Here is a 52,113-nt window from a genome sequence, read left to right as displayed (position 1 = left end):
GCCACTAGCCGTCGTTCGATGTACCGGCGCCAATCGTCGACAATCTGGTGAAATCATGGTTTGAATCAAGCTTCGTGTTACCTGTGGCCGACCCCGCGTCATAGGATGGTTACGCTATTATTTCGGACCGTTCATACGACAAGAAATCAAAACATGAAACGATTTGCAGGATTACTGTTTTCTCTATATGCGGTCGTCGCACTTGCACAGGCAGACACGCAAAACGACTTGAGCGCGGTCGCCGGCCCTGAAGCCGCGTCAACATCTGCGCGGTACGTACCTGCCGACAAAATACCTTGCCAGTATGGCTTGCCGGCAGACGCTTCGTACGGGACAGGCCCGTACGGACTCGCCGCAGTCCACGTGATTTTGGACGAGAATGGAACAGTAAAAAGCACTAGGATTTCGCAAACGTCCGGCAACGCTGACTTTGACGATCTTGCGCTGCACCAGTCGCAGCTGGCTGCTTGCAAACCCTTCCCGGGTCTGTTCGGCAAGAACATTCCCGTCGAAACAACTTTCGTGTTCGGAGCCAAATCAGCCAAACAACTCTACCCGCAGAAGGTCCGGCGTCTCGTTCGCTCTCACCTCATATGGCATGGGAGTAGCGTCGACCTGCCAACGGTGATTTTGGTGAATTGCGCCCCAGACGGCAAGGTGCTGTCGGCAACGATCGTTCAGTCGAGCGGCAACGTCGAGTGGGATGCAGCCGCGCTAAATGCGGTCCAACTCTCTGATCGGATGCCGGAAGATGAAAATGGGAAAGCACCGGCGCAGTTCAAGATTACGCTCTATCAGCACGGGATAACGCCGAAACCAAACGCAAACTTGCATTGAGTCCGCCTCGACGTGCCTCAACGTTGGGGCGTCATTGATTGATCGCTTACGATACAGGGTGTTCAACGTCGGATTGAGCGACCGCGTTTGAGGAGGATGACTGTCTCCTTTGGGCCCGAACTGGGCCGTTCAAAGTCACTTTGCCGGGTCTTCTCGGCCGGCGATAGTTCAGGGGGTGGAATGACAGGCGCAAGGCCTGTCAGATATGGATTGCAGCATTCGCAGCGTTATACAGCAGCGGCCGCTTAAAAGGTACAGCGGGGAGGTGTCAGAGCCGGGGCTCGCCACGTAGCGCGAACGGACGGCTATGCCGTCCGCGCTGCCGTTCCCTGGTGCTGCGCTTTGGATCAGCCCAGTGGCCAGTTCAGTATCACAAGGCCGTCGTTGTAGTCGTCATCGGTTCCATCCTCGGACGCAACCAGCCCGAAATAGGCCTTCTGAAAAATATCGACCTGCCTTGATCCAAGCTTGGACTGCTTCCCGTTAGCTTCCACGATAACCCGGACACTCCCTTTCCCCGAGTTCAGAATCTGCGTCTGGAGGTTTCGGTCCTTCGTGCCCGAACCCGTGAATGTAGCGCTGGGCTTCGAGGCGTCATCCACAAAAACGCTGACCGTCTGCACGGCAGCTGAATTCACGAGCACCGTTACGCCAAACGCCGTGTTTGAGGGCAGATTAAATATCCCGTTCCGCTCCCCCCCATTGCCCTTGCCGTCACCACCGTTGCCACCGGCCTGTTCCGATGCCGCCTTGATGACCTTCCATGAGGTGGTATGGTAATTACCGTTGTACGTTCTGGGTAGCGTCGATGACGTGAAGACGCAATAAGCCTCGCCCTCAACACCAGCGCGGTCATATGAGTCGAGGTACCCATTGTCCGCACAGTTGAACAGGTAGATGGCATCGCCGTCGTTCAGCGGTGTACCTTCATCATTCAGCGCGGAGCCATCTTGATTCGTATGTCCGATTTTCCACTTCGATCTCGCATCGATTGAAGTGTTATTTTTTTGAACTGCGCCTACGCAATGAATTTCATTTACTGGGACAGTATTGCCATCAATAGTGGCAAGGACGACTTCCTCATTGTCTACCAGCATGCTTCGCAAAACGATTGCGTCGCCCGACTTTACTGGCTTTCCGTTTTTTGTTTGGTCAACAGGCTCTATTTTCCAGGTGACAGATTTTCCGCTTCGCTTCGATGGTTGCGCCGCGTATACAGCGCCGACTCCACCATTGGATGGCAGGGCCCCATAGACGTCCAAATAATAGCCGGGGGCCTTCGGGTCGTCAAAGGTGGCTTGGTTTGATAAATACAGCGTATCGCCATATAAGAGATTGCCAGACATTTTGCACCCACAAGGTTGTTGAAAGGAGAATGATGTTAATGTTATGGCCCGGTTGATGTTCCTTTCGGACGCCTGTAACTTGGCGTATCGATGCCAATGCCATAGCTATCAATATTGATATTTACGCCTAGGCCGCCTTTGCTATGAAGGGAGCCACGTTGTGAGCTTGGGTGACTACCCAAGAGGCCAGTTAAGAATCGCGATACAGTCGTTGTAGTCGTTATCAGTGCCATCTTCCGCGCCTAGGAGGCCGAAGTAGATTGTCTGATTCAGATCGACCTGACGCGACATCAGCTTTGACTGCTTGCCGTTTGCCGTCACCGTCAAGCGGACGTGGCCGGTAGCGTCCGACTCGAGGATTATGGTGCCCATTTGACCGTCTTGGGTCCCCGGCTTGCCAGTCAGGGTGTGGGGCTTCGGATCATCGCCGATGAAGACGTCGATTTCCTGAGCTGCGGTCGAGTTCACAAGCCCGGTCACACCAAACCTCGTATTCGGCGGGAGTTTGAAAGTACCGTCCCGGACGTTGGAGCCAGGAATGGATCCAATCAACTGGAAGTAGCAAGACGGGTCGATATCCTTCTTTGTCGGAGCGAGAGCGTCTTCAACGTCCTGAGCTGACCAAAGGGAAATATAGAGTCCGTTATCCGCCTTCAGCACCACGGACGGAGAGGCGGGGGTGTCCTGGTACGAAAATACGCAAGTCTCATCAACACTCTTTTTCCCGGCCCAAATGCAGTCGCCGCCTGAAAATGCAAAATCTTCGTGGGTCCTTGAGAGATAAAGCCCATTATCTCCAAGTAACGTGATCTTGCCGGGCGCTACCACTTGAACCGTGAACTTGCAAAATGCATCCAGGCTTTCCGTTCTGGCCAGGATCAGATTCGTGTTCTCATCTCTGCCAACAAATAATCCGTTACTTGCCTTGAAAGAAATAGTGCTCGAATCCATATCCATCTCCTGATTGATGAATACACGCGGAGGCTGAATTTTTGAGTTGAAAAGAGCCTGCCGTGCGATTGCCGTGACGCCATGAGTGAAGTTGCAGCCCTTTGATCGCGAAGATTATCGTATTTGTCTGACAAAAGAGCCTATCCAGATTGGTCGCTTGTAATTGCCAAAAAGAGGTATATGGAAGCCGGTACTGGCGGAGCGCGTCGTGACATCGTCTACACCGTACCGCGCGAAGTAGATCCCGCCCAACGCCATCGATAGGCGGGCTGAGGTACGGACGTAAATCGTCCGCCTGGGACAGCAGGGCGTCAGGATTCGAATTAGCTCGGTCGTGATCGATGACGCGCATGACCGCTTCAGTGCAAGAAGAGACAAAGCGGCACGCTGTCGTCGAATGGCAGAGATGGATCGTCTACGGAAGTTCAGTTATCGGTCGAGGCTCGTTTTGCTTGGGCCGACCGCGTACTTCCGGGTTCGGCTCGACCGCTATGGGTCTCCAGCGATACGATCGACCTGGCCGCTCTCGGGCTGCACGCGGCCAGGAACATTCATTCGACACCTCGGTCCGGATCGTCGACAAACGGCCGGTTAGATAATCCAATACTCATCATGTCGATCGACGTTCCCGGAACCGAAGGTTATGCCGAGTCTGCCGCCGCCCTGGCTAACGAATGGCGCAAAATCTCGTTCCGAGACCACCACCGACCAGTTCTGCATCTGATACCGAGGGCGCCTTCGCGCGTCCTCGACGTGGGGGCCGGCATGGGCCGCGACGCTGCCGCATTGGCAGCGATGGGACACTCGGTGGTAGCGGTTGAGCCCGTCGACGAACTGCGCGCTGCCGCGATCAACTTCTATCCGGCTTCCAACGCCGCCTGGCTCGACGACAGTCTTCCAGAACTTTGCCTCGTCCGGGCGAAAGCGGACACATTCAGTACTGTCTTGGTTACTGCAGTATGGATGCACCTCGACGAAGCCCAGCGTCGCCGAGGAATGGGCGCCATCTCTGATCTGTTAGACGCGATCCGACCTCGCCGAGGTGCTAGTCCGAAAGACGGTTAGGGGTCGACTGCCGCTCCAGACACGCCCAAGGCCAACGGATCTTTCGAGCCTTCATCACATAAGTTTCTCGAAGCAACTCGACGATAAAACGAGCCTCGCCGCAATCTGCTTGATTTGCATACTTCTCGAACGCCGAGAACCGTGGATCGGCCTGGCTGTCGCGTAAAAAAATCCTATTTCCGGCCGAACATTGATTCACTCTGCCATTAGCGATACCCTTAAATCGTTCATGGTCGTCGAATGCTGCTCAACCCGGAGACAACCGTTTCGTGAAGCGAGCGTGGGCTTTTTCCTGCATCCTCGCCTTGACCGCGATCCTCGGCGGATGCGGCAAGGACGGATCGCAAAACACGACTCAGGAACCCGGCGCGTCCGCGAGTCAGGTGCCGGGTCAGCTTGGGCCAGCCGCGAGCGACACACCCGCCGCGTCGGGCGCGCAGGCGCGGAGCGCGCCGGCCGCCGTCACCAAGGCGCAGTTGCCGGGGGAAGCAGCCGAAACACTGCGTCTGATCAAAGCGGGCGGCCCTTTCCCTTTTGCCGAGGACGGTGTCTTGTTCCGCAACAGCGCGGCGTTGCTGCCGCAGCATCCGCGCGGCTACTACCACGCATACACAGTTCGCACGCCTGGCTCGGCGGATCGCGGGCAGCGCCGCATTGTATGTGGTGGACCGCGCAAGCAGACCGGCGACTGCTACTACACCGACAACTACTACGCCAGTTTCAAACGCATTGCAGAATAACCTGAGCCAATGAAAATCGCCCCGGGCCTCCGATAACGGAGACGCCGGGGCGTTATGTTTTCAGAGACCGTGCTGCGATGGCACGATCAGTGGCAGAGGTTGCGGGGACCGTTTCTGCCGCTTCTTCTCACTCGTATTCGGTGTCCCGCCACGGACCGCGTCTTCCTCGGCGTGAGCACGTCCTTCCAGCGCGTGCCCGCTGGGAGCTTGGACGGATCGTGAGTAGTAGCCTGGCGAGCGTAATCCGCTTATCGGTCAAATCCCTTCAGCCTCGACCTCACGACGATCGCCGCTACGCACCAACGGCAACTCCCAACCCCGAACCTTGACACCAAGACATCATGACGTCATGATGTCTCACATGACCACCGACCGCAGCAACCAGCTCCCTCTCTACGCCCAAGTTGAAGCGACCCTCGCCGCGCGCATCGCCGACGGCACCTATCCGCCGGGCACCCAGCTACCCAACGAAGCCAGCCTGCTCGCCAGCTTCAACATCAGCCGCACCACCCTGCAGAAGACGGTGCAGAACCTGATCGCGCGCGGCCTGATCGAAATCCGCCGTGGCAAGGGCACTTTCGTCACCCAACCGCGCCTGACCCAGCCGCTTACCGAACTGAGCGGCTTCGTCGAGGACATGCGCGCGCACGGCCGTCATCCAACTGCCCGGCTGGTCGGCAAGCAGATCGAAAAGGCCAGCGAAGCGGTGGCCGGCAAGCTGTCGCTCGAACCCGGCACGCCGGTCGTGCACATCCGGCGCGTGCGCATCGCCGACGGCACGCCGCTCTCGTTCGACGAAACCTGGCTGCCGCAAGACATCGGCGAAAAGATCATGGAAGACGATCTGGAAGCCGAGCCGATCTTTACCCTGCTCGAGCAAAAGTACGGCATGCCGCTGATCGAGGCGGAATACCGGCTCGAAGCGATCGCCGCCGACAAGGCCATCGCGCGGGCGCTCGACATCGCGCCCGGCAGCCCGATCTTCCTGATCGAGCGCACCTCGTACGGCGACGGCAACCGTCCCGTCGACTATGAAAAGCTCTACTACCGCGGCGACCAGATCCAGTTCGTGACCCGCCTCGCGCGGCGCAAGCCGCGCGGTCAATGACGGGCGCGGCGGCGATGGATCTGCACTACACGTTATGGCTGTTCGCGGTGTCGCTCGGTGCGAGCGCGCTGGGCGGCATGCTCGGCATGGCGAGCGGCATTTTCATCGTGCCGGTCCTGACCATGTTCGGCCACGTCGATATCCACGTCGCGATCGGCGCCAGCATCGTGTCGGTGATCGCCTGTTCGTGCGGTGGCGCGGCTCCCTTCCTGCGCGGACGCCTGACCAACGTCCGGCTCGCGCTCGTGCTGGAAACGGCGACCACGCTCGGCGCGCTGTCCGGCGTGCTGCTGAGCGGGCTGATTCCCGTACCCGTGCTGTACTTCATCTTCGCCGTGATCCTGCTGTTGTCGGCGCAGCAAATGCTCGCGCGGCGCACCGATCCGGCGACCGTCGCCGCAGCCGCCGACATGCCCGGCGCCGACTCATGGGGCGCCTCGTTACGGCTGGATTCGAGCTATCCGGACCGCGCGCTCGGACACGACGTCGCGTACCGTGTGCAGCGCGTGCCGTTGGGCCTTTCGCTGATGTACGGAGCGGGTTTGATTTCGGCGCTGCTTGGCATTGGCAGCGGCGTCCTCAAGATTCCCGCGATGGATACCGCCCTGCGTCTGCCGATCAAGGTCTCGTCGGCGACCTCGAACTTCATGATCGGCGTGACGGCAGCGGCGAGCGCCGGCGCGTACTTTCTGCGCGGCGAGATCGTCACCGCAATCGCCGGTCCGGTGGCCTTGGGCTCGGTGGCCGGCGCGTTGCTCGGCGCGCGCGTGCTCATGCGCGTCTCCAACGACAGGCTGCGCGTGCTGTTCGTCGCGGTGCTCGCGGCGCTCGCCGTGCAAATGCTGCTCGAAGCCTTCAACGTGCGCCTGTTCGGAGCGTCGGCATGAGCCGCTTCGCGCGGGCCGGCGCGCGGCTCGAACACTGGCTGGCGGCGCTGCTGCATTACGGCACATGGATCGCGACGGGCACGATCGCGCTCGGCCTCGCCATCGCCCTGGCCGCCATGCGGACCCAGAGCGCCGGTCAATCGACGTCGGCCGGGATGTCCGTCGTGACCGCCGGCATCGCGCTTTTTATCCTGCTGCCGGTAATGCGGCTTATATTGATGTTAGGCGTGTTCCTGCATCAACGGGATTACCGGTTCAGCGCGATTGCCGCACTGGTGCTGGCGATCGTGGCCGCGGGATTGGTGGTCGGCGCGGCGTGAAATGCGCGGCACGCACGCGCCCTGGTATGATGCCCATCGCGCCTTCCGTGGAGTTCGGTACACCGGTGCTCCTCACGCTGCTCCTTTCGTCACGAGAACCATCATGCCCGTCCAACCCGACAAAGTCCCCGCTGCCGGCACCACGCCGCACAAGGCCCCGCGCAAGGTCATGCCCATCGCCGCGCGCAATCTTCTGATGGTGGCCGTCGGCATCGTGGTCTTCGCGGTCGTGGCGACCGTCGTGCTTTATGGTCCGATTACGTACGGCGACGAGATTCCGAACTTCGGCATCATCCTCATGCTGACCGTGCCGGTGATCGCGGGCGTGGCGTTCCGGGTCGGGCTGGATGCATGGTTCGATCGGAAGTGAACGAAGAATGCCCAGCAGCGGGACGCCTCGCAGCGTCCGCGTCTAGCGCGTCGAGGCGCTAAGGGGCAACACCACCCACACCTCCAGCCCGCCACCCTCGCGCGCATGAAACTCCAGACTGCCGCCATGCAGCCGCGCGATTCGCTCGACAATCGCCAGTCCCAAACCGGTGCCGCCGCTATGCGAACGCGCATTGCGCCCGCGCTGAAACGGCGCTTTCAGTTGCTCCAACTCCTGCGCTGAAAGACCTTTGCCGCGATCGCCGACCGCGACATACACCGCCTCGGGCGTGGCCCAGCTTCGCACCGCCAGTCCGGTTCCGCCGTACACGATCGCGTTCTGCATCAGGTTCATCAGCAGACGCATCATGCTGATCGGCCGGTACGGCACGGCCGGCAAATTCGCGAGCGACAACTCGAACTCGTGCCCCAGCCCCGCGAAGTCGCCCGCCAGCCGTTCGATCAACGCATTCAGATTGCCGGGCTCCGGCTGCTCGCGCTCACCGCTGCCCGCGTAATCCATGAACTGCTGCAAGATCGTTTCGATCTGGTCCAGATACGATTCGGCGGCGATCACGAAGCTGCTGTCGCTGCCGTTGGGCATCGCCATGGCCATCGAAAGGCGCAGCTTGGTGAGCGGCGTGCGAATGTCGTGCGAGATGCCGGCGAGCATCAGCGCGCGCGTCGCCTCGGCTTGCTGCAGCGCCTGCGTCATCTGATTGAAGGCGCCGCTCACCGCGGCGATTTCGATGGGGCCGTCGGTCGGCAATGGGGCGGGCGTTTCGCCGGCGCTCACGCGGCGCGCCGCCCGCGTCAGTTGCTGGAGCGGCTGGTTCAGGTGGCGCTGGATCACGTAACCGGTCAACGCCGCCAGCGCGCCGAGCCCGAGCGACAGCACGATCGCGGCGTCGAGTCCGTTGCCCTGCGCGTCTTCGGGAATCGGCAGCGCGATCCAGTACGGCGCTTGCGGGGCGTCGGCCGGCGCGTGCATGCGGATCCATAGGCGCTGGCCGCCCACCAGTTGCCAACGCGTCGGCATGTCGGCGGGCAGATGCGCGCGCAAGCTCTCGAGAAAGATGCCGCGCTGATAAACGCGATACGCGCCCATGAAACTCGGCGGCGGCGCGGCGACGGCTTCGTCCGGAACCTGTGCGCGCACGTCGAGGCGCGTCGTCAATTCTCGGCGCGCGTTGGGCGGCGTGGCCGCGAGCAGGTTGTCGAGTGTGGTCACATAGGTGGCGAACACGGCCGCCGCGCGCTCGACCCTCGGCCGCTGCACATAATGCAGCAACACGGCGAGCGAGCACACCTGGCTCAGCATCACGAGCGCGATCAGCAGCGCGATATTGCGCGCCAGCAGCGTTCTCGGCAGCAACCTGTGCAGCAGAGAGCGCGTCATGAGTCGACGTCCGCGACCAGCATGTAGCCCACGCCCCACACAGTCTTGATGAAGCGCGGCTTGGACGGATCGTCCTCGACGATCTGCCTGAGCCGCAGCACCTGCACGTCGATGCTGCGATCGAGCGCATCGTGCTCGCGGCCCCGCGCGCGAGCCAGCAGATTGTCGCGGCTCACCGGCCGGTTCGGCGACGACGCCAGCGCGACCAGCAGCAACATCTGCGCCGAGTGAATGTCCAGCAGCTCGCCCGCGCGCGACAGCTGTTGCTTGCCGACATCGAGCGAGAAATCGCCGAAGCGCACGCTTTGCGAGGTCACGGTGACCTCGCCCGAGGCCATCTTCTGGCGGCGCAGCAGCGCGTTGATGCGCGCCACCAACTCGCGCGGAAGGAACGGTTTGGCGAGATAGTCGTCGGCGCCGGTTTCGAGACCGACCACCCGGTCGAGCGGATCGCCCTTCGCGGTCAGCATCAAGATCGGCAAGGTCTGGCCCTGCTCGCGCAAGCGGGCGCAGATGGCGAGGCCGTCCTCTTCGCCGATCATCAGATCGAGCACCAGTAGATCGAAGGGCTCGCGCTCCAGGTAGCGGTCGAGGCGCTTGCCGTCCTCGGCGACTCGCACGTCGAAGCCGTGGCTGCGCAGAAAGCGCTGCAGCATGTTGCGCAATTCGACTTCGTCGTCGAGCACGATGATTTTGGCGGGGCGATCCATGCGAAGGCTCCTCGATTCAGGCTAGGCGTCGGGCGGCGTTTTCCGTGCCGCGTGCCGCTCGCCCAGACGCTGCAACAGCACGTAGAACGACGGAATGAACAACACGGCGATGCAGGTGGAAGCGAGCATCCCCGAAAATACCGCAATCCCGAGCGAGCGGCGCGCACTCGCACTCGCGCCGGTGGCGATCACGAGCGGCACCACGCCGAGAATGAACGCGAACGAGGTCATCATGATCGGCCGGAACCGCAGGCGCGCGGCTTCAATCGCGGCCTCGGCGATGCCGACGCCCTGCACGCGCAGATGCCGCGCGAATTCGACGATCAGAATCGCATTCTTCGCCGACAGCGCGATCAGCAGCACGAGACCGATCTGCGTGTACAGATTGTTGGCGGCGCCGAGCGCGGCAAGCGTGCCCGCGGTGCCGAGCAAGGCCAGCGGCACCGCCAGCACCACGGCGACCGGCAGCAGCCAGCTCTCGTATTGCGCGGCCAGCACGCAGAACACCAGCAACACGCCCACGGCGAACACCCAGTACGCGGAATTGCCGACCAGCTTCTCCTGATACGACATCGCGGTCCACTCGTAGCCGATGCCCGCCGGCAGAATGCGCGCGGCTTCCTGTTCGAACGCCTTGATCGCGTCGCCCGTGCTGTAGCCCGCCGCCGGATTGCCGTTGATGGCGGCGGCCGGCGCGAGGTTGTACAGCGTCGCCACCGCCGGGCCGACGCTCGTATGCGCGTCGATGAACGTGCCCAACTCGACCATATGGCCGCTATTGCTGCGAATCTGCAGGCGGCGAATGTCGTCGGTCTCGCGGCGAAATGCACCGTCGGCCTGCACGAACACCGGGAACGTATGGTTGAAGGTCGTGAACTGGTTCACGTAGCTCGACCCGACGTAGTCTTGCAGCAGATCGAACACATTGCCGACCGGCACTTGCAAAGACTCCGCCTTGGCGCGATCGAGCGTGAGTTCGACGGTCGGCACCGAAGCGCGGAACGGGCTGAACACGCGCTGCAGTTCGGGCCGCTTTGAGACGCCTGCGATCAGCGCATCGGTGGCGTCCTGCAGACGCTGATAGTTCTGCGAGCCGTCGTTCAGCATGACCTGCATTTGCACACCGCCGCTGTTGCCGAGGCCTTGGATTGGCGGCGGCACGATCACCACGGAGCGGATGTCGGGCAGCTTCGCCAGTTCGCTATTCATGCGCAGATATAACGAGCGCAGGTCTTCGCCGTTGCCGCGTTTGCTCCAGTCGTCGAGCGTCACGTAGATCAGCGCGGAATTCGGCAGCGACGCGTTGTTGTCCAAAGGCGAGATGCCGCCAATCGACACCACGTGACTCACACCCGGAATCGCGCCGATCCGCTTCTCGATCTGCGTGCTCGCCTCGCGCGTGCGTCCGAGCGAAGCGGCGTCGGCGAGTTGCGCGGCGATCAGCACATAGCCCTGATCTTCGAGCGGAATGAAGCTGGTGGGAATGCGCGTCAGCAGAAAAGCAGAGCCCGCGCCGAGCACCAGCGCGAGTGTGAGCGCAAGCCCGCAGCGCGCGACGAACCACGAAACCACCCGCACGTAGCTCTTTTCGACGCGGGCGTAACCCTTGTCGAACACGCGATACACGATATTCGGCTTGCCGGGCCGCGCGTGCCGCAACCAGCGCACGCTTTGCACCGGCTTGAGCGTAACCGCGTTGATCGCGCTGATCACCGTCGTTGCGACAACCACCAAGGCAAATTGACGATACATCTGCCCGGTCACGCCGCCGAGAAACGCCGACGGCAGAAACACGGAAATCAGCACCAGCGTGATGCCGACGATCGGCCCGAGCAATTCATGCATCGCGTCGATAGCGGCCTGCTTCGGCGTCTTGCCCTGTTCAATATGCTGCGTGATGCCTTCGACCACCACGATCGCGTCGTCCACCACGATGCCGATGGCCAGCACGATCGCGAACAAGGTCAGCAGGTTAATCGAGAAGCCGAGCATATAGATCGCACCGAACGTGCCGATGATGGTCACCGGAATCGTCGTGGCCGGCACCAGCATCGCGCGCCAGTTCTGCAAAAAAAGCAGGATCACCGCGAGCACGAGCAAGGCCGCTTCGAACAGCGTCTTGTAGACGTCGATCACCGATTGCCGCACGAAGGTGGTCGTGTCGAACGGCAACTGGTAACTGACGCCCTTCGGCATGTCTTTCGCAAGACGCGCCATGGTCGCCTTCACCGCATTGCCGACCTCCAGCGCATTCGCTTCGGGTAACTGATAAATAGCGATGCCCGCGGCCGGCTTGCCGTCGAGATTGAAGAACTGACCATAACTGGACGAGCCGAGTTCGGTGTGTCCCACATCGCGAATCCGCACGAAATGGCCGCCGTTGTCCGGATCGGCCTTGACAATGATGTCGTCGAATTCGTGCGGGTCGGAAAGTGCGCCGTGCATCGTCACCGTGAGCTGGAACGCCTGGCCACCCGAGTTCGGCTCGGAACCGAGCTGGCCCGCGCTCACGTCCTTGCTCTGGCTCTGGATCGCGTTCATTACGTCGGCGGCAGTCAGATTGCGCTCGCTCAACTTCTGCGGATCGAGCCACACGCGCATGCTGTATTGCCCGGTGCCGAATACGGTCACGTCGCCCACGCCCGGCAAACGCGCGAGCGTGTCGCGCAGATAGATCACCGCGTAGTTGCTCAGAAACAGCGAATCGTATTTCGGATCCGGCGATTGCAGCGTGTAGAGCTGCAGGATCGCGGTCGAACGCTTGCGCACGGTCACGCCCTGCTGCTGCACCGCTTGCGGCAGTTGCGCGGTCGCCGCCGACACGCGGTTTTGCACCAGCACCTGCGCCTTGTCGACATCCGTGCCGACGGCGAAGGTGACCGTGAGCGTGTAGGTGCCGTCGTTGGTGCTGGTCGACTGCATGTATAGCGCGTTTTCCACGCCGTTGACCTGCGTCTCGATCGGCAGCGCCACGCGGTCGATCAGCGGCGCGGCGCTGGCGCCGGGAAAGCGCGCCACCACTTGCACTGTCGGCGGCGTGATGGGCGGATATTGCGCGATCGGCAGGTTGATCAGCGCCACGGCGCCGAGCAGCATCACGATCAGCGCGATCACATTGGCGAGGACCGGCCGCTCGACGAAGAAGCGGATCATGACTCGCCCTGCGCCGCAGCGGCCGCCACCTGCACCCTGGTGCCCGGCGCTACCGCCAGCGCGCCGCCCGTCACGACCTGATCGTTGGCGTTCAGGCCCGACGTAATGGCACGCAGCGAGCCGTACAGTCCGCCGGTCATCACCGCGCGTTTCTCGATCACACTCGCGCTGTTCACGACCAGCACGAAGGCGCCGGCCTGCTCGCGCAGCAATGCGGTATCGGGCACCAGCAACACGTTTTGCGGTGCGCCGGCGGGAATATGCACTTCGACCGACATGCCCGGAATCAGATGCGCGTCTGGATTGGCGATGTCCGCGCGCAGCCTGATCGCGCCGCTGTTGGAGTCGACCCGCGTATCGACGAATTCCAACGCGGCGTCCTCGCTCTTGCCAGCCGGCGCGCCGAGCACGTTCACCCGCACCGTGCGGGGCGGCTTCGTGAATAGGCCGATGCGGTTCGCGTCACGTTCGTTCAGTGTGAAATTCACGTACACCGGCTGGATGCGATCCAGCGTGGCGAGCTTGGTCGAATCGGACGCGCCCACCAGATTGCCGACGTCGAATGAACGCGCACCGATGCGCCCCGCAAACGGCGCGCGAATCTCCGTGTAGCCGAGATTGATGCGCGACATATCGCGTTTGGCGAGCGCCTGGTCGCGCGTGGTCTGCGCTTTCTGCAACGTCGACTCGGAGGTCGCGTTATCGGACGTGAGCTGCTTCTGGCGCGTCAATTCCTGTTCGGCGTTGACGAGTTCGGCCTGGTCGTAAGTGAGCTGCGCGCGGTACGTGTCCGGCTCGATGCGGAACAGCAACTGCCCCTGCTTGACGTTGGCGCCGTCGCTGAAACCGATTTCCTTCAGCACGCCCTGCACGCGCGCCACCAGCGTGACGGTGGCCGAAGGCGCGACCGTGCCACTCAGATCGAGCTGCTCGCGCACCTCGCGCGGCTGCGGCCGCATCACGCTGACTTGCGGCAAGGGCGCATTCTGGGCGGCCGGCGCGTTGCCGTCGCGGCAGGCGGCCAGCGCGATGCCAAGCACGATGCAAATCCCCACCCCGACACGTCTGATTATCAGGCTCTTATCTGCCATGTTCTTATTTCCCATTCTCCGGCTCGCCTCCGCTCGCGCGCGCCAACGCGGAATTCGCGGGCGGGTTCAACAAGCGGCCCCAATCCGTGCGCCGCGCCATCTGTTCGGCAATCTGTTCGCTCACCACCTGCTGCCCTTGCGCGACCTCCCAGCCTCCGCCGAGCGCGCGATACAGCGCCACCGCGGCGATCGCCGCAAGCCCCTGGTTCTGCGCGAGCGAATCGCCGTCGCGCAACACGGAACGCGAGGCGTCGAGCACCGTGTCGTACGTGACCGAGCCCGAGCGATACTGCGCGTTAGCGAGCCGCAGCGCGCGCTGCGACGCATCCGACGCGCGCGCCGACGCGGCCAGCGCGTCGAGCGTGGTGCGCAGTCCGGCAATCGCGTCTTCTACTTCTTTCTGCGCTTGCAGCACCGTGTTCTGATAGTCGAGCACGGCCTCCTGAAAGGTCGCGTCCTGAATCCGCACGGCGTTTTTCAGTTGACCGCGATCGAGGATCGGCAGCGTAATGCCGGCGGAAAAGAGGCCGATGGTCTTGCTGCCCCATTGCGACAGTCCAATGCCGTGCTGTTCGCCCGACGACAGCCCGAACAAGCCCGTCAACGACAAGGACGGATACAGCTTCGCCTTGGCCGCGCCGATCAGCGCCGATTGCGCCGCCGCATTGAGCGCGGCCTGGCGCACGTCGGGCCGGCGCCGCAGCAGATCAGCGGGGATGCCGACATCGATCTGCGTCGGCGGCACGGGGATCGCGCTGCTGCCTTTGAGTTGCGCGTCGACGGCGTCGGGCGGATCGGCGAGCAGCACGGCAAGCGTGTCGCGGTCCTGCGCGCGCGCCTTGATGAGCGGCGGAATCTGCGCCTCGGTTTCCGCCACCAGCGTGGCGGCCTGTTCGACATCGAGCTGGCTCGACGCACCGCGCTTGTAGCGCGCCTGGGTCAGCGTGAGACTCTGCTGGACCGACTTCAGATTCTGTTGCGCGACGACGATGCGTTGTTCGAGCGCACGCAGATCGATATAGGCATTGGCGACGTCGCCGAACAGCGACACCAGCGCGTTGTCATACGCGGCTTCCGACACGCGCAATTGCGCGCGGTCCGATTCGATCTGCCGGCGATATTTGCCCCAGAAGTCGATCTCCCAGCCGGCATTCACGCGCAAGTGCTCGGCCCACAGATGGGTCGGCGGAATCGGGCCGACGCCGCTCGTATTGATATGGTCGGCGCCCACGGACACGCTGCCCGACTGCGGCAGCAGATTCTCCGCGCTGGTCGCGAGTTGCGCGCGCGCCTTGAAGATGTGCAGGCCGGCCACTTGCAGCGACAGGTTGCGCTCATACGCGCGCTGCTCCAGCGCGGTGAGCACGGGATCGTTGAACGCGGTCCACCAGGCCGCTTGCGCGGCCGGCGCGGCGTGCGCCTCGCCGGGCAAACTTTCGAGCCACTGGTTTTCGAGCGTCGCTTGCGGCTGTTTGAAATCCGGGCCGACGCTCACGCAACCGCTGAGCGCCGCACTGATCGATACGATGATCGACGCGCCGGCGATGCGCAGATAGCGGGACGTGGCAGGTTTCATCGCGCGTTTTTATTGGTTTCGGAGGACGGCCGAGGGCTCGGCAGGACGGCTCGCACGCTGGCGCCACACCGCGCCGCGCCACGGCTTCATGGTCCCGCCGACGCCCGCGCGGGTCAGTGCGCTGCCCCGCGTTCCTGCATGAATGCCTCGATCTGCGCCAGGGTGATGTAGCCCGTCTTCTGCGTATCGATCTCGTCGAAGTGCTTGGCGACCATCGGCATGCCCGCGGCGGCCTGGTCCTTGGTGAGCTTGCCGTCGTGCGTGGTATTGGCATTCGCAAAGCGCGATTGCAACTGCTGCACCATGCGCTCCATGCGCTGCGGGTTGCCGCCTTGAGGCGCGGCTTGAGCGAACGTGACGGTGGATGCGCAGCACAGCAACACGATAGCGATCAACTTCTTCATGACTGACTCCTTCGATTGAGCCACCGAGCGTCGCTTGCCGTTTGCCGCGATCCGTTTCGATGACAGGCCGAATTCTTGGGGAAGCGTCGCCCGAAGGCAACGTCAGAATCATGTCGACTTATGTCATGGCTTTTAAGGCATCGCGATGAGCCACCGCGTGTGCCGCCACCGCAAATGCAGCATGCGCTCCATACACCCGCACTCATGCCGAAGCCCCGCCGCGGCGTGACATGGAATGAAATGAGTTTGCGATGCCGTTTTCACGGCGCTTTGCGTATCTTTCGTCTGCCGGCGCCATCAGCGCCTCGTCGCGACGGCTGAACTCTCACGTCACCCGAGCCGGCCGGCCCGCCTCTTCACCCGAAGACGCATCGCACCGCTCAACGCATCAGGAGTACCAATTGACTATCCGTCTCGTCTGCGCCTCAACTGTCACCGCCATCGGCCTCGCCTGTTCTTCGACCGCGTTCGCCCGCGTGGTCGTCTATCTGCCCGCCGCCGTGGTCTACGCACCGCCGCCGCGCCCGGTCTACTACTCGGTGCCGGTCAATCCCGTGTATGTGGTGGCGCCCCCGCCGGTTCCCCTTCCCGTGGCCGTTCCGGTCGCGGCCACCGTGACGGCGCCGAGGCCCGTTCCCCTGTACACCACCGTCGTCGTACCGGCGCCGACCAACTACGCGATCGTGCCCGCCCCGGCCGTGACCTACGCCCAGCCCGTCATGATGATGCCGCGTTAGGTGCGCTCAGCGTTTTATCAGCCGATGTGCTGATTACAACAAAACGCCGTTGAACCAGCATAGGACATGCCGTTGGCGAGAACGCCTGGTGAATTCCCGTTGTCAGGAAGAATGTCCGGCGGCGTTTTGCGGAGCGCGAGTTCGTGTTGCAAAACTCCGAACAGACCCTTGGAATAAAGCGGTAGGTTTCGCGGTTATAGAGGGAGGCCAAACGCGGCGCGATTGCGTTCCAGCGGGTGCGAAATATCGCTTGCTGAATGTCGTTTGTCACGTGGCGCATGTCCATTCGTGGCACATGTCCGTCCAACCATCGGACTCGCGAGCGGCTTCCCGGACAGGTGTCGGGCCGGCCACCACCCTTTGGGGAAACATCAGATGAACTACCAGGAACTCGACAAGGAGATCGCCCACCTCGAACGGGTATTCGGGATGATCTCCACCAACGATCGCATTCCCCTGTCCTATTGGCACGATCGCCTGCGAAATTTGCCCAGGCCGACGTTGATGCCGACACAGCGCGCGCGCATCGCGCGGCTCGAGGAGACGTTGCGCTCACTGAGGGAAGCGAACGAAGCGTCGTTCACCGACGCGCCGCTGCGTCCCATCGGTACGCGGTGGTAACGCGGCGACCCGGAACCCGCCGCCGCCCTCGAAGCTGGATTCACGCCTTCAGCCGGTCAGAATCCGTGCGCCGAGCGCCAGCACGAGCGCCGGCAGCATCACCAGCGCGCCCACCTTCAGAAACTTCATGAAGCTCACGTCCTCGCCCTCACGGCGAATCGCGTTGAGCCAAAGAATCGTTGCGAGTGAACCGGTGATGGACAGGTTCGGACCAAGGTCGACGCCGATCAGCAGCGCGTCGATCACACGCTCCGGACTGTGCGCCTGCATCACGGTCGAACTGGCGATCAGACCCGCCGGCAGGTTGTTCATCAGATTGCTGCCGATCGCGATGACGGTGCCCGCCCAGCCCGCCGTGGCCAGTTCGTGCTGTTGCGCGGCGTGCCGCGTGAGTTGGGCCGCCGCCGTGATCACGCCGGTGTGATCCAGCATTTCGACGAGCACGAACAGCGCGGCGACCAGCGGCAGCACGCTCCACGAGATTTCGCGGATCATCGGCAGCGGCGATTTGCGCTCCAGAATCAGCACGACCAGCGCGGTCAGCGCGCCGAGTATCGCGGTCGGCATGCCGAGCGGAATATCGAACGCGGAGACCGTCAGCAGCACGACGGCCGTGACCGCGATGCCCGCGAGCGCCACGCGGCCGCTCGACGACAACTCGACCGGTTCGAGATTCGCCTCGCACGCGCCAGCGAGCGCGTCGCGCTGGGTCCAGCGCAACATCACGTAGGTCGCGACGATCGACAGCAGCGACGGCAGCGTGAAGCGCATCAGCCAGGCGCCGAGTGCGGGCGTGTGATTGCCGTACAGCACGATGTTGGCCGGATTCGAGATCGGCAGCACGAAGCTCGCCGCATTGGCGATGAACGCGCAGACGAACAGCAAGGGCAGCGGATGCGTCTTCGCCTTTTTGGCGGCGGCGAACACGGCCGGCGTGAGGACGACGGCGGTGGCGTCGTTCGAAAGAAACGCGGTGATCACCACGCCGACCAGGTAGACGAGCAGGAAGAGTTTGCGCGGCGAACCCTGGGCATGGTTGACCGCGAGCACGGCGACCCAGTCGAACAGGCCTTCACGGCGCCCCACTTCCGACAGCAGCATCATGCCGAAGAGGAACAGATAGACGTCGGTGCCTTTGCCGATCGCCTCGAGCGCCAGATGGACCGGCAACAGCCCGAGCGAGACCAGCAGCAGCGCGCCGGCCACGGCCCACACGGCTTCGGGCCATTTGAACGGCCGCGTGATGACGCCCGCCGTGGCGGCGGCGGCGATACCCCAAGACAGAAAAACGGAATTCACGAAGTGAGCCCTGGATGATTGATGACGCGCGAGCGCGATGCCCGGCATGGCCGGACGGGCGCGCCGATGATGCGGCGGCCGCAGGCGCTGTTATAGCAAGTTGCGCGCCCGTGGTTGTGCCGTTGCGCGTGCTTCATCCCACGCGGTTCACCGCCGCAATGCAATCGCGGCCGTTGTCCTTCGCGTGGTAGAGCTGCGTATCGACCAGATTGACGAAGGCCACCGGATCGGCCGCCTCGACCGGAATCGTGGTGCCGACGCCGAAGCTGGCGGTCACCGTCTGCCGGAACGGCGAGCGCTCATGCGCGATCTCTTCGGTCGCAATGCGGTCGCGGCAACGCTCGGCCACCTGGCGGGCGGCGTCGGCGCCGGTGTTCGGCAGGATCAGCACGAACTCTTCCCCGCCGAAGCGGCCGACAAAGTCGCCCGGCCGCACCGCGCTGCTCAACACGCCGGCGACCCGCTTCAGGCACTCGTCGCCCTGCACGTGTCCGTAGTAGTCGTTGTAGGACTTGAAGAAGTCGATATCGACCATGATCAACGAGAGCGGCGCCGCATGACGCAAAGCCGCGCTCCATTCGCGCTGCAGGCCGGCGTCGAACGCGCGGCGATTGCCGACGCCCGTCAGGCCGTCCTTGAAGGAGAGCGCCTCGAGTTCCCGTTGCAGCGCGGCCAGCTTCTCCTCGGTCTTCTTGCGCTCGCTGATATCGAACATGAAGCCGACCAGCGACTCCACATCGCCGCGCGCGTCGCGCACCACATGCACCACGTCGCGCAGCCACACGTATTCGCCGCGGCTCGTCAACGCGCGATAGTCCGCCTCGTGATCGGTGCCCGCCTTCGACTGCGCGACACAGAATTCGACCACCTTCTCGCGGTCGTCCGGATGCATGCGCGCGGCCCAGTCCTGCACGGTTTTCCAGCTCGAGGGCGCCCAGCCCAGCAGGGCTTCGATCTGCGGGCCGATATAGGCGAACTCCATGGTCGCCCAATCGATCTTCCACGGAATCGCTTTCGTCGATTCGAGCAACGTCCGGTAGACAGCCGCGTCGTGCTCCATGTAGCCTTCCACCCCGGCTGCGGCAGGTGCCACGGGTGCCATCTCGTGCCGCAGAAAATCCGCGCCTAGCGCGATATTGTTGTTTTCAATCCTGTTCATCGGTCTCAACTCTCCTGGCGGTTCAGCCGGCAAATTAACACAGCGGACGACTCCCGGCCCTTTACGGCCGCCTCACCGTTTTATTCCAGCGACATTAGCGTCACGGATACAACAATCTGTTCCTTTCTCCCCGGCTATTCAGTTTTCATTGGCATCCCTACCATTCGCACTCACCTGCAATACCCGATAACCCAAGAACGTCAAAGTATGAATTCCAGTCCTGTCCGTTCAGACCGCTACCACGGCGCCGCCATAGCCTTGCACTGGCTGATCGCGGCGTTGATCATCTGCGGCTTCTATATCGGCTGGATCATGACCGATATCCCCGGTTTCACGCCCACCAAGCTGAAGTATTTCTCCTGGCACAAGTGGATCGGCGTGACCGTGTTCGTGCTTGCCGTGGCCCGCGTGCTGTGGCGCGCCACCCACCGCGCACCGGCGCTCGACAGCGCCACGCCCACATGGCAGAAGGCCGCCGCCCATCTGGTGCACGGCGTGCTGTACGTGCTGATGCTGGCGATTCCGCTGTCCGGCTACTTCTATAGTTCCGCCGCTGGAATCCAGGTCGTGTATCTCGGCATCGTGCCGCTGCCTACTTTCATCGGCCCGGATCAGGCGCTCAAGGCAAGCCTGCGCACTGTCCACGTGCTGCTCAATTACACGTTGCTTGCACTGGTTGCGATGCATGTGGCGGCGGCGCTCAAGCATCAATTCGTCGACCGCGACGGATTGCTGGCTCGAATGATTCCGTTCCTCAAGTAACGGCAGGCGATTAGCTACGGCTTGTTGGCAATCTAATTCCCAGTGGTGCGCAATCAACGCACGCGGGTTCGATAGGATGCGTACCACCATGAAATCAAACTTTTATCACTCCGTTCAACGCGTAACGTTCGCCGGCATCACGGCTTTGTCGCTGTTCGGCGCGAACCTCGCGCATGCCGATGTCGACACGAGCAGGAGCAGCGTGATCGCCACCACGAAACAGATGAACGTGCCCGTCGACGGCAAGTTCAAAAAGTTCTCGGCGCAACTGAATTTCGATCCGGCCAAGCCGACTGCCGGCAGCGCCAATGTATCGATCGACACCGGCAGCTACGACCTCGGCGCCGACGACTACAACAAGCAGGCCCAAGGCAAGGAATGGTTCGACAGCGCCACCTTCCCGGCCGCGACCTTCGTCTCCAGCGCGATCGCGCCGGCGGGCGGCAACCAGTACAAGATCACCGGCAAGCTCACCATCAAGGGCAAGTCGCAAACCGTCGTGGTGCCGGTCACCATTGCCAGCCAGGGCGCCACGCAAACCTTCGACGGCGCGTTGCCGATCAAGCGCTCGCAATTCGACGTCGGCACCGGCGAATGGAAAGACACATCGGTGGTCGCCGATGAAGTCGTCATCAAATTTCACATTGTCGCTTCGAAGAAATAACTCGACACGAAGCGTCGCAACACTTTCTGAAACCTGGAGAACACCTTGAAGAAACAACTTTTGCTCGCCGCGGGCGCGCTGGCCGCTGCATTGTCGTTCAACGCCATGGCAGCCGATACGTATCAGCTCGATCCGACGCACACCTATCCGAGCTTCGAAACCGATCACTTCGGCGGCCTGTCGATCTGGCGCGGCAAGTTCAAGAAGAGCAGCGGTACCGTAGTGCTGGATCGCGCCGCTAAGACCGGCACGGTCGACGTGACGATCGACATGAGCTCGGTGGATATCGGCAACGACAAGCTCGACGCGGAACTGGTCACGGACAAGTTCTTCGACGCCGCGAAGTATCCGACCGCCACCTACAAGGGCACGCAGATCCGCTTCGACGGCGACAAGCCGGTGGAAGTGATCGGCACGCTGACCATGCACGGCATCACCAAGCCGGTCAATCTGAAGATCGAATCGTTCAAGTGCATCATGAACCCGATGCTCAAGCGTGAAGTGTGCGGCACGGAATCGACCGCGACGTTCAATCGCGACGACTTCGGCGTCGACTTCGGCAAGACTTACGGCTTCAAGATGCAGACCACGCTGCACATTCAGGCCGAAGGTATCAAGCAGTAAGCGCCTGACTGTCAAGCTTGCGCTAAGCGGTTGCGGCAACCGGTCCCTCGACCATCACGTTGCCGCAACCCGCTCCCTACTCTCCACGTCAGTCCGTTTCTGCGCTCAGCCGCTCACCAGCGAGCGGAACGTGTCCACGCTTTCCGTGTAAGTCCCCGTCTGCCCATTCGATGTCACCGTGATACCGACCGTCGACGCGTCTTTCGGCGTGATGGTCTCGACGGTATCGCTCGTCGACAGCTGGATCACACCGGCCTGCACGTTGCCGCCGCTGATCGTGACCGGTGTCGGCGTCGCGACGTTGAAGGCGATCACCGCGTCAGCCACGGTCACGCTGCCGCGCGTGATGCCCTATCTCGGCATTGGTTACGGCCATAAGCCGGTCTCGAAGGGCTTCGGGATGACGTTCGATCTCGGCGTGGCGTACGGCCGCCCGCGCACCAGCTACAACGTGCCGGCGATCTATTCGATGTTCACGCCGCAATCGAACATCGACGAGCAGGAGCGCAAGATCAGCAACGAGGTGGAACGCTACAAGCTCTATCCGGTGCTGCAGATCGGGGTGAGCTATCGCTTCTGAGCACTTTCCCGGGTGACGGCGTCGAAACCCTTTGTCCTGTTCCGCCGACGCAAGCCATGGGCCTAAGGTCCAATACCGCGAGCTGCCGACGTGAAATACCCTCAGGCGGAGATTGGCAAATCTCGACAGAACGGCCCCCGCCCCTAGCCCCTACCCATCGCCAAAGGGCGGGGCAGCCGGCGTCCACGGACAGGACCGACAGGGAGACCCGCATGCTTCGCCCTTCCGAATTCCTGACGCGATCGGGCCGCCATGCCTGTCCGAATCCGCAGGCCGAGGCGGCCGTGGTCGTCATCACCGGCTCGTCTTCCGGCATCGGACGCAGCACGGCCAACCTGTTTGCCCAGTATGGCTGGCGGGTCGGACTGATTGCTCGCGGACGGGCCGGCCTGCAGGCCACGTTCGACGATGTCAGCCGCCACGGCGCGATAGCCGCCATGGAAGAGGCCGATGTGGCCGACCTCGGCGCACTGGAAGCGGCCGCCGCGCGCATCGAGCGGACGCTGGGTCCCATCGACGCATGGATCAACTGCGCGGGCAACGGCACCTACGGGCGCTTCCTGGATACCCCGGCCGACGAATTCCAGCGCGTCACCGAAGTCACCTACATGGGTACGGTCAACGGTACCCGCGTCGCGCTACGGCGATTCGTGCCGCGCGATCGCGGCTCGATCGTCAACGTCTGTTCCGCGGTCGCGTTTCACGGCATGCCGCTGCTATCCGCTTACAGCGGTGCGAAACACGCGGTTCGCGGCTTCGGCCAGTCGGTCCGCGCGGAACTGGCCCAGGATGGCAGCCATGTGCGCCTGACCAGCGTGTTCCCGCCCGCGGTGAACACGCCGTTTTTCGATCACGCGATCTCTCACATGAAGCAACTGGGGCGGCCGATGTCGCCGGTCTACCAGCCGGAGGTCGTCGCCGAGGCCATCCGCCTCGCGCTGATCAGCGGACGCGCGGAAATGCCGGTGACTTCCACGGCCATCCTGTTTTCGATCAGTGCCCGACTGATGCCGGGGCTTGTCACGAGAGCCATACGCAAGCTCGGCTACGGCGGGCAATTGACAGATCAGGCGACGCTGCGAGAGCGGCATGTGCCCACCTTGTTCACCGCCTCCGAGACCGCCTCGCCGGCGCACGGCGCCTTCGACGCCCTGGCGCGTTCCGGCAGCATGCACATTCGCATCCTGGGTCTGCTCGCACGCTGGCGGGAGCCAGGCCGCTTGACGCCGCAGCCGGCAAGGCAGCCTCCGCACGGACTTCCGGAAACGGATGAAACGCCCGTTCAGGAGCACGCGCTGGATTGAGCGGCGCGCGCCTTCTGCTCAGCCGTCAACGCAGTGTTTCCACGACAGTGCTGCGTGCCACCAATGTCCTCGACGCGGCTTCGACCCGATCCACCAGCGCCAGGTCCAACGCTCGCCGGTTCGGACGAACCACGGCGCGGTCTTTCACATAGACGCCGCTGACCGCCTCCCAGTCCGGCGCCAGGGCAACCTGCAACGGCGTATCGGCGCCTTGTTGCGCGGTTCGCAGGAACGGCCCCATGAGATGCCACGCGAGCCCGATTGCGCCGTGTTCGCGAATCAGACCGGTCGCCACCATTCCCGGATGAACGACGTTCGCCACCACGCCGCTGCCACGCAGCCGTTGCGCTCGCACGAAAGTCGACATCATCATCGCCAGTTTGGAGCGGCCGTAGGCGCGCACCATACCCCAATGCCGCACGAGTTCGAGATTGTCGGGATCGATGCGCGCCCGGTCCGAGGTCGACGAACCCACGTTCACGATCCGCGAAGGACGGCCCGCCCGCAGCGCGCCTTCGAGGGCATCGGTGAGAACGAGTGGTGCGAGATGATTGAGCGCCAGCACGATGTCGTGGCCTTCCGCCGTGGTCGTGCGTCGCGCGGCGAACATCCCGGCGTTATTGACGAGCACGGCTAGCCTCGGGTGCGCGACCGCGATCTGCTCGCCGAGATGTCGTGCCGCGCGCAACGAACTCAGATCGGCGAGCCTCAGCTCCGTGCTCGCGGCGGGCGCGTGCTGCCTGATCCAGTCGGTAAGCGCGTGCCCTTTCTCAGCGTCCCGGCACACCAGCACCACATGATGATCGGCCTGCGCGAGGCCGAGCGCGATCCAGCGGCCGATCCCGCCGGTCGCGCCCGTCACGACCGATACCCGCTGCTCAGGCCGAATCATGGAATGCCGCCCCCCTTGCTGATTGCGTCCGTTAAAGAACGGCTTGCACCTTCGACATCATAGGGGTTTGAGTGCGCAAAAGCAGCCTCGGGCGGGCCTGGCGGCAGCCGTCAGAACCGCTTCCTGATGCCGATCATCGCCGCCGTCGTATTGGCACCCGGCGCGACAGGCTGCCGGATGGGTATCGTGCCCGTTGCAATAGGCCGCGGCGAGTTTCAGGCCGAAGTTGACATACCCACAAAGTGCTGAGCGGTCCTTGCCCGCACGGAGCAAGGTACTATTACGGTCTGGCCGTCGCTGTCATCAATTTGTGTCATCCGTTTCCGCCCTTCCATGAGTTCTGCAAGCCGCCGTATCGCGCACCTCGACATGGACGCGTTCTACGCGTCCGTCGAGCTTTTGCGCTATCCGGAACTGCGTGGCCAGGCGGTGGTAATCGGCGGCGGCCGTAACGGCGTGCCGCAAACACTCGAAGACGGCACCCGCCGCTTTGCGAAGCTGCGCGACTACGCGGGCCGCGGCGTGGTGACCACCTCCACTTACGAAGCCCGCGCGCTCGGCGTGTTCTCGGCCATGGGCATGATGAAGGCCGCCGTGCTCGCGCCGGACGCGATCCTGCTGCCTACCGACTTCGACTCCTATCGCCACTTTTCGCGCCTGTTCAAGGCGGCGGTCGCCACCTTCACCGACCGCATCGAAGACCGCGGCATCGATGAAATCTATATCGATCTGACCGAGCTGCCAGGCGAGCCGCGCGAGATCGCCGCGCGCATCAAACAGGCGGTCAATCAGGCCACCGGCCTCACCTGCTCGATTTGCGTGGCGCCGAACAAGCTGCTCGCCAAGATCGGCTCCGAACTCGACAAACCCGACGGCCTCACCATCCTCACGCCCGCTGACATACCCTTGCGCGTCTGGCCGCTGCCGGTGCGCAAGGTCAACGGCATCGGACCGAAGGCCGCGGAGAAGCTGACCGCGCTCGGTCTCGCCACCGTCGGCGATCTGGCGGCGGCGGACGCGGGGCTCTTGCAGGACCACTTCGGGCGCAGCTACTCGGCGTGGCTCATGCAGGTCGCGCAAGGTCACGACGAGCGACCGGTGGTGGTCGAATCGGAGCCCAAGTCGATGAGCCGCGAGACGACCTTCGAGCGCGATCTGCACCCGCGTCACGACCGGCCCACGCTATCGAGTTCGTTTACGGGCTTGTGCGTGCGCGTGGCGGAAGATCTTGTGCGCAAGGGCTACGTGGGGCGCACCGTGGGCATCAAATTGCGTTACGACGATTTCCGCACGGTCACGCGCGATCTGACGCTGGACGTGCCGACCGCCGACGCCGCCGAAATCCGGCGCGCGGCGACCGAATGCCTGCGCAGAGTGGAATTGAACCGCAAGCTGCGGCTCCTCGGCGTGCGCGTCAGCGCGTTGACGCCGGCCAACGCGCTGCCGACGCCGCGGCGTCTGCCGGTTCAGGCCGACTTGCCCTTCACCAGCGACGAATAACCGGTTCCGTCAGCCGCCGCACTCGCGTTCGAGCGCAACGCCGACACGTTGGCTTCCATCGGTGAGACCGCCGCGACCGAGAATGCAAAGGTGTTGATGCCGTGCGCGCTTTGCGCGGACACGGTGCCGCGATGCATCTCCGCGATCGCTTTCACGATCGCGAGACCCAGTCCGTGGTTTTCGCGGCTGTTCGTGCGCGAGACCTCGGCGCGATAGAAGCGGTCGAACAGATGTTCGAGCACATCAGGCGCAATCGGCTCGCCGGGATTGGCCACCGCGACGCGCACCTGATCCTGGTCGCTCACGATCGTCACGCTGATCTCGGCGTCCGGCTCGCAATGCTGGATGGCGTTCATCAACAGATTCGTGCAGGCGCGGCCGAACAGCGAGCGGTTCACCCGCGCCATGGCGTCGCCGCGCAATTGCGCATGCACCCGCGCTTCTTCGAGCGGGATCTCCAGAAACTCCAGCGTATGCGCGACTTCAGCGGCCAGCGACACGTCGATGAGGCCCGTCGCGCGTTCGCCCTGATCGGCGCGGGCGAGGAACAGCATGTCGTTGATGATCGCCCGCATGCGTTCGAATTCCTCGAGATTCGATTGCAACGTATGGCGCAGATCGTCGACTGAGCGATTGCGTGTCAATGCCACTTCCGTCTGGCCGATCAGAATCGTCACCGGCGTGCGCAGTTCATGAGCCACGTCCGCATTGAACGATTCGAGGCGGCCATACGCGCCGTCGAGCCGCTCCAACGCACCGTTGAAGGAGTTGGCCAGGTCGTTCAGTTCGAGCGGCAGCGAGGCCGTATTCAGACGCTGCGAGCGGTTGTTCGGGCTCACGGCGGAAGCGTCGCGCGTGAGGCGCGTGAGCGGCGCGAGGCCGAGCCGCGTGACCGAATAGCTGAGCAGCAGCACGCCGAGACTGCCCAACGCCGACAGCGCGGCGAGCGCCAAGCCGAACACGCGCATGGTGCGCACATTGGGTGAATAGCTTGCGGCCACCTGCAATTGCACCGCCGGGCGCGCGCCGTAAGCCGGGATTGTCGCCGTCGAGGTCAGCATGTCCTGGCCGCCGCCGGCCGGCGTCACGCGCGCATAGCCGCCCGCCCAGCTCGTGACCACCGAACCGTCGACCGGCGTGCCGTAGTGGAAATACGGATCGGTGCTCGATACCGCATACACGGTGCTGCCGTCGTGCGGCGTCATGTCGGTGAGCTTTTCGCGCGCCATGCGCCACTTTTCCGGCGTCACGGCGTGATAGACGATGATGCGCGCGATCTGCGTGCGGTCGTCGAGCGACTCGCGCAGATGGTGTTCGAGCTGCGTGCGCAGCACCAGAAAGAGCCCCGTGCCGACCAGCGTGAACACGAACAGCGCGACGAACGCGAACATCAACGCGAGGCGCCGGGCAATCGAGCGGTTCATGACTGCTCCGCCTCTTCGCGCACTTCGAGCACGTAGCCCATGCCGCGCACGGTATGCAGCAGTTTGGAGGGGAACGGGCCGTCGAGCTTGGCGCGCAATCGTTTGATCGCGGTCTCGACCACGTTCGTATGGCTATCGAAATTCACGTCCCAGACGAGTTCGGTAATCGCCGTCTTCGACAGAATGTCGCCTTGCCGGCGCGCCAGCACGCTGAGCAACTGGAATTCCTTGGCGGTGAGGTCGAGCCGCACGCCGTCGCGGGTCGCGCGCCGGCCGATCAGATCGACGAATAGATCGCCGACGGAAATCAGCGTCGACTCCTGTGAACGCGTGCGGCGCGCCAGCGCGTGCAGCCGTTCGACCAGTTCGAGGAACGAAAAGGGTTTGGTGAGGTAATCGTCCGCGCCTTCGCGCAGGCCACGCACACGGTCGTTCACATGATCGCGCGCGGTGAGCATGATGACCGGCGTGGACTTGCGCATGCGCAATGCCTTCAGCACGCTGAAGCCGTCGCGTTTGGGCAGCATCACGTCGAGGACGATCACGTCGTAATCGAATTCGGTGGCCAGATGCATGCCTTCCTCGCCGTCGAGCGCGACGTCGACGACCCAGCCCTGCTCTGTCAAACCGGAGCGCAGGTAATCCACCACCTTGTGCTCGTCTTCAACAATCAGCAATTTCATGCGCGTCCCCTTGTATGTGCATTATACGAAACGCCTTGCAATCTTCTTGCGCACCGCCGCGTGCTCCTGTTGTTGCCCCTGCTGCTTCATGATCCGGTAGCTCACCGCGCGGGAGCCATCGCCTCCTTCGTGTCGTTGGGCTGCGCGCCCGTGGGCGTATTCGACATGTCCGTGCCGACGTCCCAGCCGCCGCCGAGCGCCTTCACGAGCGAGACCGACAGCGTCATCTGCTGGCCGTGAATCTGCACGTCCTGGCGCTCGCTGGTGAGCAGTGACTGCTGCGCGGTGATCACGTCGAGGTAAGCGACGAGGCCACCCGAATAGCGGTCGTTGGCGAGCGCCAGCAGATGCTGCGCGTCGGTGACGGCCTCGCTCGACTGCTTCGCCGCGCCGTCCAGCACGGAGAGTCCGGTGATGCCGTCCTGCACCTGCTGGAACGCGGTGAGCACGGTCTGGCGGTAGTTCGCCTCGGTGGCCTTGTAGCCTTCGCTCGCGAACTTCACATTGGCCGCGCGGCGGCCGCCGTCGAACAGCACCTGGCCCACTGCCGCGCCGAGCGTCCACATCAGCGTGGGCGCGCTCAGCAGGCTGGCGAACTGCGTGCTCTCCCAGCCGATGCTCGGCGCCAGCGTGAGGCTCGGGAAAAACGCCGCCTTGGCGACGCCGATCTGCGCGTTCGCCGCGGCCATCGCGCGCTCCGCCGAGGCGACATCCGGCCGTCGTTGCAACACGTCGCTGGGCACGCCGAGCGGAATCGACGGCACGCGCGCATCGATCACCTTGGGTGCGATCGAGAACTGCGGCGCCGGCACGCCGACCAGCGCGGCGATCGCATGTTCGAACTGCGCGCGCTGATTCAAAAGCAGTTGCGCCTGCACGCGCGTCGAGTCGAGCAGCGATTTCTGCTGCAGCACGTCGAGCCCCGACACCGAACCGAGATCGTGTTCCGTGGTGACGTAGTCGAGCGCCTTCTGCTGCAGTTTCACCGACTGATTCAGCACGTCGATCTCGGCGTCGAGCTCGCGCAGCGAGAAATAGTCGGTGGCGAGATCGGTGGTGAGCACGAGCCGTGCGTTGGCGAGGTCGTCGGCCGATTGCTGCGCGGAAGCCGCCGCGCCCTCCACTTCACGACGTATCCGGCCGAATAGATCGGTGTCGTAGTTGATGGTGGGGCCAAGCTGCACATTGTTCTGCACCGTCGACGTCGTGGGCGTGCCGTAATTCGTCTGCGGACGGTTCTGCGAAATCCGGAAGCGCGATCCCTGCGCCGCGAGATCGACTTCGGGAATCTGCTGCGCGCGGTTGTTCGCGAGCGTCGCCCGCGCCTGCTCGTAATGCGCGCTGGCCGCCACCAGCGTCTGATTCTGCGCGAGCGCCTGCGTTTCCAGCGTGGCGAGCGTTGGATCGCTGAATGCGCTCCACCAGTCCGGCGAGATCGGCGCATGAGACGGCACGGCCACGCGCCAGTACGAATCGGTTTGCCAGGTGGGCGGCACCTCGGCCTGCGGCCGCTGATAGTCCGGCCCGACCGTGCACGCGGCCAGCAGCGCCGCGCCTGCCAGCGTCGTCAGCGCACGGCATGTGGCCACGTGCTTCACGACGCCCCCTTGCCGTTGGCCTGCGGCTGCTGGATCTGCACGTGATCGCCGTCCGCGATCGAATCGCTCGGGTTGATGATGATCTTGTCGCTGGCCTCGATTCCGCTTTCGATTTCGAGCGACTGTCCGAGATCCTGCGCAATCACGATCTTGTGCAACTGCACGTTGCCCTTCGCATCAACCACCGCAACCCGCGGGCCTTCAGCGCGAAACAGCAAGGCGTTGCCCGGCACCATCAATTGCGCGTGCGCCACCGCCGGCACCGCGACCTGGACATAGGCGCCCGGCCGCAGTTTGTCGTCCGGATTCGGCAGCGTCACTTCGACCTGCAGCGAACGGGTAGGCACGTCGATCGCGCCGGAAATGTGCGTGATCGTGCCGTGGAATTGCTGACCCGGCAGTTCGGCCTGCGTCACCACCACCTTCTGTCCCACCGACACGTTTTGCGCATACGCCTGCGGCAATTGCACATAGACGCGCAGCGGGTCCGACTGCGCGAGCGCGAAGAGCGCGCGGCTCGTGCCGCTGCCCGCATCGATCAGGTCGCCGACATCCACATTGCGTTGCGTGACCACGCCCGCGAACGGCGCGACGATTCGCTTGAACGATTCGAGCTGTTGCAGGCGCTTGACGTTGGCGTCGGCGGCGGCGAGGTTGGCCACGTCCTGCGTGTAAGTGCTCTGCCGTTCGTCGAGTTCCTGCTGCGAGACCGCATCGCGCTGACGCAGTTGCTGCCAACGGTCCAGCGAGCTCTTCGCAAGGCCGAGGCTCGAACTGGTTTGCTGACGCTGCGCCAATGCCTGCGCGAGTTCCTGATCGATTTCCGGCGTATCGAGGTCGGCGAGCAGCTGGCCCTGCTTCACACGCGTGCCGATATCGGCGTACCAGTGCAGCAGATAACCGGTGGAGCGCGCGTAAATCGGCGATTCGACGTAGCCGCGCAACGTACCCGGCAGCAAGGTATTGCCGCCGCCTTCGGTCTGCGTCGGACTCACCACGTTCACATACTGCGTGGCGTTCTGCTTCGTGGTCTCCGCCACAGAACGGTTCTGCATCATGTTCGCGACCACGGTGCGCAACGCCCCGACGGCCAGCAGCGCCAGCACGATCCAGACGGCGATTTTGGCGCGCTTCCATTCGCGATGGCGCGGCGGCAAGGCGTGGCCGCCTTCGGTCTCTCGCGAGGGAATCGCTAGCGATGCATGAGTTTTTTCGGTCATCTCAGTCAGCCATCTCAGTCAGCCGTCATTTAACTTTACGCGGGCTTGCCGGCGCCGCCGTGCTCGGGCGCGGGGCCGTCACCGTGGGAACCCGTGTGATTTGCGTCGCCATCGTCATCATCGCGGTGGCGGCGTGCAAGGCGGGAGTGAATCGCCGCGAACACCAGCGGCACGAAAAACAGTGTCGACACCGTGGCGAACAGCAAACCGCCGATCACCGCGCGGCCGAGCGGCGCATTTTGCTCGGCGCCTTCGCCGAGACCGAGCGCCATCGGAATCATGCCGATGATCATCGCGAAGGCGGTCATCAGCACCGGCCTGATCCGGCTTGCACCGGCTTCGAGCGCGGCGGTCAAGGGCGGTGCACCAGCCGAGAGCCGCTGGCGCGCGAACGCCACCATCAGAATACTGTTGGCCGTGGCCACGCCCATGGTCATGATCGCGCCGGTCAAGGCGGGCACACTCAAGTGCGTGCCGGTCAGGAACAGCATCCACACAATGCCCGCCAACGCCGCGGGCAGCGCGCTGACGATGATCAGCGGATCGACCCACGACTGGAAATTCACCACGATCAACAGGTACACCAGCACGATCGCCATCGCCACGCCGATCCCCAGACCGAAGAACGAACTGCGCATGGTCTGCACCTGGCCACGCACGGTAATCTGGCTGCCGCGCGGCAGCGACGCACGCACGTTGTCCACCAGCTTGTCGACCTGATTCGCCACACTGCCCAGGTCGCGCTTCTCGACGCTCACATACAGATCGATCACCGGCCTGATGTTGTAGTGTGTGACTTCCGCGAACTGAGTCTGCGGCGAGACCCGCACCAGATTGCCGAGCAATTGCGTCGGGCCGGTGGTCGAGCCCGACACTGGCGTGCGCAACAGCTCATCGATCGACGACACCTGATACTGCGGCGTTTGCACCGCCACGTTGTATTCCACGCCGTTGCGGTTGTTGAACCAGAAACCCGGCGACGTTTGCGAACTGCCCGACAACGAAATGAGCACGTTTTGCGCCACGTTGCTCGCGCTCAGATTGAGTTGCTGAAGCCGTGTGCGATCCATCTGAAGATTGATCGCCGGTTCATCCAGTTTCTGCTGGATGTGCGTGTCCACTGTGCCGGGAATCATGCGCACCTGTTTCAGCAGCTTGCGCGCAATGTCGAAGTTACCCTCCTGATTCGCGCCGGAAATCTGCACGTCCACGGCAGCAGGCAGGCCGAAGTTGAGAATCTGCGTAACGATGTCGGCGGGCTGAAAGAAAAACTCGACGCCCGGAAAGCGCTGCGGCAGGATCGCGCGCAGTTTGTCCATGTAGATTTGCGTCGGCTTGTGATCTTCATTGAGCGCCACCTGGATCTCGCCGTCAAGCGTGCCGATCGTGCCCGCGTTGCTATACGAGAGATTGATGCCGCTATACGGCAAACCGAGGTTGTCGAGAATCGTGCCGAGTTCTTTCTCCGGCACGACCTCGCGAATCACCTTTTCGACTTCGTCGGCGAGACGCGCGGTTTCCTCGATGCGGGTACCGGTCGGCGCACGCATATGCAGGCGAATGTCGCCGGCGTCCACGCTCGGGAAGAAGTCTTCGCCGAGCACGAAAATCAGGCCCATCGAGACGACACAAAAGCCGAGGAACACGCTGCCGAACATGCCACGGCGCACCAGCAAGCTGCTGAGAATCATGATGTAGCCGGCACGCATGCGCTCGAAACCACGATCGAAGCGGTGATACAGGCGCATGAACAGACTCGGCTTCGCGCCCTGCTTCGGCTTGTGCGCGTGACCCATCAGCAGCATCGCGAGGGTCGGCACCAGCGTACGCGACAGAATGTACGACGCCAGCATCGCGAACACCACGGCTTCAGCGAGCGGCACGAACAGGTAACGCGCCACGCCGGTCAGGAAGAACATCGGCACGAACACGATACAGATACACAGCGTCGACACCAGCGCGGGGATCGCGATTTCGCCCGCGCCGTCGAGAATCGCATCGTGCAGATTCGTGCCCATATGCAGATGCCGTTCGATGTTCTCGATCGTCACCGTGGCATCGTCCACCAGAATCCCGACCGCCAGCGCGAGACCGCCGAGCGTCATGATGTTGATGGTCTGCCCGAGCGCGTGCAGCGCGATCAGCGAGGACAGGATGGACAGCGGAATCGAGATCGCGATGATGCAGGTGCTGCGCCAGTTGCCGAGGAACAGCAGAATCATCGCGGCGGTCAGCGCGGCGGCGACCAGCGCCTCGCGCACCACGCCCTGCACCGCCGCTTTCACGAACACCGACTGATCGAACAATGGCGTGATCTTCAGATCTGGCGGCAACGCGGCTTGTGCATTCGGCAGCAGCCCACGCAGCGTGTTGACGATAGAGAGCGTCGACGCACTGCCGTTCTTGAGCACCGACATCAACACGCCGCGATGGCCGTCCTGCCGCACGATATTGGTCTGCGGCGAGTAACCGTCACGCACGTGCGCGACTTCACGCAGATAGGTGGTCGCGCCGTTGAGTGTGCGCACCGGAATATCGTTGAGCCCTTCCACTGTGGCGGGCGAGCCGTTCATGTTGATCGTGTATTCCTTCGGTCCGATCTTCGCCGTGCCGGTCGGCAGAATCAGGTTCTGCGCATTGAATGCGCTGACCACGTCGGAGGGCGTCAGGCCTTTCGCGAGCAACGCGCGCGTATCGAGGTCGACCGAGATCAGCCGCGACTTGCCTCCGTATGGGTACGGCACGGCGGCACCGGGAATCGTCACGAGCTGCGGACGCAGGAAGTTCAGCGCCGAGTCGTTGAGCGCCTGCTCGGAGAGCTTCGGGCTCGACAGGCCGAGCTGGATCACCGGAATACTGGAGGCCGAATAGCTGATCACCAGCGGCGGCGTCGCGCCTGGCGGCATCTGCTTGACCTGCGCCTGTTCAACGGCCACCGTCTGCGCGATCGCGGTCTGGATGTTCGCATTCGGCTGCAGGAACACCTTCAGGATCGTGATGCCCGCGAGCGATTGCGATTCGATGTGCTCGATGTCGTTGACCGTGGTGGTCAGACTACGCTCGTTCACCGAGGTGATGCGGTTGGCCATGTCTTCGGCCGACAAGCCCGTGTAGGTCCAGATGATACTGACCACTGGAATATTGATTTCCGGCAGCACGTCGACCGGCGTGGTGAACAGCACGAATGGCGTCGCCAGCAAGATCAGAATGGCCATCACGATGAACGTGTATGGTCGTTTAAGCGCAACGTTGACGATCCACATGAAACGCGCCCGAATGAATGCAGGTAAGGGATGGGTGAATCAGCGCTTATGCTAGATCGGTAGCACCAACGCCTGCATGGCGCGAAAATGGCGAAATTGTCAGGAAGGCTAATGTAAGGAATAACGGTGTTTGAACTGCGTGGGAGTTTGCCGGGAAGCAAACGCTTGATGAGCGACGATAGCCGAGGTTGGCGCGCCGCTTCAACGCAATGTCACGCGAGGAGATCGCGAGACATCGCATAGATTGTTTTGCGCGAAGCAAATACTTCACGCACATTGAAAGCTTAGTCGATCACCGTCCACTTGCCATGTCGCTGCCAGCGTTACTTCGCAAACAACGCCGACATGTCAGCAAACGCCTTGAATTCCAGTGCATTGCCCGACGGGTCCAGGAAGAACATCGTCGCCTGCTCGCCCACTTCGCCCTTGAAACGCACATGCGGCTCGATGATGAAATCGATGCCGGCCGCTTGCAGCTTGTCCGCGGCGGCCTGCCACTGCGCCATCGAGAGCACCGCGCCGAAGTGACGGACCGGCACGGCGTCGCCGTCGACCTTGCTGGTGTGACGGTGGCCGATTTCCTCGGGCGCGAGGTGCGCGACGATCTGGTGGCCGTAGAAATTGAAATCGACCCACGCGTCCGAGCTGCGCCCCTCCGGACAGCCCAGCAGTTCGCCGTAAAACTCGCGCGCGGCGGCAAGGCTATGAACAGGGAACGCCAGATGGAACGGCGGCAATGCGGTATCGGCAACGCTCATGATGGGGAAACTCGCTGATTGGAATTAGGTTGAACGTGCCGGCGCTTTGAAGGCCACACGCGTGAGGCCAAGTTTAACCATGACTAAAAATGGTGAAAAACGATATATATTTGATCTGACTATCACCAAAATCGATCAATCGACCATGCTGAGTGAACTCAAGACTTTCATCGCCGTGAGCCAGTACGGCACGTTTTCCGGCGCGGGCGCGCGCATCGGCCTGACGCAGTCCGCCGTGAGCGCGCAGATGCAGCGGCTCGAAGAGGAACTCGGCTTCGCGCTATTCGACCGTACGGGCCGTTCCGCCACGCTCAATGACGCCGGCCGCGAAACGCTCGCGCTCGCGGAGGAAATGATGACGCTCTACGGGCGGCTCTCCGAACGCGGAGCGGTCGCGGCGGAAAGCGGCATGCTCCGGGTAGGCGCGATTGCATCGGCGCAAGTGTCGTTTCTCGCCGACGCGCTCGCGCGTTTCCGCGACGACCGTCCCGGCTGGCGCATTCGCGTCGTGCCCGGCGTGTCGCTGGGCTTGCTGGGGCAAGTGGACTCAGGCGAACTGGATCTGGCCGTCATCATCAAACCGCCCTTCGCGCTGCCGTCCGAACTCGAATGGCGCACGCTCGTCACCGAGCCGTTCGTGCTGCTCGTGCCCAAGGCGCTCACGCGTGGCAAGGGCGAGGCGCGGTCCTGGCGCGAACTGCTGCGCAGCGAACCGTTTATCCGCTACGACCGCAGCTCGTTCGGCGGAAGGCTGGTCGACCGGTTTCTGCGGCGCTCGCGGCTGAATGTGCACGACGTGATCGAGCTGGACGAACTGCAAGGGATCGTGCAACTGGTCGCGCGCGGCATCGGCGTGGCGCTGCTTCCGAATAGCGCGGGACTCGGCAAGTGGCCGGCCGGTGTCGTCGCGCTGGAACTCGGCGAGGCGACGTTTCAGCGAGAGATCGGCCTCGTACAGCGTCCACGGCATAGCCGGCAGGCAGTGGCGGGCGCGCTTGCTGATTGCATTGGCGCCTCGGCGGGAGCGTGAGTCGCCGCGCACCTATAGGATTGTGCTGTTGCCGGAACGGCCAACTGTATCTGTGAGCTTCACCCCGCCGCGCGCGAAAATCCCCTTTCGCGCGACGCTTCGCGCGCTTTACCCGTGTGCGCACCGAGCCGCACACTTTGCCCGCCGCCGAGGTTCAACCCATGATCGCCAGCACCTTCCTCACCGCCGATGTTTTGATCGCCTACAGCGCCTACTTCGTCGGTACGGCGAGTCCCGGGCCGAGCAATCTCGCGATCATGTCACTGGCGATGAGCGCGGGCCGCCGCTCCGCGTTGACCTTCGCGCTCGGCGTGGTGTCGGGTTCGTTCTTCTGGGCGCTGCTGGCGTCGCTGGGCTTGTCGGCGGTACTCGCCACTTACTCGGAATGTCTGGTGGCGATCAAGATCGCCGGCGGGCTGTATCTGCTCTGGCTCGGCTTCAAATCCGCGCGCTCCGCGTTTCGTCCCAAGCCGCTGCCCACGGGCACGGCGCGCCAGGACGAATCGCTCAAGCGCCTCTATCTGCGCGGCCTGCTGCTGCATCTCACCAATCCGAAAGCAATTCTGGTCTGGCTGTCGATCGTCTCGCTGGCCATGTCGCCGGCAGGCGGCACCTCGCACACCACGCCGGTGGTGCTCGGCTGCATGTGCATCGGCGTATCGGTGTTCAGCAGTTACGCGGTGCTGTTTTCGACCGCTTCCGCACGGCGCATCTATTCGGCGATCCGCCGCTGGCTCGACGGCTCGCTCGCGATCATGTTCGGCATTGCCGGCATCAAGCTGCTGACCTCGAAAACCTGAGCGCGCCTCGCGACGCCCGCCGCTCTGCGATACTGTCGCCGTGACGATTGAAGCGGATAGACGAATTCGATGAGCGGCAGCAACGAAGTGAACCCGGCAGCGCAGCGCTCGCCGTGGCAGAAGCGGCTCTATCTGGCGGGCGTCGCGGCGCTGGTGATCGGCGTGATTCTGGCCGTGATCATCTATGCGACCACGCCGCCGCCGGACAGCGCCGTCTCCATGTACAGCATCGCCGATCCGCGCTATCAGATCGAATTGCAGCGTATCGGCGGCAATGCGGCGGTGCTGATGGCGCAGCTTCATCAGTGGTTCGACGGACTGTGGCACGGCACGGCGCTCGCTTATACGGTGGCCGTGCTGGGCGCCGTCATCGCGGGAATATGCTTCTTTATCGGTTATTTCTTCGCCGACGAATAACCTCCACGCGAGAAGCTACGCGCCCCCCCCCCGCGCGCAAACCAGCGCTCACGTGGCCTCTTTCACGTGCCGATCGGGCTTCTCCACGCCGGCGGTGCGCAGCGCCTCGTGCAAAGTGTTGAAAATGCAAGTTTCCTCGACGATCGGCGTGATGCCGTGCCGGTCCATATCCGAACGCAAATAGCGGTTCACGCGCGCGAAGAGCACCTCGATGCCTTCGCTTTTCAACGTCTGGATCAACTCGCCGATCGAACGCGAGGCCGAATAGTCGATGTCGGTGATCGCGCTCGCGTCGATCACGAAGCAGTGCACCTTGCTGGGCGCGAGATCGATCAGGCGGCGCGTATCGTCGACGAAAAAGTGGTCGTTCGCGTAAAACAGATCGGCGCCGAAGCGGTAGACGATCAGGCCCGGCGCAGTCTGAATGCCGGGCACGGCGGGCACCGGCACCCAGACGCCGTCGTTGCCGGGGGCGAGAATCATCGTGTGCGGACGGTAGCTGTGGCGGACGTGCCGCAGCAGCGATAGCGCCACCGCCACCAGAATGCCGTGCTCGACGCCGATCAGCACCACCGCCGCCGCGGTGAACACGGCCAGCGCGAATTCGCCGGGGCTTTCGCGGCGAATCGCAAACAAGGTCTTCAGATTGATCAGGCCGATGGCGATCGTGAACACGATGCTGGCAAGAATGCAGTGCGGCAGATACTGCAAAAAGCGGCTGAAAAACAGCAGCACCGCCACCACCACCGCCGCGAAGACCAGTTGCGCGAACTGGCTGCGCGTGCCCGCGAGATCGGCCATGGCGGTTTGCGTCGGGCTGCCGTTCACCACGAAGGCGCCCGAGAACGCCGCCGCCGCGTTGGCCGCGGCGATGCCCAGCAGGTCGGCGTTGGTATCGACGGGTTCGTGATGACGCTCGGCGAACACGCGGCTTGCGGCGGCGCTTTGCGCGACGATCATCACAAAGCAGGAAGCCGCCACGGGCAGCAAATCGAGCACCTGCTGCCATGTCACCGACGGGATGCGCAGCGGTGGCAAGCCGCCCGCCACCGGGCCGAGCACGGCGATGCCGTGGGCCGGGAAATGGTAGAGATCGCTCGCGGCGATACCCGCGACGACCGCGATCAACGGCACCGGCACGCGTGGCAGAAAGCGCTTGCACGTCAGAATCGCGACGACCACCAGCAGTGAAATGGCGAACGTCGGCCGATTGATCTGTGTGGCTTCGCGCACCACCAGCACGAGCTGATCGACGCTGCGCGCGGCGTGCCCGGGCAAGCCGAACATGTCGCCGAGCATCGCGATGCCGACCTGCACGCCGACGCCGGCGAGAAAGCCGACCAGCACGGTGCGCGACAGAAAGTCGGCGAGAAAGCCCAGTTTGAAAATCCGCGCGATGAACAGCAAGCCTGCGGTGAGCAAGGCGACCATTCCGGCGAGCGCGGCATATTCAGCGCTCGACGCCGGCGCCATGGTGGAGAGCCGGCTTGCGAAGATCGTGGCGGTCGCGGAGTCGGCGGCCACGACGAGGTGCCGCGAGGCGCCGAAAAACGCAAAGGCGATCAGCGGCAGAAAGACCGTGTACAGACCCGTGACGGCCGGCATGCCCGCGATACGCGCGTAGCCCAGCACTTGCGGAATATCCATCGACGCAAGCTGCACACCGGCCAGCGCATCGCGCGCCGCCGCGGCACGGTTTAGAGGAAGGACGCCCTTCAGCACGCTGGCGCGCGCCGTGATATTCGCCAGAAAATCTCGCATACGCGATACTGCCCTAATCCAGGTTATCGCGCATCGTGCCGCGACTCGGCACTCAAAGGCAAGACTTGTAGCGAGATCGGCTCAAGAAAAGAGAACACCGCATCGCGCGCCCGAATGGCGCTGCGGAAAACACCCGACTTACGGATTCAACGCTTGAATTGCCCCGTGACCGGATCCACGTGCCGCGCGAAACCAACCAACGCGGCGATGCAGATCGGGCAGGCAATGAAGAACACGGCCAACATCTCGCACCCCGTAACATATTGTTACCGCCGAGTTTAAGCGATCGGCATGCGAATTGAATGAGGGAAAACAGCAAATCACTGTGTCGGCAGCTACAACAATCTCGCGTGAGTCCGCGAACGTCCGCGTCGAGAAATAAGCAGAAAATGCGGCATAAACCGTAGCGAAGCGTATGTTCCACGGCGCGCGCGAAACGCAAACGGTTGCGAACTCATTCACCCATCACGATCGACACGTCGATTTCCGTTTTCACCGCCCGGCAATTAGACGAACGCTTCTAGCAGATTGAAAGCGCGTTGGAATCATCAGGCAAGAAGCGATCGAGTCACGCGCCCGGTCATGGCTGTTTCCATGCTCCACGCGGTCTCCCCGTATAATCCCGCATGACCCGAATCCTGCATCACCTAACCTCGCAACCGGCCGCTTATCGCCGCCGCGCCGCCCACCGCCCTTCGGCGGTCGCATGAAAACCCCGAAACGTCTGCTCCCGCTGGTCGAGGAAGGCCTGATCGACGAAGTCATCTGCCAATTGATGAGCGGCAAGGAAGCCACCGTCTACGTGGTGCGCAGCGGCGACGCCACGCGCTGCGCGAAAGTCTATAAGGACGCGAAGCAGCGCAGCTTCCGCCAGGCTGCGTCCTATCGCGAAGGCCGCAAGGTCAAGAACAGCCGCCAGCAACGCGCGATGGAAAAGGGCAGCCGCTATGGCCGCGAAGTGCAGGAACAGGCCTGGCAGAACGCCGAAGTCGACGCGCTGTTCCAGCTCGCCAACGCGGGCGTACGCGTGCCGCAGCCTTTCATCTGCACCGACGGGGTGTTGCTGATGGAGCTGGTGACCGACGCCGACGGCAATGTCGCGCCGCGTCTGAACGACGTCGAGTTGACGGAAGAACGCGCGCTGGAATTGCATGCGCTGCTGGTGAATCAGGTGGTGCGCATGCTGTGCGCCGGCATGATTCACGGCGACTTGTCCGAATACAACATCCTGCTTGCCGCCGACGGCCCGGTCATCATCGACCTGCCGCAAGCGGTGGATGCCGCAGGCAATCTCGAAGCGCCCGCCATGCTCGAGCGCGACGTGAACAACCTCGCGACGTATTTCGGCCGCTTCGCGCCGGCGCTGCTGGAGACCACCTACGGCAAGGAAATCTGGGCGCTCTACGAAGCGGGCGCGTTGCATGTCGACGCCGCGTTGAGCGGCCACGTCGCCTTGGATACCACGCCGATCGATCTCGAAGCGGTGCTTCAGGAACTCGAAGATACGCGGCTCGACGAAGAAGCGCGCCTGCGCTACGAGCAGTCGCTGCGCAGCGGCACCTAAGCGTTGGCCGCGGGCGGCGGATCGCCGCCTCGCAAGACGCAGCTACGTCGTGCGGCTCAAACGCGCCGCCTTGATCGCGGCCGCCGCCACTCCCGGCGCCGGCCCCACCGACTCGCGCATCGTCACGCTTACCGGAAACTCGCGGAAAATCTCCCACGTGGTCCGGTAGCACTGATTGACCAGCCAGCGCACGGCGTTCTGCGTCAGTTCCGCGGTCGGAATATGTACCGAGGTGAGTCCGGGCGCGGCATACGCGGCCGAGTAATCGTCGTCATAGCCGATCACCGAGACCTCCTCGGGGATGGCAATGCCCGCCTGGTGAAAACGCGCCAACGTGCTCACGGCCATCGTATCGTTCGCGCAGAACACGCCGGTGAAGGGACGCTTCGCGTCGAGCAGCTTTTGCGCGGCGGCGTAGCCGCCTTCGGGCGAGAAGTCCGATTCGATCAGCGTGACGTCGTCGCGTGCAATACCCGCGCGCGCCAGTTCGGCAAAGAAGCCTTCCAGACGCGTCTGGTTGTCCGACGCAGTGAAGGGCCCGGAAATCACCGCGATGTCGCGGTGCCCGTGATCGAGCAGCGTACGCGCCGCCAGTTCGCCGCCGCGGTGGTGGTCGGCGCAAAACGACGCCTCCGGCAACTGATCGAACGCACGGTTCAGAAACACCATTTTCGGGTGCATGCGGTGCAGCATGATCAGGTCTTCGTCGTGCAGATCATGGCTGATCACCACCACGCCGTCGCAATCGCGGCCAATCAGAAAGCGCACCGCCTCGATGGCCTGCTCGCGCGGCGACACTTCGCCGCAACCGGTCGCGACCACTACGTGACGGCGCACCGCGCGCAGTTCGGTATCGGTCTGCTTGAGAATCGTGCCGTAATAGGAGCCGAAGAAAGTCGGCACGAAAATGCCGACCATGCCGAGCGACTGCGTTGCCATGGCCCGGCCGATGGAAGACGGACGGAAGTTGAGTTGTTCGATGGCCGCCTTCACGCGGGCGGCGGCATCGGCTGAGATGGGTCCTTTACCCGAAATGGCACGCGAGGCGGTCGACATGCCCACGCCGGCCAGTGCCGCGACATCTTTGAGTGTTGCCACGCGGATCTCCGTCAAGCATGTTGTATTTTCAGTGACGCCGGGTGCCGGCGCTACAAACGCGCGCCGCCCGCTTCGTCGAACAGAGAGACATGGGTACTGTCGAACGAGAACGCCGCGGTGTCCCCTAGCGCCACCGGCGTCTTCGTCTGGTCGATCGACGCGACCTGCACTCCATGATAGTCGAGCCAGATAACGCGGTGGTTGCCCATCGGCTCCACCAGCGAAACTTTTGCGTGTTCGCTCGCACCTTCGGCCAACCGCACGTCTTCGGCCCGCACGCCGAGCACGCACGGCAACGCGTTGACCGGCGTGGTCTTGAACGGATACGCCGACACGTCCAGGCGCCAATGCCCGGTGCAGAAGTGCAACGCGCCGTCGCGTGCTTCGAGGGTGCCCTTGAGCAGGTTCATCGCCGGCGTGCCCAGAAACGTCGCGACGAACAGGTTGTCGGGGCGCGCGTAGACTTCGGCGGGCGTGCCGAACTGCTGGATCACGCCGCCGCGCATCACCGCCATGCGGGTGGCGAGCGTCATCGCCTCGACCTGATCGTGCGTGACGTAGATCATCGTCGCGCCCAAACGCTGGTGCAGTTGCTTGAGTTCGCGGCGCAGTTCGGTGCGCAATTTGGCGTCGAGATTCGAGAGCGGTTCGTCGAACAGGAACACGTCGGCTTCGCGTACGATCGCCCGGCCGATTGCCACCCGTTGCCGTTGGCCGCCTGAAAGCTGCGCCGGTTTGCGCTTGAGCAGCGGCCCGAGTTGCAACATCTCGGAGGCGCGCGCCACGCGCCGCGCGATCTCCGCTTTCGGCGTGCCGTTGATGCGCAAGGCAAACGACAGGTTGCGCTCCACGCTCATGGTCGGATACAGCGCGTACGACTGGAACACCAGCGCGATGCGCCGGTCTTTCGGGTCGGCCCAGGTCATGTCTTCGCCGGCAATCTCGATAGTGCCGTCGGTCACGTCGATCAATCCGGCAATGCTGTGCAGCAAGGTGGATTTGCCGCAGCCGGACGGGCCGAGCAGCACGACGAATTCGCCAGCTCGCACGTCGAGATCGAGGTTCTCGATCACCGTGTTCGCCCCCAGCCGGATGGTCAGGTTGCGTACGGCGACGTTGGCCGGATTCGTGAGACCCGCCGCGTCCGCCGCATCGGAACTCCCCGCCACGCCCGCCATGTCCACGGCGTTTGCCAGATTAGCCACGTTTGTCATTGCCCTATCCCTTGACGGCGCCGGATGCAATGCCGCGCACGAACCAGCGGCCCGAAACGAAGTACACCGCGAGCGGCACCATGGAGGTCAGAATGGTCGCCGCCATATTGACGTTATAGAGGCGTTCGCCGGTCGTCGTATTGATGATGTTGTTCAGCTGCACCGTCATCGGCAGGTTTTTGGTGCCGGCGAACACGAGGCCGAGAATGAAGTCGTTCCAGATCCCCGTGACCTGCATGATGACCGCCACCACGATGATCGGCGTGGACATGGGCAGCATCAGCTGCACGAAGATGCGCCAGAAGCCGCCGCCGTCGATGCGCGCCGCCTTGAACAGTTCCTGCGGAATCGACACGTAGTAGTTGCGAAACAGCAGCGTCATCACCGGCATGCCGAAGATGGTGTGAATCACCACGATACCCGGCAGCGAGCTGAACAGATGCACGCTCGCCAGCACGCGCACGAGCGGATAGACCATCACCTGCACGGGAATGAACGCGCCCATCAGCAGCACGCCGAACAGCAGGCCGGCGCCGCGCGGCCGCCAGAACGACAGCGCGTAGCCGTTCACCGCGCCGATCGCAATCGACAGAATGGTGCTTGGCACGACAATGCGCACCGAGTTCCAGAAACCGACCTGAATGCCGTTGCAGTCGAGCCCGGTGCAGGCGGACTGCCACGCGGCGCTCCACGCGCTGAGCGTGAAATGCGTTGGAAACGCCAGCAGATTGCCGAGGCGGATCTCGCTCATTGGTTTGACCGACGTGACGAGCATCACGTAGAGCGGCAGCAGAAAGAACAGCGCGGCCGTCAGCAGAAACGCGTAGACGCCGAGGCGCGCCGGGGTGAACGCAGTACGACGGCGGCGCGGCCGCGCGCGGCGAGGCGTGCCGCCTTTGAGCGGCGGACTGAGCGTGTTCATCACACCTCCTTGCGCAAGGAGGCGCGGCTGCGGGCGTAGAAGAACGGCGCGAGAATCGCCAGCACCGTGGCCAGCAACACGATCGACGCCGCCGAAGCGAGCCCGATATTGGCGCGGCCGAACAGATAGTCCATGATGAACTTCGCCGGCACTTCGCTCGCCGTGCCGGGGCCGCCTTGCGTCATCGCGACCACGGCGTCGTAGAGCTTCACGACCATCACGAACAGCAGCACGAAAGCGGTGGAGATCGACGGTCCGAGCATCGGCACGACGATGCTCACATAGACCCGCCAGCGCGGAATGCCGTCGATGCGCGCGGCTTTCCACAACTCGTCGTCGATGCCGCGCAAGCCCGCGAGCAACAACGCCATCACCAAGCCCGAGGCCTGCCACACCGTCGCGATGACGATCGTATAGATCACCCAGTCCTGATCGACGATCCAGTCGAAGCGCGCGTGCGCGAAACCGAGCTTGTGCAGCACGGCCTGCGCGCCCAGTTGCGGGTTCAGGATCCACTGCCAGACGAGCCCCGTCGCCACGAACGACATCGCATACGGATAGAGAAACACCGTGCGCAACGCGCCTTCGGCGACCACGCGCTGATCGATGAAAATCGCCAGCAGCAAACCGATCACCATGCACGCCACGATAAAGCACGCGCCGTAGATCACGATGTTTTGCAGCGACAGCAGCCAGCGGTCGTTATTGAACAGCCGCGCGTATTGTGTGAAGCCCGCGAAGTCGCCGGAAGGAAACGTGCGCGAATTGCTGAGCGACACGCGCGCGGTCCAGACCATCGTGCCGAGATACGCGAACACGACGGTCAGGACCATCGGCAGCAGCGCCAGCCACGCCGCGAACGGAAAACGCTTTTTGAGCGGCTTCTTCTGCCGCGCTTGACGTGTCTTCGACCCGGCGGCCGGCAGCTTGAGCGCGTGCATGCTGCGCACCTAGCTCTTCAACGCACTGGCGAACGCTTTCTGCGCGTCGTCGACAGACTGGTTCTTGTTCCAGAAATTGGTGATGACGTCGATCAACGCGCCCTGCGTGTCAGGCGAAAGCAGCATTTCCGGATTCGGCAACTGACGCGACTTGTCCTTCATGATCGCAATGCCCTCCTTCGCGCAGATGTCGAGACTGCCGGCGTCCACATCGGGACGAATCGGAATCGAGCCTTTCTTCGCGCTGAATGCGACTTGCGCGGCCGGCGAGGTCATTACCGTGGCAAGCAGATTCTGCGCCTTGATCGTGGTGGGATTGTCCGTTTTCGGGAACACGAAGACATCGCCCGCGACCAGATACGGCGAATGCGGACCGAAACCCGGGAAGCAGCCGAAGTCCTTGCCCGCGCTCTGATTGGCCGCCGAGAATTCGCCCTTGGCCCAGTCGCCCATGATCTGCACGCCCGCCTTGCCGGAAATCACCAATGCGGTGGCGTCGTTCCAGTTGCGGCCGGGCGAACCGACATCGACGAAATCGTGCAGGCGCTTGAACGACGCCAGCACTTTCTTGAAAGCATCGGACTTCACGGCGTTCATGTCGCGATCGCGGTACACCTTCAGATAAAGATCGGCACCGCCCACATCCGCCAGCACCGCGTCGAAGGTGATTTTCTCCTGCCAGGGCTGGCCGCCGAGCGCGAGCGGAATGACGCCCGCGGCTTTGAGCTTGCCGAGATCGGCGATGAACTCGTCATAGCTCTTCGGCTCGCCGGCGATGCCCGCTTTCTGGAACACCGGCTTCGAGTAGAAGAACCACGCCGGCATATGGATATCGACGGGCGCAGCGTAGTAATGCCCCTTCACCTTGATGCTGTCGAGAATCGACTGCGGGAACACGCTGTTCCAGTTCTCTTTCGCGGCGACGTCGTCGACGTTGTTCAGCAGGCCCTGATCGATCAGGTCGTGAAACTGCTTGGACGTATTGAACTGCGCGGCCGTGGGTGGATCGCCGCCGACGATCCGGTTGATCGCCGTGGAACGCGCCTGATCGGCGCCGGCCACCGCATTGTCGACCCATTGGCCGCCGGCCTTGTTATACGCATCGGCAAACTGGCGAATGGCGGCTGACTCGCCGCCCGAGGTCCACCAGTGAATCACGTTGGCCTTCAAGGGCTCCGCCTGCGCGACGACGCCATATAACGCCAGTGCCGCAACCACGCCTCGCAAGACCATTTTTTTGCTGTTCATTCCGTCTCCTCCAGGCTTGGCGCCCGCGTTTTCAAGTCGACATACAAACCAGCTTTTACCTGCTCTTAACTCCGTGCCTTGCGCTCCTTCAAAAATTTCGACACCAGCTCCGCGCTGCGTTTGATCGTGCGCTTCTGGGTAGCGTAATCGACATGTACGATACCAAAGCGTCGCTCGTACCCGAAGGCCCACTCGAAGTTGTCCATCAGCGACCAGAGGAAATAGCCGCGAATCTCCACACCGGCCTTGATCGCCTCGTCGACCGCGGCGAGATGGCGCTTGAGGAACGAGATGCGCTGGCTGTCCTCCACATGGCCGTCGATCACCTTGTCGTCCGACGCCATGCCGTTTTCGGTGATGTAGATCGGCGGCAGGTTCGCATAGTTGGCCTTGAATCCTGTCAACAGATCACGCAGGCCGTCCGGATACACTTCCCAGCCCATCTGCGTGCGCTCCACGCCTTCGAGCGGCACGTCCCTGAAACCGTGCGCGCCGTCGCTCGCGACATTCGTGCGGAAATAATAGTTGATGCCGAGGAAGTCCAGCGGCGCGGCAATGGTTTGCATGTCGCCGTCGACCACCAGCGGCTCGGTGCCCGGCCACAACTTGAACAGATCCCGCGGGTAGCTGCCCTTGAGGAGCGGATCGAGAATCCACGCGTTGTGCTGCACCTCGAACAGATGCGCCGCGCGCTGGTCGGCGGCGCTCTCGCTGTTGGCCGTGCCGCGTCCGATGTTGGCGACAATGCCCTTTTGCGAAGCCGGATCGTTGGCGCGCAACACCGGCATCGCGAGGCCGTGCGCCAGCAGCAGATGATGCATGGCCTGCGTGGCATAGCGCGCGTCGGCGAGCCCCGGCGCGTGGTGGCCGTTGCCATAGCCGAGATAGGCCGAGCACCACGGCTCGTTGAGCGTCATCCATGCGTCGACGCTGCCGGCCAGTTCGCGGCTCATCAGGTCGGCGTAATCGGCGAAACGGTACGCGGTATCGCGATTGAGCCAGCCGCCCCGATCTTCCAGATGCTGCGGCAAGTCCCAGTGATACAGCGTGACGAAGGTCGTGATGCCCTTTTCTTTCAGCCGCGCCAGCAGGCGTTTGTAGAAGTCGAGCCCTTTGCGGTTCGGTGCGCCGGCCGCATCCATCACGCGAGGCCAGGCGATCGAGAGCCGGTAGCCTTCGAGGCCGAGCCCGGCCAGCAGGTCGCCGTCCGCTTCCCAGCGATGATAGTGATCGCAGGCCACCGCGCCGGTGTCGCCGGCCAGCACCTTGCCGGGCGTCGCCGAGAACGTGTCCCAGATGGACGGCAGGCGGCCGTCTTCGTTCACCGCGCCTTCGATCTGATACGAAGCGGTGGCCGCGCCGAGCAGGAAGTTCTTGCGCCACAGCGACGAGTCCGCGGGCGGCGTGAAAGGATCGGCGAGTGATGGGGAATGGGGAGAGAGAGCGTCGGATACAGCGGATGTGTCGTTTGCCACGAATTCTCCTATGTCGACCAGAGTTGGCGCTTTAGCGCTTTACTCTGGTCCCATGCAGTCGCAGTCGACCAGAGTTGGCGCTTTAGCGCCTTACTCTGGTCCCATGCAAGTAGTTGCCGCTGAGGTCGTTGAACCGGGTACTGTGGAAGCTCTGGCGCACCCGCGTCCGAAACTGAGTGGAAGCGCTTCCACATGACCAGCGAACGATAGCAGCGGCGGATTCGACGCAGCAATCAGGGTTTGTCTGGAGAGGCACTGGCAAGCGCGGCGCCGCGATGCGCCGGGCATTGCAAGAGCCTTCGTCAGAGGCAATGCGAAGACGTTGCAAGCGCGGCGGGCACTATGTCATGCGCCGCCAGCGCGATGGAATCTCACGGCTTCGCGGTCAGGTCGAACACGCCGCGATCGTAGGCTTCGCAATAGGTTTTCCAGTCCGCCACCACCTGAGCCTCGCACTGCGTCGCGATAGCGACCAACGGCAACTGCCAGTCCTTGCGATTGCCGAACGCGATCAGATCATCGGCGATCGACGACTTCTGCCGGCCCCCGCTGCGCAGATGCGCCCACGCACTCAGCTCGGCCATGCTGTTGACCACCTCTTCGAGACGCGGCAGCTTGCCGTCCCAGTCGCTCAAGGCCACGCGATCTTCGGAAGGCTGCAGGCTGCGCAGCACATACGAGCGCTGATTGAATTCGACCGCATGCAGGAATGCCTGCGAGACCGCCTGATTGCGCCGCTGAATTTCGACGACGCGCTGCGCCTGCGTCTGCCACGCCGGCTGCGGCGTACTCACGTGCGGCGTCACGGAAGAAGGCAGCGCCTCTTTCAGATCGATCAGATAGTTGCCGTCCGGCGAGCCTTTACCTTCGACGAGGATCACGTAACGATCCACGCCAAGGCTCCCGGTGCCGGCAATCCGCCGCGCGACATCGAGAATGCGGAAGAAGTCGGGATTGGGCTCGCCCGCGGCGAACTTTTGCATGAACTGCGTGACCGCGGCACGCTGCGCGTCGCTGACGGCCAGCGCTTTCTTGCCGTCCACTTTCAGCGTGCGGGATTTGCCTTTGAGCACGGTGCGGCGGTCCAGGTGCGCAACCCGCGTGCGGCTCGCGAGCGCGACGAACAGATCGCGCACCATCCCGGTTGCGGTTTCGCCTTCGATCCAGCGCGACTTGCCGTTCGCGAGCGCCGCGCCATATGCTTCCAGCGCGGTGTGGCAAAGCGCCAGCGCCTGCGCGCGGCTTAGCTTGAGATCGCTCGCGCCGACCAGCACGCTCGTGAGCAGACGCACCAGCTCGTAAAGATTCGGCGCGAGGCAGGCTTCGTCGAAGTCGTTGTTGTCGAAGTAGATCAGCCGATTGTCGGCCTTGTAGCTGCCGAAATTTTCCAGATGCATGTCGCCGCAGATCCACACCGGCGGCGCGTCGTCGAACACCTTGTCGCGCGGCAGACGTTCGTAAAACAGGTGACACGTGCCGCGCAAAAACACGAACGGTGAAGTGCGCATGGCCTTGTATTTCATCGCGAGCCGTTCGGGATCGCGACCGGCGTTAAAGCTAGCGATGGTCTTGGCGATATCGAGCATGAATGTCCTTTGAATGTGAGGTCAAGCGCGGCCTCACCCATCTTTCAATGCGCGCGGATGGACTCCGCAAGCGCATGCAGATTGAGCGGCTTCACGCGAATCACGCCGCCGCGCGGACTGTCGATGTCGGCAATCATGAGCGCCCACGCCGCTAAGGGGTGCGGTTCCACCACGCGGCTTGCGTATAGCCCTGCGTGTCGAGCACATCGTTCATCCCCGCGACGGCGAGCGCGACCACCGGTGTGGGCTGCGCGGCGGCCGACTGCTTCACAGTAGACCACATCGCGTCGTCCTCGATTTTCCTGAAGCGCCGCAGAAGCGCCGCGCCGATCCGCGCCGACAGCCACAGCAACGCGAAGGACACGATGAAAACGAGCGGCGGGTGGTCGAGACTAGTTTGCATGGTTAGCGCTTTTCTCGGTGCGGGTGTTGCTCACCACGCGGGCACGCGTCTAAGCCGCGTCCCGCGCGCCGAACTTCTTGCGATACGCGCCCGGACTCGTCAATGCAATGCGCCGGAAATGCCGCCGCAACGATTCTTCGGAACCGAATCCCGCCAGGTCCGCGACGCGCGCCATCGGCAACGGCGCCTGCGCTTCGAGCAGTTCGCGCGCAATGGCCACGCGCTCGCGCACGAGCCACTCATATGGCGCCATGCCGGTGGCATCGTGAAACTGCCGCTGCAGTGTGCGCGGGCTCATCGCCGCCCGCTCGGCGAGCGAGCGCAACGTGTGCGGCAAAGCGGGATGACTGCGCACCCAGTCCATCAGTTTGGACAGCCGACCGCTGTCGTCTTGCGGCATGGGACGCGGCACGAACTGCGCCTGGCCGCCCTCGCGATGCGGCGGCACCACGAGCCGCTGCGCGACCCGGTTCGCCACCGCGCTGCCGTGATCGCGCCGCACCAGATGGAGCAGCATGTCGAGCCCCGCCGCCGAACCTGCCGAGGTAATGATCTGCCCTTCGTCGACATAGAGCGCATCCGGTTGCACGCGCAATTGCGGATAGCGCTGCTGCAATTTTTCAGCATAGCGCCAGTGCGTCGTGACGGTCTTGCCGTCGAGCACGCCCGCCGCCGCGAGCACGAACACGCCCGAGCAGATCGAACAGAGGCGTGCGCCGCGCGCGTAGGCGGCGCGGATTTTCTTCAGGAGCGGTTCGGGCGGCACTTCGTCGGCATCGCGCCAGCCGGGAATGACGATGGTGTCGGCGCGCTCCAGCAGCTTGAGCGTATAGGGCGCGGCGAGCGTGATGCCGCCCGCCGCCCGGATCGGCCCCGGCTCGCTTGCGCAGACCGCGAAGCGATACCAGTCCACGCCGAGTTCAGGACGTTCGAGCGCGAACAGTTCGGTCACGCAGCCGAATTCGAAGGTGCAGAGCCGGTCGTAGGCGAGCGCGACGACGAGATGATTGTGCATGGCGTGATGTTACCGGAGATTGACGATTCCGCCACTTATCCCGTGCGGCGCGCAACGCCACAATGAAGTTGTCTGAATCGCGACCACCAGGCAACCCACACATTTACCGCTCCCACCGGAACTCACGTCACCATGCCGACCTTGAACACCGTTACCGCCATTCCCGCCGCCGACAGCGCGGCCGCGCAAGCACACTTCCAGGCCTCGCTGCAGTTCGAAACCGATTGCGCCGATGTACACGACGCGCTCGCGAGCGGCGCGCCCGGCTTCGTGCTGCTCGACGTACGTGGCCCCGCGCTGTTCGCGCAGGGTCATGTGCCGGGCGCGCTCAATCTGCCGCACGGCAAGATCGTGGCTTCGAAGCTCGCCGGCTATCCGCCGGAGACGCTCTTCGTCACGTACTGCGCGGGGCCGCATTGCAACGGCGCCGCGCGCGGCGCGCTGCGCCTCGCCCAGTTGGGGCGGCCCGTCAAGCTGATGAGCGGCGGCATCACCGGCTGGCTCGACGAAGGCTTCGCCCTCGCACAGGCGGCACACGCCGGCCAGACGGTCGAAGCCAATGGCTAACATATTGAAAATCAATTAAATAAAAGCCCCGAACGGTCGATAACAAGTTCAGCCGCTTCCCTCCTGGCGGTTGGACTAAACATGCAGAGCTCATACAACCTTTGGCTGGTCACCATCTCATTCGTCGTGGCGACGCTGGCGTCGTACACGGCGCTCGATCTGACCGGCCGCATTTTCCTGCTGGCATCGGCGCGGCTGCGGCACGCCTGGCGGCTGGGCGGCGCCGCCGCGCTCGGCGTCGGCATCTGGTCGATGCACTTCATCGCGATGCTCGCCTTTTCGCTGCCGATCCCGCTCGGCTACGACTTCACGACGACCGCCGCGTCGCTCGGGCTCGCGGTCGGTGCTTCCTATCTGGCCCTGTACGTCACGACCCATGTGCGGCTCACGGCGGGCCGCCTGCTGGCGGGCGGCGTGGTAATGGGGTTCGGCATTGCCGGCATGCACTACACCGGCATGGCGGCGATGCGGATGGCGCCGGGCATCCGCTATCAGCCGGCGTGGTTCGCGGGCTCGCTCGCGATCGCGATCGGCGCGTCGACCGCCGCGCTGTGGATGGCCCGCGCGCTCAGCAACGACGACGCGCGCCACGTGGTACGCAAGCGTCTGGCCGCGGCACTGGTGATGGCCGTCGCGATCAGTGGCATGCATTACGCCGCCATGGCCGCCGCGGAGTTTCCGCTCGGCGCCGTCTGCGGCGCGGCCAAAGGCGTGAACGCCACGTGGCTCGCGACCTCGGTGATCCTGCTCACCTTTGCCATTCTGATCGTCACGCTGATGCTGTCGCGTTTCGACGCGCGCACAGACTTTCTGGTCGGCGCGGTGTCGACTCTGAACGGCCAGATCGTGCGGCTCGCCACGCTCGACACGCTCACCGGCCTGCCGAACCGCAGCACGCTGACCGAGCGCATCGAACGCGCGATCCTCAGCGCGCGCCGGCAGCGCACGCTGTTCGCCATCCTCTTCATGGACCTCGACGGCTTCAAGACCATCAACGATTCGCTCGGCCACTCGGCCGGCGACCAGGT

49 protein-coding genes and 1 pseudogene (1 of these 50 cut by a window edge) are annotated in these 52,113 nt (G+C 63.4%); 21 read left to right on the top strand and 29 right to left on the bottom strand.

Annotated elements, in window-relative coordinates:
• Positions 1-153: 153 nt before the first annotated feature.
• Positions 154-837 (top strand): TonB family protein, encoded by a 684-nt coding sequence (locus tag PQR42_RS03165; RefSeq protein WP_408208839.1) that lies wholly within the window; start codon positions 154-156, stop codon positions 835-837.
• 347 nt (positions 838-1,184) lie between these two features.
• Here PQR42_RS03165 and PQR42_RS03160 read toward each other — a convergent pair whose 3' ends face one another.
• Positions 1,185-2,183: a fucose-binding lectin II gene (locus PQR42_RS03160; RefSeq protein ID WP_408387615.1), complete on the bottom strand. Its 999-nt coding sequence runs from the start codon at positions 2,181-2,183 to the stop codon at positions 1,185-1,187.
• Between the two features lie 174 nt (positions 2,184-2,357).
• On the bottom strand, positions 2,358-3,134 hold the full coding sequence (locus PQR42_RS03155) for a fucose-binding lectin II (RefSeq protein WP_408387614.1): 777 nt from the start codon (positions 3,132-3,134) through the stop codon (positions 2,358-2,360).
• A gap of 612 nt (positions 3,135-3,746) precedes the next feature.
• On the opposite strand from PQR42_RS03155, the gene PQR42_RS03150 reads away from it, so the two are divergent.
• The 6 genes from PQR42_RS03150 to PQR42_RS03125 all read left to right on the top strand — a co-directional run bounded on the left by PQR42_RS03150 (position 3,747) and on the right by PQR42_RS03125 (position 7,624).
• Positions 3,747-4,199, top strand: coding sequence for a class I SAM-dependent methyltransferase (locus PQR42_RS03150; RefSeq protein ID WP_408387613.1), 453 nt, complete (start codon positions 3,747-3,749; stop codon positions 4,197-4,199).
• A 269-nt stretch (positions 4,200-4,468) separates the two neighbouring features.
• On the top strand, positions 4,469-4,939 hold the full coding sequence (locus PQR42_RS03145; protein WP_408387612.1) for a ribonuclease: 471 nt from the start codon (positions 4,469-4,471) through the stop codon (positions 4,937-4,939).
• A 361-nt stretch (positions 4,940-5,300) separates the two neighbouring features.
• Positions 5,301-6,047, top strand: a complete 747-nt coding sequence (locus PQR42_RS03140; RefSeq protein ID WP_408387611.1) for a GntR family transcriptional regulator — start codon at positions 5,301-5,303, stop codon at positions 6,045-6,047.
• Positions 6,044-6,934: a sulfite exporter TauE/SafE family protein gene (locus PQR42_RS03135; RefSeq protein WP_408387610.1), complete on the top strand. Its 891-nt coding sequence runs from the start codon at positions 6,044-6,046 to the stop codon at positions 6,932-6,934. The genes PQR42_RS03140 and PQR42_RS03135 overlap by 4 nt, the downstream gene beginning before the upstream one ends.
• A complete protein-coding gene (locus PQR42_RS03130; RefSeq protein ID WP_408387609.1) occupies positions 6,931-7,254 on the top strand; it encodes a DUF1634 domain-containing protein in 324 nt (107 codons plus the stop codon). The genes PQR42_RS03135 and PQR42_RS03130 overlap by 4 nt, the downstream gene beginning before the upstream one ends.
• A gap of 103 nt (positions 7,255-7,357) precedes the next feature.
• Complete coding sequence (locus PQR42_RS03125; protein WP_408208815.1) at positions 7,358-7,624, top strand: hypothetical protein; 267 nt, start codon at positions 7,358-7,360, stop codon at positions 7,622-7,624.
• A gap of 42 nt (positions 7,625-7,666) precedes the next feature.
• Here the strand turns inward: PQR42_RS03125 and PQR42_RS03120 are convergent, their stop codons facing one another.
• From PQR42_RS03120 to PQR42_RS03095, 6 genes are all read right to left on the bottom strand, one after another.
• Positions 7,667-9,022 carry an ATP-binding protein gene (locus PQR42_RS03120; RefSeq protein WP_408387608.1) on the bottom strand — a complete coding sequence of 452 codons (1,356 nt, stop codon included), beginning with the start codon at positions 9,020-9,022 and terminating at the stop codon, positions 7,667-7,669.
• The gene (locus PQR42_RS03115) at positions 9,019-9,732 is read right to left on the bottom strand and encodes a response regulator (RefSeq protein WP_408208809.1); all 714 of its coding nucleotides are present in this window, start codon (positions 9,730-9,732) and stop codon (positions 9,019-9,021) included. The genes PQR42_RS03120 and PQR42_RS03115 overlap by 4 nt, the downstream gene beginning before the upstream one ends.
• A gap of 21 nt (positions 9,733-9,753) precedes the next feature.
• On the bottom strand, positions 9,754-12,885 hold the full coding sequence (locus PQR42_RS03110) for an efflux RND transporter permease subunit (RefSeq protein WP_408387607.1): 3,132 nt from the start codon (positions 12,883-12,885) through the stop codon (positions 9,754-9,756).
• The gene (locus tag PQR42_RS03105) at positions 12,882-13,976 is read right to left on the bottom strand and encodes an efflux RND transporter periplasmic adaptor subunit (RefSeq protein WP_408387606.1); all 1,095 of its coding nucleotides are present in this window, start codon (positions 13,974-13,976) and stop codon (positions 12,882-12,884) included. The genes PQR42_RS03110 and PQR42_RS03105 overlap by 4 nt, the downstream gene beginning before the upstream one ends.
• A 4-nt stretch (positions 13,977-13,980) precedes the next feature.
• Positions 13,981-15,552, bottom strand: a complete 1,572-nt coding sequence (locus PQR42_RS03100; protein ID WP_408208800.1) for an efflux transporter outer membrane subunit — start codon at positions 15,550-15,552, stop codon at positions 13,981-13,983.
• 113 nt (positions 15,553-15,665) lie between these two features.
• Positions 15,666-15,956 carry an EF-hand domain-containing protein gene (locus PQR42_RS03095; protein WP_408208797.1) on the bottom strand — a complete coding sequence of 97 codons (291 nt, stop codon included), beginning with the start codon at positions 15,954-15,956 and terminating at the stop codon, positions 15,666-15,668.
• 401 nt (positions 15,957-16,357) lie between these two features.
• Between PQR42_RS03095 and PQR42_RS03090 the strand changes: the two genes are divergently transcribed.
• A complete protein-coding gene (locus tag PQR42_RS03090; RefSeq protein ID WP_408387605.1) occupies positions 16,358-16,693 on the top strand; it encodes a hypothetical protein in 336 nt (111 codons plus the stop codon).
• On the opposite strand, the gene PQR42_RS03085 is transcribed toward PQR42_RS03090, so the two are convergent.
• Positions 16,674-16,964: a hypothetical protein gene (locus PQR42_RS03085; RefSeq protein ID WP_408387604.1), complete on the bottom strand. Its 291-nt coding sequence runs from the start codon at positions 16,962-16,964 to the stop codon at positions 16,674-16,676. The genes PQR42_RS03090 and PQR42_RS03085 overlap by 20 nt on opposite strands.
• Before the next feature lie 104 nt (positions 16,965-17,068).
• Between PQR42_RS03085 and PQR42_RS03080 the strand changes: the two genes are divergently transcribed.
• Positions 17,069-17,314, top strand: a complete 246-nt coding sequence (locus tag PQR42_RS03080) for a hypothetical protein (protein WP_408208791.1) — start codon at positions 17,069-17,071, stop codon at positions 17,312-17,314.
• 48 nt (positions 17,315-17,362) lie between these two features.
• On the opposite strand, the gene PQR42_RS03075 is transcribed toward PQR42_RS03080, so the two are convergent.
• Positions 17,363-18,613, bottom strand: coding sequence for an arsenic transporter (locus PQR42_RS03075; protein ID WP_408387603.1), 1,251 nt, complete (start codon positions 18,611-18,613; stop codon positions 17,363-17,365).
• A 133-nt stretch (positions 18,614-18,746) separates the two neighbouring features.
• The gene (locus PQR42_RS03070) at positions 18,747-19,772 is read right to left on the bottom strand and encodes a GGDEF domain-containing protein (RefSeq protein ID WP_408387602.1); all 1,026 of its coding nucleotides are present in this window, start codon (positions 19,770-19,772) and stop codon (positions 18,747-18,749) included.
• Positions 19,773-19,979: 207 nt separating this feature from the next.
• On the opposite strand from PQR42_RS03070, the gene PQR42_RS03065 reads away from it, so the two are divergent.
• The 3 genes from PQR42_RS03065 (at position 19,980) to PQR42_RS03055 (ending at position 21,822) form a co-directional block, all read left to right on the top strand.
• Positions 19,980-20,534 (top strand): cytochrome b, encoded by a 555-nt coding sequence (locus PQR42_RS03065; protein ID WP_408387601.1) that lies wholly within the window; start codon positions 19,980-19,982, stop codon positions 20,532-20,534.
• Positions 20,535-20,622: 88 nt separating this feature from the next.
• A complete protein-coding gene (locus tag PQR42_RS03060; RefSeq protein WP_408387600.1) occupies positions 20,623-21,198 on the top strand; it encodes a YceI family protein in 576 nt (191 codons plus the stop codon).
• A gap of 45 nt (positions 21,199-21,243) precedes the next feature.
• Positions 21,244-21,822 carry a YceI family protein gene (locus tag PQR42_RS03055; RefSeq protein WP_106304667.1) on the top strand — a complete coding sequence of 193 codons (579 nt, stop codon included), beginning with the start codon at positions 21,244-21,246 and terminating at the stop codon, positions 21,820-21,822.
• A 105-nt stretch (positions 21,823-21,927) separates the two neighbouring features.
• Here PQR42_RS03055 and PQR42_RS03050 read toward each other — a convergent pair whose 3' ends face one another.
• Positions 21,928-22,137, bottom strand: coding sequence for a hypothetical protein (locus PQR42_RS03050; protein WP_408493556.1), 210 nt, complete (start codon positions 22,135-22,137; stop codon positions 21,928-21,930).
• 4 nt (positions 22,138-22,141) lie between these two features.
• On the opposite strand from PQR42_RS03050, the pseudogene PQR42_RS03045 reads away from it, so the two are divergent.
• Both PQR42_RS03045 and PQR42_RS03040 read left to right on the top strand, forming a co-directional pair.
• Positions 22,142-22,402, top strand: a pseudogene (locus tag PQR42_RS03045) (hypothetical protein); the annotation flags it as partial.
• A 212-nt stretch (positions 22,403-22,614) separates the two neighbouring features.
• On the top strand, positions 22,615-23,706 hold the full coding sequence (locus tag PQR42_RS03040) for an SDR family oxidoreductase (protein ID WP_408387599.1): 1,092 nt from the start codon (positions 22,615-22,617) through the stop codon (positions 23,704-23,706).
• Between the two features lie 25 nt (positions 23,707-23,731).
• Here the strand turns inward: PQR42_RS03040 and PQR42_RS03035 are convergent, their stop codons facing one another.
• Entirely contained in the window at positions 23,732-24,598 is an 867-nt protein-coding gene (locus tag PQR42_RS03035; RefSeq protein ID WP_408387598.1) for an SDR family NAD(P)-dependent oxidoreductase, read from the bottom strand.
• 333 nt (positions 24,599-24,931) lie between these two features.
• Between PQR42_RS03035 and dinB the strand changes: the two genes are divergently transcribed.
• The gene (gene dinB, locus PQR42_RS03030) at positions 24,932-26,098 is read left to right on the top strand and encodes a DNA polymerase IV (RefSeq protein WP_408387597.1); all 1,167 of its coding nucleotides are present in this window, start codon (positions 24,932-24,934) and stop codon (positions 26,096-26,098) included.
• Here dinB and PQR42_RS03025 read toward each other — a convergent pair.
• From PQR42_RS03025 to PQR42_RS03000, 6 genes are all read right to left on the bottom strand, one after another.
• Positions 26,065-27,522, bottom strand: coding sequence for a heavy metal sensor histidine kinase (locus PQR42_RS03025; RefSeq protein WP_408387596.1), 1,458 nt, complete (start codon positions 27,520-27,522; stop codon positions 26,065-26,067). The genes dinB and PQR42_RS03025 overlap by 34 nt on opposite strands.
• Positions 27,519-28,205 carry a heavy metal response regulator transcription factor gene (locus PQR42_RS03020; RefSeq protein ID WP_007176723.1) on the bottom strand — a complete coding sequence of 229 codons (687 nt, stop codon included), beginning with the start codon at positions 28,203-28,205 and terminating at the stop codon, positions 27,519-27,521. The genes PQR42_RS03025 and PQR42_RS03020 overlap by 4 nt, the downstream gene beginning before the upstream one ends.
• 101 nt (positions 28,206-28,306) lie before the next feature.
• Positions 28,307-29,803 carry an efflux transporter outer membrane subunit gene (locus tag PQR42_RS03015; RefSeq protein WP_408210873.1) on the bottom strand — a complete coding sequence of 499 codons (1,497 nt, stop codon included), beginning with the start codon at positions 29,801-29,803 and terminating at the stop codon, positions 28,307-28,309.
• Positions 29,800-31,023 (bottom strand): efflux RND transporter periplasmic adaptor subunit, encoded by a 1,224-nt coding sequence (locus PQR42_RS03010; RefSeq protein WP_408210876.1) that lies wholly within the window; start codon positions 31,021-31,023, stop codon positions 29,800-29,802. Before PQR42_RS03010 ends, PQR42_RS03015 begins: the two co-directional genes overlap by 4 nt.
• A gap of 35 nt (positions 31,024-31,058) precedes the next feature.
• Entirely contained in the window at positions 31,059-34,286 is a 3,228-nt protein-coding gene (locus tag PQR42_RS03005) for an efflux RND transporter permease subunit (protein WP_408387595.1), read from the bottom strand.
• A gap of 323 nt (positions 34,287-34,609) precedes the next feature.
• Positions 34,610-35,044, bottom strand: a complete 435-nt coding sequence (locus PQR42_RS03000) for a VOC family protein (protein ID WP_408177096.1) — start codon at positions 35,042-35,044, stop codon at positions 34,610-34,612.
• A gap of 145 nt (positions 35,045-35,189) precedes the next feature.
• On the opposite strand from PQR42_RS03000, the gene PQR42_RS02995 reads away from it, so the two are divergent.
• The 3 genes from PQR42_RS02995 to PQR42_RS02985 all read left to right on the top strand — a co-directional run bounded on the left by PQR42_RS02995 (position 35,190) and on the right by PQR42_RS02985 (position 37,291).
• Positions 35,190-36,074 carry a LysR family transcriptional regulator gene (locus PQR42_RS02995; RefSeq protein ID WP_408387594.1) on the top strand — a complete coding sequence of 295 codons (885 nt, stop codon included), beginning with the start codon at positions 35,190-35,192 and terminating at the stop codon, positions 36,072-36,074.
• Positions 36,075-36,235: 161 nt separating this feature from the next.
• Complete coding sequence (locus PQR42_RS02990) at positions 36,236-36,874, top strand: LysE family translocator (protein ID WP_408210887.1); 639 nt, start codon at positions 36,236-36,238, stop codon at positions 36,872-36,874.
• A 69-nt stretch (positions 36,875-36,943) separates the two neighbouring features.
• On the top strand, positions 36,944-37,291 hold the full coding sequence (locus PQR42_RS02985) for a hypothetical protein (protein WP_408210889.1): 348 nt from the start codon (positions 36,944-36,946) through the stop codon (positions 37,289-37,291).
• Between the two features lie 48 nt (positions 37,292-37,339).
• Here PQR42_RS02985 and PQR42_RS02980 read toward each other — a convergent pair whose 3' ends face one another.
• Positions 37,340-39,052: a SulP family inorganic anion transporter gene (locus PQR42_RS02980; protein ID WP_408387593.1), complete on the bottom strand. Its 1,713-nt coding sequence runs from the start codon at positions 39,050-39,052 to the stop codon at positions 37,340-37,342.
• Between the two features lie 706 nt (positions 39,053-39,758).
• Between PQR42_RS02980 and PQR42_RS02975 the strand changes: the two genes are divergently transcribed.
• Positions 39,759-40,616 (top strand): PA4780 family RIO1-like protein kinase, encoded by an 858-nt coding sequence (locus tag PQR42_RS02975; RefSeq protein ID WP_408210893.1) that lies wholly within the window; start codon positions 39,759-39,761, stop codon positions 40,614-40,616.
• A 42-nt stretch (positions 40,617-40,658) separates the two neighbouring features.
• Here PQR42_RS02975 and PQR42_RS02970 read toward each other — a convergent pair whose 3' ends face one another.
• From PQR42_RS02970 to ftrA, 9 genes are all read right to left on the bottom strand, one after another.
• The gene (locus PQR42_RS02970) at positions 40,659-41,714 is read right to left on the bottom strand and encodes a LacI family DNA-binding transcriptional regulator (protein ID WP_408387592.1); all 1,056 of its coding nucleotides are present in this window, start codon (positions 41,712-41,714) and stop codon (positions 40,659-40,661) included.
• Between the two features lie 50 nt (positions 41,715-41,764).
• Positions 41,765-42,928, bottom strand: a complete 1,164-nt coding sequence (locus PQR42_RS02965; protein ID WP_408387591.1) for an ABC transporter ATP-binding protein — start codon at positions 42,926-42,928, stop codon at positions 41,765-41,767.
• Between the two features lie 4 nt (positions 42,929-42,932).
• Positions 42,933-43,850, bottom strand: a complete 918-nt coding sequence (locus PQR42_RS02960) for a carbohydrate ABC transporter permease (RefSeq protein ID WP_408210902.1) — start codon at positions 43,848-43,850, stop codon at positions 42,933-42,935.
• The gene (locus PQR42_RS02955) at positions 43,850-44,791 is read right to left on the bottom strand and encodes a carbohydrate ABC transporter permease (protein WP_408210904.1); all 942 of its coding nucleotides are present in this window, start codon (positions 44,789-44,791) and stop codon (positions 43,850-43,852) included. The genes PQR42_RS02960 and PQR42_RS02955 overlap by 1 nt, the downstream gene beginning before the upstream one ends.
• 9 nt (positions 44,792-44,800) lie before the next feature.
• Positions 44,801-46,039 carry an ABC transporter substrate-binding protein gene (locus tag PQR42_RS02950; protein WP_408387590.1) on the bottom strand — a complete coding sequence of 413 codons (1,239 nt, stop codon included), beginning with the start codon at positions 46,037-46,039 and terminating at the stop codon, positions 44,801-44,803.
• Between the two features lie 65 nt (positions 46,040-46,104).
• Positions 46,105-47,514: a GH1 family beta-glucosidase gene (locus tag PQR42_RS02945; RefSeq protein WP_408387589.1), complete on the bottom strand. Its 1,410-nt coding sequence runs from the start codon at positions 47,512-47,514 to the stop codon at positions 46,105-46,107.
• Between the two features lie 371 nt (positions 47,515-47,885).
• Entirely contained in the window at positions 47,886-49,100 is a 1,215-nt protein-coding gene (locus PQR42_RS02940) for a DUF2252 domain-containing protein (protein WP_408387588.1), read from the bottom strand.
• 151 nt (positions 49,101-49,251) lie between these two features.
• Entirely contained in the window at positions 49,252-49,503 is a 252-nt protein-coding gene (locus PQR42_RS02935; RefSeq protein WP_408387587.1) for a hypothetical protein, read from the bottom strand.
• Positions 49,504-49,552: 49 nt separating this feature from the next.
• Positions 49,553-50,518, bottom strand: a complete 966-nt coding sequence (gene ftrA, locus PQR42_RS02930; RefSeq protein WP_408387586.1) for a transcriptional regulator FtrA — start codon at positions 50,516-50,518, stop codon at positions 49,553-49,555.
• A gap of 132 nt (positions 50,519-50,650) precedes the next feature.
• Between ftrA and PQR42_RS02925 the strand changes: the two genes are divergently transcribed.
• Both PQR42_RS02925 and PQR42_RS02920 read left to right on the top strand, forming a co-directional pair.
• Entirely contained in the window at positions 50,651-51,085 is a 435-nt protein-coding gene (locus PQR42_RS02925; protein WP_408210919.1) for a rhodanese-like domain-containing protein, read from the top strand.
• Between the two features lie 63 nt (positions 51,086-51,148).
• Positions 51,149-52,113: the 5' end (the start) of an EAL domain-containing protein gene (locus PQR42_RS02920; RefSeq protein WP_494478180.1), read on the top strand. Its footprint extends 1,123 nt past the window's final position; the window shows 965 of its 2,088 coding nt (coding positions 1-965); its start codon is at positions 51,149-51,151; its stop codon lies off the right edge, out of view.

It is taken from the genome of Paraburkholderia sediminicola, assembly GCF_046027355.1.
GTDB classification, from domain to species: domain Bacteria; phylum Pseudomonadota; class Gammaproteobacteria; order Burkholderiales; family Burkholderiaceae; genus Paraburkholderia; species Paraburkholderia sediminicola_B.
The sequence above is the reverse complement of the archived record's forward strand: the minus strand, read 5'-3'. Positions and strand labels throughout refer to the sequence as shown.

Excerpts from the sequence above, each read along its gene's own strand:
- PQR42_RS03065 (WP_408387601.1), top strand. The coding sequence starts at position 19,980 with ATGAATTCCAGTCCTGTCCGTTCAGACCGCTACCACGGCGCCGCCATA.
- PQR42_RS03120 (WP_408387608.1), bottom strand. The coding sequence starts at position 9,022 with ATGACGCGCTCTCTGCTGCACAGGTTGCTGCCGAGAACGCTGCTGGCG.
- PQR42_RS02980 (WP_408387593.1), bottom strand. The coding sequence starts at position 39,052 with ATGCGAGATTTTCTGGCGAATATCACGGCGCGCGCCAGCGTGCTGAAG.
- PQR42_RS02995 (WP_408387594.1), top strand. The coding sequence starts at position 35,190 with ATGCTGAGTGAACTCAAGACTTTCATCGCCGTGAGCCAGTACGGCACG.
- PQR42_RS03035 (WP_408387598.1), bottom strand. The coding sequence starts at position 24,598 with ATGATTCGGCCTGAGCAGCGGGTATCGGTCGTGACGGGCGCGACCGGC.
- PQR42_RS03080 (WP_408208791.1), top strand. The coding sequence starts at position 17,069 with ATGAACTACCAGGAACTCGACAAGGAGATCGCCCACCTCGAACGGGTA.
- PQR42_RS02965 (WP_408387591.1), bottom strand. The coding sequence starts at position 42,928 with ATGACAAACGTGGCTAATCTGGCAAACGCCGTGGACATGGCGGGCGTG.
- PQR42_RS02950 (WP_408387590.1), bottom strand. The coding sequence starts at position 46,039 with ATGAACAGCAAAAAAATGGTCTTGCGAGGCGTGGTTGCGGCACTGGCG.
- PQR42_RS03135 (WP_408387610.1), top strand. The coding sequence starts at position 6,044 with ATGACGGGCGCGGCGGCGATGGATCTGCACTACACGTTATGGCTGTTC.
- PQR42_RS03105 (WP_408387606.1), bottom strand. The coding sequence starts at position 13,976 with ATGGCAGATAAGAGCCTGATAATCAGACGTGTCGGGGTGGGGATTTGC.
- PQR42_RS02935 (WP_408387587.1), bottom strand. The coding sequence starts at position 49,503 with ATGCAAACTAGTCTCGACCACCCGCCGCTCGTTTTCATCGTGTCCTTC.
- PQR42_RS03115 (WP_408208809.1), bottom strand. The coding sequence starts at position 9,732 with ATGGATCGCCCCGCCAAAATCATCGTGCTCGACGACGAAGTCGAATTG.
- PQR42_RS03040 (WP_408387599.1), top strand. The coding sequence starts at position 22,615 with ATGCTTCGCCCTTCCGAATTCCTGACGCGATCGGGCCGCCATGCCTGT.
- PQR42_RS03125 (WP_408208815.1), top strand. The coding sequence starts at position 7,358 with ATGCCCGTCCAACCCGACAAAGTCCCCGCTGCCGGCACCACGCCGCAC.
- PQR42_RS02955 (WP_408210904.1), bottom strand. The coding sequence starts at position 44,791 with ATGCACGCGCTCAAGCTGCCGGCCGCCGGGTCGAAGACACGTCAAGCG.
- PQR42_RS03140 (WP_408387611.1), top strand. The coding sequence starts at position 5,301 with ATGACCACCGACCGCAGCAACCAGCTCCCTCTCTACGCCCAAGTTGAA.
- PQR42_RS02975 (WP_408210893.1), top strand. The coding sequence starts at position 39,759 with ATGAAAACCCCGAAACGTCTGCTCCCGCTGGTCGAGGAAGGCCTGATC.
- ftrA (WP_408387586.1), bottom strand. The coding sequence starts at position 50,518 with ATGCACAATCATCTCGTCGTCGCGCTCGCCTACGACCGGCTCTGCACC.
- PQR42_RS02940 (WP_408387588.1), bottom strand. The coding sequence starts at position 49,100 with ATGCTCGATATCGCCAAGACCATCGCTAGCTTTAACGCCGGTCGCGAT.
- PQR42_RS03070 (WP_408387602.1), bottom strand. The coding sequence starts at position 19,772 with ATGAACAGGATTGAAAACAACAATATCGCGCTAGGCGCGGATTTTCTG.
- PQR42_RS03110 (WP_408387607.1), bottom strand. The coding sequence starts at position 12,885 with ATGATCCGCTTCTTCGTCGAGCGGCCGGTCCTCGCCAATGTGATCGCG.
- PQR42_RS03165 (WP_408208839.1), top strand. The coding sequence starts at position 154 with ATGAAACGATTTGCAGGATTACTGTTTTCTCTATATGCGGTCGTCGCA.
- PQR42_RS03060 (WP_408387600.1), top strand. The coding sequence starts at position 20,623 with ATGAAATCAAACTTTTATCACTCCGTTCAACGCGTAACGTTCGCCGGC.
- PQR42_RS03130 (WP_408387609.1), top strand. The coding sequence starts at position 6,931 with ATGAGCCGCTTCGCGCGGGCCGGCGCGCGGCTCGAACACTGGCTGGCG.
- PQR42_RS03150 (WP_408387613.1), top strand. The coding sequence starts at position 3,747 with ATGTCGATCGACGTTCCCGGAACCGAAGGTTATGCCGAGTCTGCCGCC.
- PQR42_RS03000 (WP_408177096.1), bottom strand. The coding sequence starts at position 35,044 with ATGAGCGTTGCCGATACCGCATTGCCGCCGTTCCATCTGGCGTTCCCT.
- PQR42_RS03025 (WP_408387596.1), bottom strand. The coding sequence starts at position 27,522 with ATGAACCGCTCGATTGCCCGGCGCCTCGCGTTGATGTTCGCGTTCGTC.
- PQR42_RS03095 (WP_408208797.1), bottom strand. The coding sequence starts at position 15,956 with ATGAAGAAGTTGATCGCTATCGTGTTGCTGTGCTGCGCATCCACCGTC.
- PQR42_RS03100 (WP_408208800.1), bottom strand. The coding sequence starts at position 15,552 with ATGAAACCTGCCACGTCCCGCTATCTGCGCATCGCCGGCGCGTCGATC.
- PQR42_RS03005 (WP_408387595.1), bottom strand. The coding sequence starts at position 34,286 with ATGTGGATCGTCAACGTTGCGCTTAAACGACCATACACGTTCATCGTG.
- PQR42_RS03020 (WP_007176723.1), bottom strand. The coding sequence starts at position 28,205 with ATGAAATTGCTGATTGTTGAAGACGAGCACAAGGTGGTGGATTACCTG.
- PQR42_RS02985 (WP_408210889.1), top strand. The coding sequence starts at position 36,944 with ATGAGCGGCAGCAACGAAGTGAACCCGGCAGCGCAGCGCTCGCCGTGG.
- dinB (WP_408387597.1), top strand. The coding sequence starts at position 24,932 with ATGAGTTCTGCAAGCCGCCGTATCGCGCACCTCGACATGGACGCGTTC.
- PQR42_RS02960 (WP_408210902.1), bottom strand. The coding sequence starts at position 43,850 with ATGAACACGCTCAGTCCGCCGCTCAAAGGCGGCACGCCTCGCCGCGCG.
- PQR42_RS03160 (WP_408387615.1), bottom strand. The coding sequence starts at position 2,183 with ATGTCTGGCAATCTCTTATATGGCGATACGCTGTATTTATCAAACCAA.
- PQR42_RS03010 (WP_408210876.1), bottom strand. The coding sequence starts at position 31,023 with ATGACCGAAAAAACTCATGCATCGCTAGCGATTCCCTCGCGAGAGACC.
- PQR42_RS02990 (WP_408210887.1), top strand. The coding sequence starts at position 36,236 with ATGATCGCCAGCACCTTCCTCACCGCCGATGTTTTGATCGCCTACAGC.
- PQR42_RS02925 (WP_408210919.1), top strand. The coding sequence starts at position 50,651 with ATGCCGACCTTGAACACCGTTACCGCCATTCCCGCCGCCGACAGCGCG.
- PQR42_RS03155 (WP_408387614.1), bottom strand. The coding sequence starts at position 3,134 with ATGGATTCGAGCACTATTTCTTTCAAGGCAAGTAACGGATTATTTGTT.